50 protein-coding genes, 4 tRNA genes and 1 other RNA gene (2 of these 55 running past the window's edge) are annotated in these 56406 nt (G+C 75.8%); 34 read left to right on the top strand and 21 right to left on the bottom strand.

The window, feature by feature from the left end:
- From ACI79G_RS05935 to ACI79G_RS05910, 6 genes are all read left to right on the top strand, one after another.
- Positions 1–71, top strand: the 3' end of a protein-coding gene (locus tag ACI79G_RS05935) for a Pls/PosA family non-ribosomal peptide synthetase (protein ID WP_456880212.1). 4093 nt of this gene lie to the left of the window's left edge; 71 of the gene's 4164 nt are visible here — the last part of the coding sequence; its start codon lies off the left edge, out of view; the stop codon is at positions 69–71.
- Positions 68–1426, top strand: a complete 1359-nt coding sequence (locus ACI79G_RS05930; protein ID WP_456880211.1) for a heparan-alpha-glucosaminide N-acetyltransferase domain-containing protein — start codon at positions 68–70, stop codon at positions 1424–1426. Before ACI79G_RS05935 ends, ACI79G_RS05930 begins: the two co-directional genes overlap by 4 nt.
- A 210-nt stretch (positions 1427–1636) precedes the next feature.
- Entirely contained in the window at positions 1637–2620 is a 984-nt protein-coding gene (galE, locus tag ACI79G_RS05925) for a UDP-glucose 4-epimerase GalE (protein ID WP_456880210.1), read from the top strand.
- 1086 nt (positions 2621–3706) lie between these two features.
- A complete protein-coding gene (locus tag ACI79G_RS05920) occupies positions 3707–6031 on the top strand; it encodes a bifunctional polysaccharide deacetylase/glycosyltransferase family 2 protein (protein ID WP_456880209.1) in 2325 nt (774 codons plus the stop codon).
- Positions 6028–7083: a glycosyl hydrolase family 18 protein gene (locus tag ACI79G_RS05915; RefSeq protein ID WP_456880208.1), complete on the top strand. Its 1056-nt coding sequence runs from the start codon at positions 6028–6030 to the stop codon at positions 7081–7083. The genes ACI79G_RS05920 and ACI79G_RS05915 overlap by 4 nt, the downstream gene beginning before the upstream one ends.
- Before the next feature lie 2 nt (positions 7084–7085).
- Positions 7086–8435: a hypothetical protein gene (locus ACI79G_RS05910; RefSeq protein WP_456880207.1), complete on the top strand. Its 1350-nt coding sequence runs from the start codon at positions 7086–7088 to the stop codon at positions 8433–8435.
- 10 nt (positions 8436–8445) lie between these two features.
- Here the strand turns inward: ACI79G_RS05910 and ACI79G_RS05905 are convergent, their stop codons facing one another.
- The 4 genes from ACI79G_RS05905 to ACI79G_RS05890 all read right to left on the bottom strand — a co-directional run bounded on the left by ACI79G_RS05905 (position 8446) and on the right by ACI79G_RS05890 (position 12225).
- Positions 8446–9498, bottom strand: coding sequence for a PHP domain-containing protein (locus tag ACI79G_RS05905; protein WP_456880219.1), 1053 nt, complete (start codon positions 9496–9498; stop codon positions 8446–8448).
- The gene (locus ACI79G_RS05900) at positions 9495–10043 is read right to left on the bottom strand and encodes a DoxX family protein (RefSeq protein WP_456880206.1); all 549 of its coding nucleotides are present in this window, start codon (positions 10041–10043) and stop codon (positions 9495–9497) included. The genes ACI79G_RS05905 and ACI79G_RS05900 overlap by 4 nt, the downstream gene beginning before the upstream one ends.
- A 104-nt stretch (positions 10044–10147) precedes the next feature.
- Positions 10148–11584 carry a phosphatase PAP2 family protein gene (locus tag ACI79G_RS05895; RefSeq protein ID WP_456880205.1) on the bottom strand — a complete coding sequence of 479 codons (1437 nt, stop codon included), beginning with the start codon at positions 11582–11584 and terminating at the stop codon, positions 10148–10150.
- Positions 11585–11691: 107 nt separating this feature from the next.
- Complete coding sequence (locus ACI79G_RS05890; RefSeq protein WP_456880204.1) at positions 11692–12225, bottom strand: CGNR zinc finger domain-containing protein; 534 nt, start codon at positions 12223–12225, stop codon at positions 11692–11694.
- Between the two features lie 149 nt (positions 12226–12374).
- On the opposite strand from ACI79G_RS05890, the gene ACI79G_RS05885 reads away from it, so the two are divergent.
- The 3 genes from ACI79G_RS05885 to ACI79G_RS05875 all read left to right on the top strand — a co-directional run bounded on the left by ACI79G_RS05885 (position 12375) and on the right by ACI79G_RS05875 (position 13857).
- The gene (locus ACI79G_RS05885) at positions 12375–13580 is read left to right on the top strand and encodes an MFS transporter (RefSeq protein WP_456880203.1); all 1206 of its coding nucleotides are present in this window, start codon (positions 12375–12377) and stop codon (positions 13578–13580) included.
- Between the two features lie 94 nt (positions 13581–13674).
- A tRNA-Ser gene (locus ACI79G_RS05880) sits at positions 13675–13763 on the top strand.
- Positions 13764–13784: 21 nt separating this feature from the next.
- Positions 13785–13857, top strand: a tRNA-Arg gene (locus tag ACI79G_RS05875).
- 597 nt (positions 13858–14454) lie between these two features.
- Here ACI79G_RS05875 and ACI79G_RS05870 read toward each other — a convergent pair.
- A complete protein-coding gene (locus ACI79G_RS05870; protein WP_456880202.1) occupies positions 14455–15825 on the bottom strand; it encodes a serine/threonine-protein kinase in 1371 nt (456 codons plus the stop codon).
- Positions 15826–16112: 287 nt separating this feature from the next.
- On the opposite strand from ACI79G_RS05870, the gene ACI79G_RS05865 reads away from it, so the two are divergent.
- Positions 16113–17288, top strand: coding sequence for an FHA domain-containing protein (locus ACI79G_RS05865; RefSeq protein ID WP_456880201.1), 1176 nt, complete (start codon positions 16113–16115; stop codon positions 17286–17288).
- 51 nt (positions 17289–17339) lie between these two features.
- Here the strand turns inward: ACI79G_RS05865 and ACI79G_RS05860 are convergent, their stop codons facing one another.
- The 4 genes from ACI79G_RS05860 to ACI79G_RS05845 form a co-directional block, all read right to left on the bottom strand.
- Positions 17340–20453, bottom strand: a complete 3114-nt coding sequence (locus ACI79G_RS05860; protein WP_456880200.1) for an FAD-dependent oxidoreductase — start codon at positions 20451–20453, stop codon at positions 17340–17342.
- A gap of 43 nt (positions 20454–20496) precedes the next feature.
- The gene (locus tag ACI79G_RS05855; protein ID WP_456880199.1) at positions 20497–21054 is read right to left on the bottom strand and encodes a DUF6529 family protein; all 558 of its coding nucleotides are present in this window, start codon (positions 21052–21054) and stop codon (positions 20497–20499) included.
- Positions 21055–21109: 55 nt separating this feature from the next.
- A complete protein-coding gene (locus ACI79G_RS05850; RefSeq protein ID WP_456880198.1) occupies positions 21110–21730 on the bottom strand; it encodes a hypothetical protein in 621 nt (206 codons plus the stop codon).
- Positions 21731–22007: 277 nt separating this feature from the next.
- Positions 22008–23330, bottom strand: coding sequence for an alpha-hydroxy-acid oxidizing protein (locus ACI79G_RS05845; protein ID WP_456880197.1), 1323 nt, complete (start codon positions 23328–23330; stop codon positions 22008–22010).
- Positions 23331–23592: 262 nt separating this feature from the next.
- Here ACI79G_RS05845 and ACI79G_RS05840 point away from each other — a divergent pair, with 262 nt between their 5' ends.
- The 9 genes from ACI79G_RS05840 (at position 23593) to ACI79G_RS05800 (ending at position 32800) form a co-directional block, all read left to right on the top strand.
- On the top strand, positions 23593–24276 hold the full coding sequence (locus ACI79G_RS05840) for a hypothetical protein (RefSeq protein WP_456880196.1): 684 nt from the start codon (positions 23593–23595) through the stop codon (positions 24274–24276).
- A 25-nt stretch (positions 24277–24301) separates the two neighbouring features.
- Entirely contained in the window at positions 24302–24817 is a 516-nt protein-coding gene (locus ACI79G_RS05835; protein WP_456880195.1) for a MarR family winged helix-turn-helix transcriptional regulator, read from the top strand.
- A gap of 142 nt (positions 24818–24959) precedes the next feature.
- On the top strand, positions 24960–26459 hold the full coding sequence (locus tag ACI79G_RS05830) for an HAD-IIIA family hydrolase (protein ID WP_456880194.1): 1500 nt from the start codon (positions 24960–24962) through the stop codon (positions 26457–26459).
- A 73-nt stretch (positions 26460–26532) separates the two neighbouring features.
- On the top strand, positions 26533–27534 hold the full coding sequence (locus ACI79G_RS05825; RefSeq protein WP_456880193.1) for a glycosyltransferase family 9 protein: 1002 nt from the start codon (positions 26533–26535) through the stop codon (positions 27532–27534).
- The gene (locus tag ACI79G_RS05820; RefSeq protein WP_456880192.1) at positions 27531–28523 is read left to right on the top strand and encodes a glycosyltransferase; all 993 of its coding nucleotides are present in this window, start codon (positions 27531–27533) and stop codon (positions 28521–28523) included. The genes ACI79G_RS05825 and ACI79G_RS05820 overlap by 4 nt, the downstream gene beginning before the upstream one ends.
- On the top strand, positions 28520–29746 hold the full coding sequence (locus ACI79G_RS05815; protein WP_456880191.1) for a glycosyltransferase: 1227 nt from the start codon (positions 28520–28522) through the stop codon (positions 29744–29746). The genes ACI79G_RS05820 and ACI79G_RS05815 overlap by 4 nt, the downstream gene beginning before the upstream one ends.
- A complete protein-coding gene (locus tag ACI79G_RS05810; RefSeq protein WP_456880190.1) occupies positions 29743–30417 on the top strand; it encodes a D-sedoheptulose-7-phosphate isomerase in 675 nt (224 codons plus the stop codon). Before ACI79G_RS05815 ends, ACI79G_RS05810 begins: the two co-directional genes overlap by 4 nt.
- Positions 30414–31796 carry a D-glycero-beta-D-manno-heptose 1-phosphate adenylyltransferase gene (rfaE2, locus tag ACI79G_RS05805; protein WP_456880189.1) on the top strand — a complete coding sequence of 461 codons (1383 nt, stop codon included), beginning with the start codon at positions 30414–30416 and terminating at the stop codon, positions 31794–31796. Before ACI79G_RS05810 ends, rfaE2 begins: the two co-directional genes overlap by 4 nt.
- A gap of 65 nt (positions 31797–31861) precedes the next feature.
- Positions 31862–32800, top strand: coding sequence for a glycosyltransferase family 9 protein (locus ACI79G_RS05800; protein ID WP_456880188.1), 939 nt, complete (start codon positions 31862–31864; stop codon positions 32798–32800).
- 124 nt (positions 32801–32924) lie between these two features.
- Here the strand turns inward: ACI79G_RS05800 and ACI79G_RS05795 are convergent, their stop codons facing one another.
- The 5 genes from ACI79G_RS05795 to ACI79G_RS05775 form a co-directional block, all read right to left on the bottom strand.
- Complete coding sequence (locus tag ACI79G_RS05795) at positions 32925–34568, bottom strand: VWA domain-containing protein (protein WP_456880187.1); 1644 nt, start codon at positions 34566–34568, stop codon at positions 32925–32927.
- A gap of 91 nt (positions 34569–34659) precedes the next feature.
- Positions 34660–35637, bottom strand: coding sequence for a UDP-glucuronic acid decarboxylase family protein (locus ACI79G_RS05790; protein WP_456880186.1), 978 nt, complete (start codon positions 35635–35637; stop codon positions 34660–34662).
- A 215-nt stretch (positions 35638–35852) separates the two neighbouring features.
- On the bottom strand, positions 35853–36086 hold the full coding sequence (locus ACI79G_RS05785; RefSeq protein WP_456880185.1) for a DUF2630 family protein: 234 nt from the start codon (positions 36084–36086) through the stop codon (positions 35853–35855).
- A 36-nt stretch (positions 36087–36122) separates the two neighbouring features.
- On the bottom strand, positions 36123–37040 hold the full coding sequence (locus ACI79G_RS05780) for a prephenate dehydrogenase (protein WP_456880184.1): 918 nt from the start codon (positions 37038–37040) through the stop codon (positions 36123–36125).
- Positions 37037–37477: a PaaI family thioesterase gene (locus tag ACI79G_RS05775; RefSeq protein ID WP_456880183.1), complete on the bottom strand. Its 441-nt coding sequence runs from the start codon at positions 37475–37477 to the stop codon at positions 37037–37039. Before ACI79G_RS05775 ends, ACI79G_RS05780 begins: the two co-directional genes overlap by 4 nt.
- Here ACI79G_RS05775 and ACI79G_RS05770 point away from each other — a divergent pair.
- From ACI79G_RS05770 to ACI79G_RS05750, 5 genes are all read left to right on the top strand, one after another.
- A complete protein-coding gene (locus ACI79G_RS05770; protein WP_456880182.1) occupies positions 37476–38186 on the top strand; it encodes an O-methyltransferase in 711 nt (236 codons plus the stop codon). The two genes, ACI79G_RS05775 and ACI79G_RS05770, sit on opposite strands and share 2 nt — an antisense overlap.
- Positions 38183–38680 (top strand): tRNA adenosine deaminase-associated protein, encoded by a 498-nt coding sequence (locus ACI79G_RS05765; protein WP_091219051.1) that lies wholly within the window; start codon positions 38183–38185, stop codon positions 38678–38680. Before ACI79G_RS05770 ends, ACI79G_RS05765 begins: the two co-directional genes overlap by 4 nt.
- Positions 38677–39336 carry an HAD-IA family hydrolase gene (locus tag ACI79G_RS05760; RefSeq protein WP_456880181.1) on the top strand — a complete coding sequence of 220 codons (660 nt, stop codon included), beginning with the start codon at positions 38677–38679 and terminating at the stop codon, positions 39334–39336. The genes ACI79G_RS05765 and ACI79G_RS05760 overlap by 4 nt, the downstream gene beginning before the upstream one ends.
- Before the next feature lie 97 nt (positions 39337–39433).
- The gene (locus tag ACI79G_RS05755) at positions 39434–39898 is read left to right on the top strand and encodes a nucleoside deaminase (protein WP_456880180.1); all 465 of its coding nucleotides are present in this window, start codon (positions 39434–39436) and stop codon (positions 39896–39898) included.
- Between the two features lie 10 nt (positions 39899–39908).
- Positions 39909–39993, top strand: a tRNA-Ser gene (locus ACI79G_RS05750).
- Positions 39994–40061: 68 nt separating this feature from the next.
- Here the strand turns inward: ACI79G_RS05750 and ACI79G_RS05745 are convergent.
- Positions 40062–41717 carry a serine/threonine-protein kinase gene (locus ACI79G_RS05745; protein ID WP_456880179.1) on the bottom strand — a complete coding sequence of 552 codons (1656 nt, stop codon included), beginning with the start codon at positions 41715–41717 and terminating at the stop codon, positions 40062–40064.
- A gap of 40 nt (positions 41718–41757) precedes the next feature.
- On the bottom strand, positions 41758–42105 hold the full coding sequence (locus ACI79G_RS05740) for a hypothetical protein (RefSeq protein WP_091219046.1): 348 nt from the start codon (positions 42103–42105) through the stop codon (positions 41758–41760).
- Between the two features lie 165 nt (positions 42106–42270).
- Between ACI79G_RS05740 and ACI79G_RS05735 the strand changes: the two genes are divergently transcribed.
- A tRNA-Ser gene (locus ACI79G_RS05735) sits at positions 42271–42355 on the top strand.
- A 133-nt stretch (positions 42356–42488) separates the two neighbouring features.
- Here the strand turns inward: ACI79G_RS05735 and ACI79G_RS05730 are convergent.
- Complete coding sequence (locus ACI79G_RS05730) at positions 42489–43133, bottom strand: DUF1326 domain-containing protein (protein WP_456880178.1); 645 nt, start codon at positions 43131–43133, stop codon at positions 42489–42491.
- Between the two features lie 143 nt (positions 43134–43276).
- Positions 43277–44209 carry a DMT family transporter gene (locus ACI79G_RS05725; RefSeq protein WP_456880177.1) on the bottom strand — a complete coding sequence of 311 codons (933 nt, stop codon included), beginning with the start codon at positions 44207–44209 and terminating at the stop codon, positions 43277–43279.
- A 204-nt stretch (positions 44210–44413) separates the two neighbouring features.
- Here ACI79G_RS05725 and ffs point away from each other — a divergent pair.
- Both ffs and ACI79G_RS05715 read left to right on the top strand, forming a co-directional pair.
- An RNA gene (ffs, locus tag ACI79G_RS05720) (signal recognition particle sRNA small type) lies at positions 44414–44509 on the top strand.
- A gap of 154 nt (positions 44510–44663) precedes the next feature.
- Complete coding sequence (locus ACI79G_RS05715; protein WP_456880176.1) at positions 44664–47006, top strand: DNA polymerase III subunit gamma and tau; 2343 nt, start codon at positions 44664–44666, stop codon at positions 47004–47006.
- 89 nt (positions 47007–47095) lie between these two features.
- On the opposite strand, the gene ACI79G_RS05710 is transcribed toward ACI79G_RS05715, so the two are convergent.
- Positions 47096–47578: an SRPBCC family protein gene (locus ACI79G_RS05710; protein WP_456880175.1), complete on the bottom strand. Its 483-nt coding sequence runs from the start codon at positions 47576–47578 to the stop codon at positions 47096–47098.
- A complete protein-coding gene (locus ACI79G_RS05705; protein ID WP_456880174.1) occupies positions 47575–47952 on the bottom strand; it encodes an ArsR/SmtB family transcription factor in 378 nt (125 codons plus the stop codon). Before ACI79G_RS05705 ends, ACI79G_RS05710 begins: the two co-directional genes overlap by 4 nt.
- Positions 47953–48080: 128 nt before the next feature.
- Between ACI79G_RS05705 and ACI79G_RS05700 the strand changes: the two genes are divergently transcribed.
- The 6 genes from ACI79G_RS05700 to ACI79G_RS05675 all read left to right on the top strand — a co-directional run bounded on the left by ACI79G_RS05700 (position 48081) and on the right by ACI79G_RS05675 (position 54908).
- On the top strand, positions 48081–48416 hold the full coding sequence (locus ACI79G_RS05700; protein ID WP_456880173.1) for a YbaB/EbfC family nucleoid-associated protein: 336 nt from the start codon (positions 48081–48083) through the stop codon (positions 48414–48416).
- Between the two features lie 46 nt (positions 48417–48462).
- Complete coding sequence (gene recR / locus ACI79G_RS05695; protein ID WP_091219032.1) at positions 48463–49062, top strand: recombination mediator RecR; 600 nt, start codon at positions 48463–48465, stop codon at positions 49060–49062.
- A gap of 289 nt (positions 49063–49351) precedes the next feature.
- On the top strand, positions 49352–50941 hold the full coding sequence (locus ACI79G_RS05690) for an ABC transporter substrate-binding protein (protein WP_456880172.1): 1590 nt from the start codon (positions 49352–49354) through the stop codon (positions 50939–50941).
- 93 nt (positions 50942–51034) lie between these two features.
- Positions 51035–52135, top strand: a complete 1101-nt coding sequence (locus ACI79G_RS05685; RefSeq protein ID WP_091219027.1) for an ABC transporter permease — start codon at positions 51035–51037, stop codon at positions 52133–52135.
- Positions 52135–53193 (top strand): ABC transporter permease, encoded by a 1059-nt coding sequence (locus ACI79G_RS05680; RefSeq protein WP_456880171.1) that lies wholly within the window; start codon positions 52135–52137, stop codon positions 53191–53193. The genes ACI79G_RS05685 and ACI79G_RS05680 overlap by 1 nt, the downstream gene beginning before the upstream one ends.
- Positions 53190–54908 (top strand): dipeptide ABC transporter ATP-binding protein, encoded by a 1719-nt coding sequence (locus ACI79G_RS05675; RefSeq protein WP_456880170.1) that lies wholly within the window; start codon positions 53190–53192, stop codon positions 54906–54908. Before ACI79G_RS05680 ends, ACI79G_RS05675 begins: the two co-directional genes overlap by 4 nt.
- Before the next feature lie 108 nt (positions 54909–55016).
- On the opposite strand, the gene ACI79G_RS05670 is transcribed toward ACI79G_RS05675, so the two are convergent.
- Complete coding sequence (locus tag ACI79G_RS05670; RefSeq protein WP_091219017.1) at positions 55017–55373, bottom strand: Rieske (2Fe-2S) protein; 357 nt, start codon at positions 55371–55373, stop codon at positions 55017–55019.
- A 104-nt stretch (positions 55374–55477) separates the two neighbouring features.
- On the opposite strand from ACI79G_RS05670, the gene ACI79G_RS05665 reads away from it, so the two are divergent.
- On the top strand, positions 55478–56406 hold the beginning of the coding sequence (locus ACI79G_RS05665; protein WP_456880169.1) for a TPM domain-containing protein. The gene runs 1126 nt beyond the window's last position; only the first 929 of its 2055 coding nucleotides appear in the window; it begins with the start codon at positions 55478–55480; its stop codon lies beyond the right edge, outside the window.

Raw genomic sequence — 56406 nt, 5'->3', positions numbered from 1 at the left:
CGACGCCACCGCCGGCACGGGACGGACGCCGGGGCCTGACCGGCCACGCCATGACGGGGGCGCAGCGATGACGGCCGGCCCGCAGGTGCCGCAGCGGGAGGTCCCCGCCCCGTCGGGCGAGGCCGTCCCGGGGGACGCCGCGACCCGCGGGGCCACGCCCCTCCGCCACGCCTGCGACCCGGCCGCCTCGGGGGACGTCCCCGGCACGCCGGCGATCACGGGCAGGCAGGCGGACGGGCGTCCGCGCGGCCGCCTGGTCGGCATCGACGCCGCCCGGGGTGTCGCCCTCGTCGGCATGATGGCGGTGCACAACTACACGGCCACGGACGAGGACGGGGAGTTGTCCCTGGCGTGGAGCGTGGCCGCCGGGAAGTCGGCCGCCCTCTTCGCGCTCCTGGCAGGTGTGGGGATCGCCTTCGCCAGCGGTGGCCGACGTCGTCCGACGGGACGTCGATGGACCGCCGAGGCGGCCTCGTTGCTCGTTCGCGCCCTCGTGATCGGCGCGGTGGGCCTCCTGCTGGGCCACCTGGTGCCGGCCGACCTCGCGTCGGTCATCCTGCCCTACTACGCGGTGCTGTTCCTGCTGGCCGTCCCCCTGCTGTCCCTGTCCACCCGCACTCTCGTGGGGCTGGCCGTGACGGTCGCCGTGGCGATGCCCCTGCTGAGCCACGTGCTCCGCGCCGGCACGGAGCTGGTGGACCCCGTGCCGAACCCGACCCTCGGCGCACTGGTCGACGACCCGCTGCACGTACTGCGGGAACTGACCCTCACCGGCGTCTACCCCGCGTTGCCGTGGATGGCCTACCTCTGCGCCGGTCTGGCCGTGGGGCGGGCACTGCTGACCTCGCGCCGCACCGTCCTGATCATCATGCTGGTCGGGGTCGGTCTCGCCGTGGCCGCGCGGACGACCTCCTGGTTGCTGCTCGACGTCTTCGGCGGGCGGGCGCGTCTGGAGTCGGTCGCCCTGCAGTCCATGAGCCAGGAGGAGTTCGCGGGGTTCCTGCGGGAGGGCGCGAGCGGGGTCACGCCGCCGGACACCCCGTGGTGGCTGGCGACGACCCTGCCGCACTCCAGCACCCCGCTCGACCTCGCGTACACGATCGGCGTCGGGTTGGTGGTGGTGGCGGTCTGCATCCTCGTGGGCCGTGCCACCACGGCCCTCCTCCGGCCGCTGGCAGCTGCGGGGAGCATGACCCTGACGCTGTACAGCCTCCACCTGCTGCTGCTGAGCTCCCCTGGTCTCCCCGGGGGTGGCAGGGGATTCCTCCTCCAGTCCGCCGTGGTGGTGACCTTCGCCCTGGTGTGGAGCCACCACCACGGTCGGGGGCCGCTCGAGGAGTTCGTCGCTCGGCTGTCGAGCGCGGCGCGTCGAGCAGTGGAGAACGGTCGACGACCGAGTGGCGCCCGTGCGCTCCCGCCAGCGTGAGATCGGTGCCCGCGGTGGCCGGATGGGCGCCGTCCGGTGGCGGGTCGACCTCCCGGAGGAGCCGGTGCCGGTGCACCCCTCCGGGCGGTGGGCCGGGGCCGGTCTCGCGGACACGGGGCCGCGAGACCGGCCCGGGGTGAGGACGTCGTCGCCCTAGGGTGGGACGCCGGGCTGCGCCCGCCCGAGGACGAGCGAGAGGCCGGGGTCTGCATGACGTGGCTGGTCACCGGCGGAGCCGGCTACATCGGGTCGCACGTCGTCGCGGCCATGCGCGCGGCGGGCGAGGACGTCGTCGTGCTCGACGACCTCTCCTCGGGCGTCCGGGAACGCGTCGGCGCCGTCCCCCTCGTGCCGGCCGACGTCGCTGACGGCGAGGCCGTGGTCCGCACGGTGCGCGAGCACGGGGTGCGCGGCGTGGTGCACCTCGCGGCGAAGAAGCAGGTGGAGGAGTCGGTCCGGCAGCCGCTGCGGTACTACCGGGACAACGTCGAGGGGCTGCGCGCCCTGCTCGAGGCGGTCACGGGCGCGGGCGTGACGCGGTTCGTCTTCTCCTCCAGCGCCGCGGTCTACGGCGCCCCGGACGTCGACCTGGTCGACGAGGGCACCGCGTGCCTGCCGGTGAACCCCTACGGGCGGACCAAGCTGATCGGCGAGCAGATGCTGGCCGACGTCGCCCCGGCCACCGGGCTGCGCTACGTCGCCCTGCGCTACTTCAACGTCGCCGGCGCCGCCGACCCGGCGCTGGCCGACCGCGGCACGGCCAACCTCGTGCCGCTGGTGTTCCGGCAGCTGAGCGCCCAGCGGCCGCCGCAGGTGTTCGGCGACGACTACGACACCCCCGACGGCACCTGCATCCGCGACTTCGTGCACGTCGCCGACGTCGCCTCGGCGCACGTCGCGGCCGCGGCCGCGCTGACCGAGGGGCGCATCGAGGCGCTGACGGCGAACGTCGGCCGCGGCGACGGGGTCTCGGTGCGGGAGGTGGTCGAGACCATCCGGCGGGTCACCGGCACCGCGGACCAGCCGTGGTCCGAGCCCGTGGTCGCCCCGCGGCGCGCCGGCGACCCGGCGCGGGTGGTGGCCTCGGCCGAGCTCATCCGGCGGGAGCTGGGCTGGACGGCGGTCCACGGGGTCGAGGAGATGGTGGCCTCGGCGTGGGCGGGCTGGCGTGCGCAGGCGGTGCTGACCGGCTAGCGCCGGGTCGGATCGCGCGCCGGGAGTCGATCTCGACCGCGGTGCCGTGCTCGACGCAGGCGGCGAACACCGCCTCGGCATCGCGCGCAGGTCGGAGTGCATGCTCGCGACGACGACGTCCGGCCGCCCGGGCAGCTCCTCGGTCCGGTCGAGGCCGCCGGGTGACCCGCGGTCGGACGACCTGACGCGGTTCCGCGTGTGTGTGGTCACGGTGCGTCACACACGCCCAGGGCCGGTGCGGATCGGGCGAGAGGCGGTTGTCCCCTGCGCGCCCGAACGGGATCTTGCTCTCCACGTGCTGACGGGACCCGGTGCCCGTCGCTGACCGCACCACCGCTCAGGCGGCTGCGGCCATGGGGGGAGCGACGTGCAGAGAACGGGTGTGTCATGCGTGCGGTGACGGGCTTCGGCCCGTGCACTCCGGGCGTCCCGCGGTTCCGGGACTCGTGGCTGCGGCGCGTGCCGCTGGTCGCCCCGTGCGTCTCCGGCAGGTGGCTGCTGCGCCCACGGGAGACACCGGCGGCGACGAGGGCGCCGGACCCGCCGCGAACGCCCCCCAGGAGCCTGCGCCCCCGGAGCCTGTCGGCGCAGACGTCCCAGCGGTCCCGGCACCGTCCGGAGCGCCCCGTCCCGCCGTACCCGGGTCGCATCCCAGCTGGATCCGGGGCCGCCGAGCCGGCGCCGGTCGACGGTGGGACGTCGGAGCCGGCCCCGGCCGCGATCCGCAGCGCCGACGACGTCCCGGCCGGGCCCACGCACCCCGCTCCGCAGTCGCCGGTCCCGCCGGTCACCCCGACGCCGGCGGCCCCGAGCGGGCCAGGCGGGATCGGTCACACCTGCCCGTCCTCCACCCGCTCCGGGACGCACGGTCCCTGCGGGTCGGTCGTCGCGGACCTGGCCCCGTCGTGGGCGATGCCGCCCGCGGGTCCCGCCGTCCTCGTGAGCGCCGGCGGCTCCGTCGCCACCGCCGGTACGCCCGGCCACCCCGGCTGACGCACGGCCCAGCCGGCTCTCCCGGCGCGCCCGGGCCGCCTGTACCGGGTCCGCCCCCACCTGTCTGCCCGTCGCACACGAGGGACTCTCGCCATGGGTCGTCACTCATCCTCAGGACGTCTGCCCCTGCCCGGACACACCTCGACCCCCGTCTTCGCCAACCCCTCCGGACGGCGCTGGCGACGCCTGCGCGCCGTCCTCCTGACCCTCCTCGTCGTCCTCGGCGGGGCGGCCGCCGTCGTGGTGCCGAACGTCGTCGCCGCGCCTGCCCTCGCCGGGGCGCCCGTCCCGGACGGACCCACGGTGCTCGAGGTCGGTGAGCCGAGGGTGGTCGGCGGGGGCCCGCTCGTCCGCGTCGTCCGGCTGCTCCGGGCCGGCGGGCAGACCTACGGGCAGGACCCGTTCGACGGCCAGGTCGTCACCCGACTCTCGCCCGAGGACGCCGCGAAGGCCGGGCAGGCGGGCTACGCGCTCCAGCGCTACGGCTACGACACGACCGCCCGGCGGACGGTCTCGCTGACCTTCGACGACGGCCCGCACCCGGTGTACACCCCGCGCCTGCTGGACCTGCTCAGCGAGCACGGGGTCCAGGCGACCTTCTTCGTCACCGGCGACCAGATGGTCCGCCACCCGGAGATCATGCGGCGGATCGTGCGGGAGGGGCACGCCCTCGGCAACCACTCGCTGACCCACATCGACGTCAACACCTCGACGGCGCTCCGCGAGCAGGTCGAGATCGCCCTGGCCGACCGCATCATGCGGGCGCAGACCGGTCGGTACGCGTCCTACTTCCGCCTGCCCTACGAGGGCGAGGACGAGGAGTCCATGCGAGACGACGTGCCGGGCATCCTGCGGGCCCAGCGACTGGGCTATGCCGTGGTCTCGCACGACTTCGACCCGCACGACTGGGCCTACGCCTCCGGGGAGCGGACCGGCGAGATCCCCCTGCCGCCGCTCGGCGAGCAGGACGACATCACCGTCCTGCTGCACGACGCGGGTGGGACCGACCGCTCCCTCACCCTGGCCTACGTCGAACGGCTGATCGGCCAGGCCCGGGCCGCCGGGTACACGTTCCACTCCATGCCGCAGGTGTCGGCCGACCTGCGGGCGCGCACCGGCGCGGTCGAGGCGACGGCCTGGGACCACCTGGCCACCCACCTGGTCACGGCGCTGTTCGTCTGGCCGGACCAGCTGCTGGCGGTCCTCTTCGTCGTGGCCGTCGCCACGATGCTCGGCTTCGGTCTGCTCAACACCGCGCTCGCGCTGCTGCGGGCCCATCTGGTCCGCCGACGGACGACGTCGGCGCGACCGCCGGTCGCGGTGCTGATCGCGGCCTACAACGAGGAGCTGGTGATCGGCCGGACCCTGGAGACCGTCCTCGCCTCGGACTACCCGGTCGAGCAGGTGATCGTCGTCGACGACGGCAGCACCGACGCGACGGCCGACCGGGTCCTCGAGGTGGCCCGTCACGACGCCCGGGTCCGGCTGATCCGGCAGCCCAACGGCGGCAAGTGGTCGGCCCTCAACCAGGGCTTCGCCGCCGCCGACCAGCCCTTCGTCGTCACCATCGACGCCGACACGCTGCTCACGCCGGGCGCGGTGGGGGCCCTCGTGGCCCGCTTCCACCGGCCGGACGTCGGGGCCGTGGCCGGTGTGGTCAAGGTCGGCAACCACGCCCGCAACCTCGTCACCCGGTGGCAGGCGCTCGAGTACGTCACCCAGATCGGCGTCGACCGCTCCGCCGCCGCGCTGGTGAACGCGGTGATGGTCATCCCCGGGGCCTGCGCCGCCTGGCGCACCGCCGCCGTCCTGGAGGTCGGCGGGTACAGCGACGCCACCCTGGCCGAGGACTGCGACCTGACCCTGATGCTCCACCAGTACGGCTGGCGGGTGGAGCAGGCCGACGAGGCGGTCGCCCTCACCGAGGCCCCGGAGACCGTGGACGCGCTGCTGCGTCAGCGGGTGCGCTGGATGTACGGCACGCTGCAGGCCGTCTGGCGGCACCGGAACATGCTGCTGCGCCCACGCCACGGCTGGCTCGGGATGCTGGTCATGCCGATGGCGGTGCTCGCGGTGGTGACACCGATGGTGTTCACCCCGCTGGTCGCCGTCGTCCTCGTGCAGATGCTCGCCGAGCAGGGACCCCTGCCGGTCCTCGGCTACTTCGGCCTCTTCGCGCTGGTGTACGGCGTCTCGGCCGTGGTCGCGGTCGTCCTGCTCCGGGAGCGACCGGCGCACCTGCTGATCGTGCCGCTGTACCGGTTCATCTACGAGCCGCTGCGGGCCTACCTGCTCTACGCGTCGCTGGGGACGGCGCTGCGGGGGGTGCGGCTCGGCTGGAACAAGCTGGCCCGCACGGCGCACGTGGACGAGCCCGTGGTCGCGGCGCCCGCGCAGCCGGTGGGGGCGCGGCCGTGAGACGGCGGCGGGCGCTGCTGCTCGCGGTCGTCGCCGTCCTGGTCGCGGTGGCCGCCGTCACCGTCCTCCGGCCCGGGACGCCGGACCGGCCGGAGCGGCTCGTGGCCGCGGCGTGGCTACCGGTCTGGGACCAGCGGGCACCGGCCTCGCTCGACTCGGCACTGGACGCGGGCGGCCTGACCGAGGTGAGCCCGACCTGGGCCACCGTGCGGCCCGACGGGACGCTCGCCCTCACCCCGCCGCCGGCCGAGGTGGTCGACCGGCTGGCCGCCGCCGGCGACGGCGTCGTGGTCATCCCGGCCGTGCAGAACTTCGCCGACGGGCAGTGGCAGGGGGAGGCGGTCGCCCGGGTGCTCGCCGACCCGGTGGCTGCGGCCGACCACCGGCGCGCCCTGGTCGACGTGGCGCTGGCCAACGGCTGGGACGGCGTCGACGTCGACTACGAGGCCCTGCCGCCGACCGCCGGGCGGTCGTTCACGCAGTTCCTCGCAGCGCTGCGCGACGACCTGCACGCGCACGACCTGCTGCTGACCGTGGCGGTCCCGGCCCGGGACGCGGAGGAGACGCCCGGCGCCCTCGCGTACAGCTACCAGCTGATCGGGCAGATCGCCGACCAGGTGCGGGTCATGACCTACGACCACTCCTGGAGCGGCAGCCCGCCCGGCCCGGTCGCGCCGACCGACTGGGTGGAGGACGTCGTCGCCTACGCCGTCGAACGCGTCCCGCGGCACAAGCTGATGCTCGGCGTGGCCACCTACGGCTACGACTGGGTCGCGGACCGGGGCAGCACCCTGCAGGCCACCGACGCCGTCGCGCTCGCCGAGCGGGTGGGTGCCGAACCCCGATGGGACCCGGCGGCCGACGCCTGGACCTTCGGCTACGCCGACGCGGGTCAGCAGCACACCGTGTGGTTCGAGGACGCGCGCTCGCTCGCCGCCAAGCGGGACGTCGCCGTCGCGTCGGGGCTGCGCGGGATCGCCATCTGGCAACTCGGCGGGGAGGACCCGCACGTCTGGACGTCCGTGGCAGAGGCAACGCGGGGGGAGAGGTAGTCGTGAGGCGTCGGGAGAGCACCTACGTCAAGCTGCTCGTGTTCGTCGCGCTGGGGTGGGTCCTCACGGCCGAGACCTTCCCCAGACCGTGGCTGTCGGTGGCCTTCCCCGCCCTCGGCGTCCTGTTCGCCGCCGGTGGCGCCGCCGCCGCAGCGCGGCTGGACGCGGTCGGCTCCACCCGTGCCCACCTGCGGTGTGCCGGTCCGGCGCTGCTCGTCCCGTTCTGGGCGTTCGCCGCCACGGCGGTCACGGTCATGGTCGTCGAGGGCTGGCGGTGGGACCCGGACGCCGGCTCGGAGCCCCTGACCTGGAGCACCGCGTGGCGGTGGCTGCTGCCCCTCGTCGACCCGCCGGTGCCCACGGGGGGTTCCGGCCTGGTCGGGGCCCTGGGGTTCGTGCAGGTCGCCCTGTGGCTGTTGCTGCTGACCCCGCCGCTGCTGTGGCTCTCCCGCCGCTGGCTGCTGCGGCTCATGACGCTGCCGCTGCTGACCGTGGTCCTGGTCGCCATCGGGATCGCGAACCCGGTCGGGCACACCGCCGACGTCGTCCTCGGTCTCTGCGCCTACACCGGGTGCTGGCTGCTCGGCTTCGCCCACCACGACGGCCGGCTGCGACAGGTGCCGGCGGACGTCGCGCTCCTCGGCGGGGGGCTGTGCGTCGCCGCCGGGATCGGTCTCGCGCTGTGGCAGCAGGACCTGTACGGCACCTATGCGCTGGCGGCGAACCCGCTCGCCACCACGCTGTTCTCCCTGGGCGGCGTGCTGGTGCTGCTCCGGCTCGACCCGTGGCTGCGGTGGCTGGAGCGGGCCCGCGGCCTGCGACCGGTGCTGTCGCTGTTCCACGGCCGCACGCTGACGGCGTTGCTGTGGGTGGACGTCGTCATCGTGCTCACCCCGCCCGCGCTGGCGCTCACGCCCCTGGCCCGGTTCCACACCGCCACGACCCAGGGTGCCCTGCTGCAGTACGCTGCGAGCTGGGTGCTGCTGCTCGCGGCGGTGGTGCTGCTGGGCTGGCTCGAGGACCTGGGCGGCGGCCGCCGTCCCCGGCTCGTGCTGCGCCGTCGGACGGCCCCGGTGCCGGCTCCCGCCCCCGTGCCACAGCCGCGCCCCGCGCCGGTCGCCGAGCCGCGCCCCGCGCCGGTTCTCGGCGGGCGGCCCGCTCCGGCCGTCGCGGGGCCGGTTCCGCGGTCGCCGAGTCCGCACCCGAGGGGACACGTCCTCCGCGGCACCGCGGCGCTGGCCGACGATGCCGCTCCGGGGGAGGCGCTCACCGAGCTGCAGGTCCTGGTCCGGGAGTACCGCGCACGGGTCGGGCAGCGGGGGGTGGGCCCCGACCGGGCGGTCGACCCGTGAACGACCTCGCTCAGCCGGCGGTCCAGGCGAGGAGCTCGTCGGCGGTGCGGGTGTTCACCACCCGCTCGGCCGGGACGCCGCACTCGACCGCCCGCTCGCAGCCGTTGCCCTGCCAGTCGAGCTGGCCGGGGGCGTGCGCGTCGGTGTCGACGGCGAACTCGCAGCCGAGGTCGACGGCGAGGGTGAGCAGCCGCAGCGGCGGGTCCAGCCGCTCGGGCCGGGAGTTGATCTCCACCGCGGTGCCGTGCTGGACGCAGGCGGCGAACACCGCCTCGGCGTCGAAGGCGCTCTCCGGCCGCGGCCGCTGGCGTCGTCCCTCCCGCTGCTCGCGGGGGACCAGCAGCCGGCCGGTGCAGTGCCCGAGGACGTCGGTGTGCGGGTTCGCGACCGCGGTCAGCATCCGCTCGGTCATCGCCGCGGAGTCCGCGCGCAGGTCGGAGTGCACGCTGGCGACGACGACGTCCAGCCGCCCGAGCAGCTCGTCGGTCTGGTCGAGGCTGCCGTCGACGTTGATGTCGCACTCGATGCCGGTGAGGATCCGGAAGGGGGCGAGCTCCTCGTTGAGCGCGGCGACGACGTCGAGCTGACGCTCCAGCCGCTCGGGGGACAGCCCGTTGGCGACGGTCAGCCGCGGCGAGTGGTCGGTCAGCGCCACGTACTCGTGGCCCAGGCCGATCGCGGCCTCGGCCATCTCGCGGATCGGGCTGCCGCCGTCGGACCAGTCCGAGTGCACGTGCAGGTCGCCGCGCAGCAGCGCGCGGAACTCGGCGACGTCGTCGGCCAGCGGCAGCAGCTCGCCGTGGGCCTCCTCGAGGCGGGCCAGGTACTCGGGCACCTCGCCGGCGTGCGCCTGCACGATCGCCGCACCCGTCTTGGGCCCGATGCCGCGCAGGTCGGTCAGCGTCCTGGTCCGGATCCGCCGGTCGAGCTCCTCGGGCCCGAGGGCGTCGACGACGGCCGCGGCGGTGCGGAAGGCCGAGACGCGGTGCGTGGGCTCGCGGGCGCGCTCCAGGAGGAAGGCGATCCTCCGGAGCGCGGCCGCGGGCGGGAGCGGATCGCTCAGCGGGAGGCCTTCTTGTACTGCCTCTCGGCCTTCCGCTGGGCCCTGGCGGCCCGCTTCTGCGCCCTCTCCAGGCTCTTCTCGGTGCTGTCGGCGGCCCTGGTCGCGGCGCGGCGGGCGCGGTAGCCGACCGACGGCCTACCCTCGGTGTCGACGGCGGCGATCAGCAGCCCGCCGAGCAGGCCCAGGTTCTTGAGGAAGTGCGAGGTCTGCCCGAAGCGCTCCTTGGGGTCGTCGTGCTCCCAGAAGCGGTGCCCGGCCAGCGTGGTCGGGACGATGCTGGCCGAGAGGGCCAGCGCCGACAGGCGGGGCAGCTTGCCCAGCGCCAGCAGCGAGCCGGCGGCGACCTTGACGCCGGCATCGATCTTGACCCACTGCTCGACGTCGCGGGGCACCTGGACCGGCAGCTGCTGGTCGGCCGCGGCGGTGATCTGCTCGACGACCGGCGCGGCACCCGGCACCCGGCTCTGCGGGTTGCGCAGGGTGTCGATGCCGCCGTAGACGAACGACGACGCGAGCAACGGCCGGGCGATCCGGCGGACCAACATGGGTGACCTCGTTTCGGCTCGGGGACTTCGGTCGGCTCAGTGCCCCGGCACGCGCCGGGACACCCCTGCTCGGACCGTAGTGAGATCGCCGCCACTCCGCTGGGTCAACGGTCGCGGCAGCAGTAGACCGTCAGCGTCCCGTGCTCGGCGAAGACGAACTCGGTGGCCGGCCCGCCGGTCTCGCCGTCGTAGGCCACCGCCTGCGGGCCCGAACGGGACACCACCCGCACCTCCCGCGCCCGGCCCTGGGCGTAGCCGGGGACGTGAGGGCTCAGGCCCAGGAGGGAGCCGAGGACGGCGCGGGTCCGGCTGAACGGGACGTCGGCGCGCAGGTACTGGACGTCGAGCAGCCCGTCGTCCAGCCGCGACCGCCAGGCGAGGGTCAGTCCGCGCGGGGTGTAGCGGCCGTTGCCCACGAAGAGGATCCACACCGACAGCGGCTGCCCGTCGAGCAGCAGCGACACCGGCGTCCCACGGCGCAGCGTCTGCGCGACGGCCACCGTCATCGCCGTCCACCGGCCCAGCCGCCCGGCCAGCGCGTCGCGGCGGCGGACCACCTCCGGGTAGCTGCCGATGCTGGCGGTGTTGAGGAACGGCGTCCCGTTGACCTCGGCGACGTCGACCTCGACCGCCCGGCCGGAGACCACGGCACCGGCCGCGGCCTCGAGGGTGCGCACGCCGACGTCCCGGGCGAAGTGGTTGAGCGTGCCGGCGGGCAGCACCGCCAGCGGCAGGCCGTGGGCGACCGCCACGGCCGCGGCCGCCGCCACGCTGCCGTCGCCGCCGGCCACGCCGAGCGCCCGTGCCCGGCCGGAGCGGGCCGCTCCCTCCAGCAGGCCGGCGATCGTCGTCCCCGCGGTCTGCTCGAGGACCTCGGCGCGGGGGAGCAGCCGGCGGACCTCCTCGGCGGGGTGGTAGTCCGCGGGGCCCGACCGCGGGTTCACCGCGACGACCAGGCCCTCGCCGCCGGGCAGCGCCGGGGCGGAGCGTGCCGGGCGCACCCGGGCGGGGGCCGCCGGCCGCACCGGCCACCAGTGCCGGCCGCCCACGGCGACCGCCGCGCCGATGGCCAGGCCGACGACGACGTCCCCCGGGTAGTGCACGCCGACGTGCACCCGCGAGTAGCCCACGGCGACCGCCAGCGGCGCGAGCGCGGCCCCGGCCGCCGGGCACTCCAGCGCGACGCCGGTGACGAACGCCCCGGCCGACGAGGAGTGCCCGCTGGGGAAGGAGTGCGTGGTCAGTGCCTCGCGCAGCAGGCGGTGCACCGGGTGCGCGCCGAGGTCGGGACGGCGGCGGCCGAACACCGGCTTGAGCGCGGAGTTGACCACCCCGCTGGAGACGGCCATCGAGGCCAGCCCGCGGACCGCACCCCGGCGCAGCGCCCCGCGGCGGAGGGCCAGCAGGGTGCCGACGGCCATCCACAGGCGGCCGTGGTCGGCGGCGGTGGTCAGCCGGCGCAGCCAGACGTCGGCCGGGGTGTCCGGCAGCCCGCCGACCAGTGAGTGCAGGCGCGCGTCCCAGTGCCGGGCACCCCGCATGCGGCGACGCCAGTGGAAGGACCACCCTCCGCCCCGCGCCTCGCCGGCTCGGCGCGGGCCCCTGGAGGGTGGCCGTTCCAGTACGTCACGCACGCGCGCGGCTCCCCTCAGGCCTTGCGGCGGGCCCGGTAGGCGGCGACGGTGGAGCGGCTGGCGCAGGTGTTGGAGCAGTACCGGCGGCTGGCGTTGCGCGAGGTGTCGACGTAGACGTCGTCGCAGCCCTCGGCCGAGCAGACGCCGATCCGCTGCCAGCCGTGCTGGACGACGACCTGGGACAGGCCCATCGCCACCGTCGTCGTCAGCTGCTCGAGCAGTGGCGCGTCGGGACGCGCGTAGTGCAGGTGCAACGCGCCGTCGTGGTCGGTGGCGTAGGGCTTCGGGTGGGCGAGCGCGAGCAGCGCGTTGAGCCGGTCCATCACCTCGTCCTCCGACCGGGCGACGGCGACGGCGCGGACCAGGTCGGCGGTCGTGGCCGCCTGGCCGGTCTCGTCGGGGGAGAGGTCGAGGACGCTGCCGGGCGAGAACCACTCGTCGTGGGCGCGCAGGAACGCCGTGGCCCAGTCCGGCCCGGCGTCCCGGTCGGCGTTGGCCAGGTCGATGGCCAGCTCGACCGCTGTGGACCCGTAGGTGTCGTAGTCCATGGAATCCCCTACCGCTGAGGTGCCGTCGACACGCCGTAGGTGGTGTAACGCACTTGACCCCCTACGTCGTCGTCCGTAGCGTGTAGGGGGTCAACGGTGTTTGACCCCCTACTCTTCCCGTTCCGCGTGCTACCAGAAGCGAGTTCGTCGTGCGTTCGTACCTGTCCGTCTGGCGTCTGCCGTCCGCTCCGGTGCTGCTCGTCGCCGGTTTCGCCGGCCGTCTCCCGTCGGCCATGGTCCCGCTCGCGCTGCTGCTCATGGTGCAGCAGCAGACCGGCTCCTACGCCGTCGCCGGTCTCGCGTCGGCCACCTACGGCCTGGCGATGGCCGGGATGGCGCCGGTGCTCGGCCGGCTGGCCGACCGCCGCAGCCCACGCCCGGTGCTGCTGGCCCAGGCCGCGGCGTACCCGCTGCTGTTGACCCTGCTCGTGGCCGCCGTCCTCGGAGGCGCCCCGACGGCGGCGATCGTCGCCGCCTCGGCCGCCGCGGGCGCCGGGACGCCGCTGGTGTCCGGCGCGGTGCGCGCGCTGTGGTCCCGGGTCGACCCGCGGGTCCGCGGCACGGCGTACGCACTCGACGCCACCGCGACCGAGCTGGTCTTCGTGGCCGGCCCCACCCTCGTCGCCGCGCTCGCCGTGCTGGCCGCCCCGGCGTGGGCGCTGGCCGTGGCCGGCGTGCTGGCCGTGGCCGGGGCGCTCGGCATCGCGGCCTCGGGCGCGATGCGCGGCTGGGTGTCGGTGCCGGTGGCGCACCGGGCCAGCCCGTTCGCCACGGTGCTCACCCCCGGCATGCCCAGGGTGCTGGTCAGCGGCTCGGCGCTGATGCTCGGCTTCGGTGCACTCGAGGTCGCGGTCCCCGCGTTCGCCGACGCCGCCGGGGCGCCCGGGATGTCCGGCGTCCTGCTGGCCCTGTGGTCGCTGGGGTCGGTGGCCGGCGGGCTGTGGTTCGGCGCCCGGGTGGTCAGCGCCTCGCTGCCGCGGCAGTACCGATGGCTGCTGCTCGGCGTGACGATCGGCCTGGCCCCGCTGGCCGCGGCGTCCGACCCGTGGGTGCTCGGCGCGTTGCTGTTCCTGGGCGGGACGGCGATCGCCCCGACGCTGACGGTGCAGAACTCGCTGGTGGGGGCGATCGCCCCGGCGCACGCCACCACCGAGGCCTTCACCTGGCTGTCGACGATGGCCACCGGCGCCTCGGCGGTCGGGGCCGCGCTCGGCGGTGCGCTGATCGAGAGCCGGAGCGGGGTCAGTGGCAGCCTGCTGCTCGCCGTCGCCGGGGCCGCCCTCGCGGTGCTGGTGACGCTGGTCCCGGGCCGCCGTCCGGCCGGGGAGCGGGTGTCCGAGCCCGTCGCCGCCTGAGGCCCGCCGTCGGGTGGTGGGGACCCCCGGCGGACGGCCTCCCCGGGCGCTGGTAGTCTCTCTCCTCGGTGGTTCCGGGGGGACTCGGACCCCGGGAGGCTTCGCCTAGTCCGGTCTATGGCGCCGCACTGCTAATGCGGTTTGGGTTAATCCCCATCCCGGGTTCAAATCCCGGAGCCTCCGCGCACGACAACTGAAGAGCACGCACCCGTAGCTCAACGGATAGAGCATCTGACTACGGATCAGAAGGTTAGGGGTTCGAATCCCTTCGGGTGCACGTCTGGTTGAGACAGCACAGCGGCTCCGTCCTCCGGGACGGGGCCGCTGTCCTCTTCCCGGGCCCTCGCCCCGCGGACCCGCCGGCGACGCGCGTCCGCCGCCCTGCCCCACCTCCTCCTCGAGTCGATCACGGGGTTCTGGCAGGCGACACGCGGGGACACGCCGCCGGCAGCGGCGACAGCTCCATGGTCGCGGCCGGCGGCGCCGGTCACCGGCGGCCCGCCGATCGGGCTGCTCCTGGACCGGGTGGCCCGGGAGGTCGGCCGGGCGTTCGACGCGCGGCTGCCGGCCGTGCCGGTGACGGGGAGCCGCTCGAGACGAGGGGCGGGGGGCCGGTCCTGACGGTCTGGCCGCGTTGGTCGGTCCTCCCAGCAGTGGGAGGCCACTCGTTGCCGGCTGCCCCCGCCCGACCTCCACTGTGACCCCGCTCACACGCCGGGGTCAAGTCCGCCCGGCGTGTCGCAGCGGCCCCGTCCGGGGCACCGCCCCGAGCCCGCGAGGGACGGGGAGGACCGGGTCCTCCTCCAGCGGACCCGGCGCGGCACCTCCGGGGAGAACTGGCCGACCGACGTGCGGCGGCCGCCCGGGCCCCGCGTCAGGTCGCCCTGCCCAGCAGGTCGAGCACCACCGGGACCACGCCTCCCACCGGGGCGACGTAGACCGTGAACAGCCTCGGGACCAGCAGGACCGCCGCGATCAGCAGCAGGGCCACGGCCAGTGCGATCACCACACCGACCCACCGCTTCCTAGGGAGCCGGGGACGCCCGGACGCCTCCGCGTCCGGTGCCGGGCTCCCGGCTGCCGCGACGGTCTCCCCGCCCGCGGCTCCGGGGACGGACGACGGCGGTGGTGTCCGCGTCGCGGCGGGACCGTCGGCGGGCACGCCGCGGCCGGACGCCTCCGCGGCTCCTCGTGCCGGCGCGGCGGGGTCGGCTCGGGCCGGGGTCCGCCCCGGCCGGTGCGGTCCCGCGGCCGTCGGGGCCGGACCGCCGTCCCCCGGTGGCCGAGGACCGGAGGTGCCCGCGGGCCGGTCGGACGGGATGACCGAGCCCCGGGTGGGGGCGACGATGCGCTCCGCGCCCGACACGACCGGCATCCCGTCGGCGGACAGCCAGCCCCACCCCCACGCCTCCGTGCCCGCCTCGGCCAGCGCCGTCCCGAACGACACGGCGCTGGCGAAGCGCTCCGCCGGGTCGGTGGTCAACCCGTGCATCACCACCTCCGCCACCGGGGTGGGCACCCCGGGGGCCACCTCACGGAGCGGGATGGGCGGCTCGTGGACGTGCTTGAACAGCAGCGACATGGCGTTGCCGTCGGCGGTGAACGGCAGGACACCGGAGAGCAGCTCGTAGGTCATGGTGGCCAGCGCGTACACGTCGGTCGCCGGCGACAGTTGCCCCCCGCGCACCTGCTCGGGTGCCATGTAGGCCGGGGTGCCGACCACCTCTCCGGCGCGGGTCAGGAGCGTCTCCGTGCCGCCGACCACCTTGGCGATCCCGAAGTCGGTGACCTTGATGGCGCCGCTCGCGGCGAAGAGCATGTTCTCCGGCTTCACGTCCCGGTGCAGCACCCCGCGCTCGTGTGCGGCGTTGAGCCCGGCGGCACAGGCCAGGGAGACCGCGACGGCGTGCGGGGCGGTGAAGCCGGTGGTCGTGGACCGGTCCCGCAACGTGCCCCCGGGCAGCAGCTCCATCACCAGCAGGCAGAGGTCCTCCCGCTCGACGAAGTCGTAGACGGGGACGACGTGCGGGTGGTCGAGCGAGGCGAGCACCCGCGCCTCGGCCGCGAACCGCCGACGGACCGCCACGTCGGCCGCCACGGCCCGGGACAGCTGCTTGATGGCCACCCTGCGGTCGAGCTGGCGGTGGCGACCGGCCAGGACCACCCCGAAACCGCCCTGCCCGAGCACGCCCCCGACGTCGTAGGCCGGGAGCGCGTCGGCGATCAGCTGCCGCTCGATCTCCATCCGTCACGCCGGGGTCGTGACGGGGAGCGGGACGCGGGTCCGGGGCAGGAGGGCCGGACCGGTGTCCGGGGCCACCGCGCGGGAGGCTCGCGGATGTGCCACGTCGACTCCTCAGTGCGCCTCTGGTCGACGGCGCCAACGAGCTCACGATCGGCCCGGGCAGTCTATCCGCCACCCACCTCCCGGCGGTCCTGGTCGGCCGCGGCACCGGGTCGTAGCCTGTTCCCCTCCGATCGGGTGTGCGGGGCCGGGTGGGACCCCGGCCGGGCGCGCTGCAGGGAGCGCAGATGGGCGACGGGACGACCCGGGTCGGCATCGGACCCGGCACCGGTCTGGTCGGGCGGTTCGGCGACGCCGTGGTCCTCGTCGCGCCGGACGCGGCGGCCGACGAGGCCGCCACCGGGGAGCTCCTGGACCTGGTGCAGGCCGCCGCCGACGCCGAGCACCCCGGGGGCGCGATCGCCGCGCGGCTGGCCGCCTGGGTCGGTGGCCGCACCCCGTCCGACGGCTCGGCGTTCGGTGTCGTCGCCCCGGTCGAGGACGGCGTCGTCGTCTTCCTGCGCGGCCCGGTGTGGGCGGAGGTCGTCGACTCCGGTGCGACCCGGCGGCTCTCCGGGCGGCAGGCACTGACCTGGGTCGACCAGGTCGTCCCGCTGCCCCTCGAGCGCGTGACGGTCGGCAGCGAGGCCGACCCGTCGGTGCAGGTGCACCCGCGGTCCGACCTGCGCTCCGGCGTGGTGCCCGCACGGGGGTTCGTCCTCACGGCGTCCGCCGGGAGCCCCGCGGAGCCTGCCGCACGGGTCGACGAGGGGGCGGCCCGGCCGGCGGAGCCCGACCCCGCTCCCGACCGGTCGGGGGTCCGGGGGCCTGGACCCTCGACGCTGGAGACGCCGGCGCCGGAGACGTCGACGCTGCAGACGCCGGCACCGGAGACGCCGACGCCGGAGACACCGGCACCGGGTGCACCGACCGCGGACCAGGTCACCCTCCCGGCCTGGTCGGACCGCCCGTCCGGGGCGGAGGCCGGGCGGCGGGGCACCGAGCCGATCCCCGCACCGCAGGGGGACGAACCGGTCGATCCCGCCGCGACCGTGCTCGCGGCGCCGCCCGTGGGGGCGCTGGTCGCCGAGGGCGGTGGACCCACGATCCTGCTCGATCGCGACTACGTCCTGGGTCGGGAACCGCACAACGACCCGTCCGTGCAGGACGCGTCGGCGTCCCCCGTCGTGCTGCACGACCCGGACAACCTCATCTCGCGGGTGCACGCCCACGTGTCGGTCGGCGGCGGTTCCGTGCACGTGCGCGACGCCCCGTCGGTGAGCGGCACCTACGTCGCCGCGCCCGGCGCCGAGGAGTGGACCCGCATCGGGCGGGAGCCCACCCCGCTCCTGCCGGGCTGGAGCCTGCGCGTCGGCCGGCAGGTGTTCGTCTTCGAGCCGACCGGGGACGCGGGTCCCGGGTGAGGACGACCGCCGGCCGCTCCACCCGGGGCAGCGGGGAGGCGGATCGGTGCGTCAGGCGCGCGCGGGCGGGGAGACCGCAGCGCGCCGGCCGACGTCCTTGAGCACCTGCCAGTTCCCGCTCCGCAGGTCGGCGAGGACGGCGTCGTCGAGCTCCACCTGCTTCTTGACCGCCGAGGTGACCGCCACGACGTCCTCGGGGTGGTGCCCGAGGACGATCCCCCCGACGGCCCTGCGCTGCGACACGACGAGCCGCCGGTACGACGGGAGCGAGGCGTCCTCCACGACGACCACCTCGTCCTCCGGCTCGGGTTGCACCCGGCCGATCGAGAACAGGTCCAGCCCGACCCCCTTGAGGATGGTGGCCGGCACCTCGGCGCTGAGCACCTCGTGACCGCCCAGGGCGTTCACCGCGGCGACCTCGCCCTGCTTGGCCGCGATCGGCCACAGGCCCAGCACCCTGCCGCCGTGCTCGGCTACGTCGCCGGCGGCGTACACGCCCGGGACCCCCGTCTGCATCCGGTCGTCGACGAGGACGCCCCTGCCGACCGGGATGCCCGCACGCTCCGCCAGGTCCACGTTGGGCCGGATGCCGACCGCGGCGAGGAACAGGTCGCACCGCAGCGACCGCCGATCCCGGAGGGTGACCCCGGTGACCCGCTCCTCGCCGGCCAGCGCGACCGCCTCGGCGCCGTGGAGGACCTGCACCCCGATGCTCTGGAGGTGGGCGAGGACCAGGTCGCTGCAGCGCGGGTCGATCTGGCGCGACAGCAACCTCGCCCCTCGCTCGAGCACCGTGACCCGCAGTCCCAGCTCGAGCAGCGAGTGCGCCGCCTCCAGTCCCAGCAGGCCTCCGCCGGAGACCACGGCGTCCCGGCACGCGTGCTGCTGGGCGTAGGCCCGGACCTGCTGGGCGTCCGACGCCGACCGCAGGACGAAGCTGCCGGGGCGGCCGAACCCGGTGACCGGCGGCGCGACGCCGCTGCTGCCCATGGCCAGGATCAGGCGGTCGTAGGGGAGCACCTCGCCCGTACCGAGGAACACCCGGTGGGACCCGAGGTCGATGTCGGTGGCGACGGTGTTGAGCCACGCGGTGATCTGGTGCTCGTCGTACCACTGCTCGGGCAGCAGGAAGAGGCCCTGCATCGCCGACCGGCCGTAGACCAGCCGCGAGATCCCCATCCGGTTGTAGAGGACGTGCGGCTCCTGCCCGACGACGTGGATCTCGCACTCGGGGTGACCACGCCGGACGAAGTCGGCGGCGGTGACGCCCGCGATGCCGTTGCCCAGGACCACCACGCTGACGATCGAGCGGTCGAACTCCCGCGGCAGCGCACCGTCGTCGGGCGCCCCGGGCTGGGGGGTCAGGGAGACCGTGACCGGTCCGCACTCGATCCGCGCGGAGCAGGCCATGCGCGTGTTCTTCGCCAGCCCGAGCCGGCGCAGCGTGTTGAGCTCCTCCTCCTCGGGCGCCGACAGGCAGGACGTGCCGTCGAGGACCGCGACCGGGTCCGCGCCGCACACCCCCATCCGGCAGCCCGCCTCCAGCGGCAGGCCCGCCCGCTCGGCGACCTCGAGCAGGCTCGTCCCGACCTCGGCGCGCACCGGGCCGTCGCCCTCGGCGAACCGCACCTCGCCGCCGTCCGCGTGGCCCTGGTCCCGGGCGACCTCCGGCGACGGCCGGCTGACGGGGATGACGGGGAGCTGGGCGCGCTGGTCGGCGGCGGCCTCCTCGTCGTACTGGCGTGCCTTCACGGCGGTGCGGGCGATCCAGAGGACGGACAGGACCAGCACCAGGGCCTGGATCGGCCAGCGCAACCAGGGGGCCTGGATGCCGGTGATCGTCGCGAACGAGGTCGCCAGGACGACGCCGGCGAACCAGTAGAAGAGGTTGATGGCCGCCGCGGCCCACACCGCGATCGTGACCGCCGTCCGGATCGGCAGGAGCGCCTCCGCCGCGTAGAACAGCCCGACGCTGCCGAGGAAGTAGAGGGCCAGCTGGCCGTAGGTCGACGTCAGCGGCTGGTCACCGGCGCCGGCCAGGGTCGAGAAGCCGAGCACGAACCCGGGCAGCGCCGCGACGAACAGCTTCCGCGGCGCGGTCCACGCCGGGTCGTCCTCGTGCAGGTCGGCCTGGTAGGCGCTGATCGGCTGGAAGTCGTAGCAGTTCTTCGTGCAGGCGACGCAGGGCCGGCAGTGGCTGTTGGGGACCCGGACGTACGGCGTCTGGCCGTAGACCCGCTGGAGGGGCAGCAACGGGCAGATCTGGCTGCACCAGCCGCTCTTGCCCTTGAACAGGAAGCCGCCGAGGAAGGCCGCGGAGATGACCACCGCGAGCAGCACGCCGGTGGCCGGGCCGCTGCCGTTGAAGACCGCCAGCCGGGCACCGGCGATGCCGAAGAACAGGACCATCGCCACGATGAACGCCCGGCGCTGCCACCACTGCGGCACCGTCCGCCCGCGGGTGAACCCGAGGACGCGCGGCGCCTGGTTCACGGCGGCCAGCGGGCAGCTGTTGCGCCACACCCCCGGCGCCACGAAGAACAGCAGCGGCAGCAGCGGGACGACCACCCCGAAGAAGACGAACAGCCCGGCCGCGGGCCGGACGAACAGCGTGACCACCAACGCGACGTAGGCCAGCACGCTGACGACCCGGACCGCACGCCACGCGGTGAGCGGGACCCGGGTGCGCATCTCGGTGTAGACCGGGAACAGGGCCTCGCCGGCCCGCGGCGTCCTGCCCAGCGCCCGGTCCCACGCCACCGCCAGCCGCGAGGGAGCGCTCGGGGCGGCGGGCGGTGGCGGCGGAGGCGGGACGGCCTCGCCCGCACCCGCCAGCACGGTGGCCATGGCCGCGGGCGCCGGGGCGCGCTCGCGCCGGCCGACCACCACGATCTCGGTGGCCCCGAGACGGACGACGTCCCCGTGCTCGAGGACCACGCGCCCGGTGACCCGGTTGCCGTTGACGAACGTCCCGTTGCGGCTGTCGAGATCGACGAGGGACAGGGCCACGGGGCTCGGCACCAGCCGCAGGTGGCGGCGGGAGACGCTCTGGTCGGACAGGGCGAGGCCCTCGGACTCGCGGCCGACCTCGAGCGCGCGGGTCAGCACCACGCGCCGGGGCTGCTGCCCGGGTTCCCTGATCTCGATGACGGGGGGACCGGCCATCCGGAGGTTCCTTCCCACGCAGCCCGATCGCGGCTCGGGTCCCTCAGAGGTGGAGACCCGTGGTGGTGAACACCCACAGCGAGGACGTGAGCCACAGGCCGACCACGCCGGCGAAGAGGGCTCCGCCCGCGACGGGCACGACCCAGCGGGGCCGGTCGCGGCGGGTGAGGACGAGCATCTTGACCACGAAGGCGCCGTAGAGGAAGCAGCCCAGCAGGGAGTGCACCAGGACCCGGGGGGAGCCCCCCTGGAAGCCCAGGGCGTAGAGGCAGTGCACGGCCACCGGCACGGTGGCCAGGACCGCGATCCGTCCCGACCAGCGGTGGACCGCGCGGACCCGGCCGCTCGCCGCGGCGTCGTACATGCGACCGGCCGTCAGCAGCTGGAGCACGGCGAGGACGGCCGCGACCGTGGTGAGCCACGCCTTCACGTACAGCGGCCCGGAGAACCCGACGACGTTGAGGGCGTACCCCGCCGGCTCGTGCTCCCGGCCGTACACCCCGAGCGCCACGGCCACGGCCGAACCGACCAGGACGAAGGTCAGCAGCGGGAGCCGGTACCGGTCACGGGTCGCACCGGCCAGTTCGGTGGTGGCGGTCATGACGACGGGTGCTCCTCGCGCACGGGGGTGTCAGCTGCTGGGGCCGGGGCCCACCTCACTGGCCGACCACGGTGTCGGTCCCGTCGACGGGGGTGGCCTCGAGGGCGGCCCCGCCGAGCGTGAAGGTGGTGTCCTCCAGGTCCAGCGCAGGCGCCGGGCTCCGGTCCCCGCCGACGTTCTGGATCCCGACCTGCGTGCCGTCCGGGAGCACCACCCAGCCGATGCGGGTCGCCAGGCCGTCGATCGTCGTCCGGGCCTCGTAGATCCCCGCCGGAGGACGGGCCTCGTCCGCGGAGAACAGCCACGCCTGGCCGGTGCTCGTCACGACGGTGCCGGACAGGGTCGCACCGGAGACCGTCCCGATGAGCGCGGCGGTGTCCCGTCCGGTCAGCACGACCTGGTCGCCGGTCACCGAGCCCTGCAGCCAGGTCTCGACGCGGCTCCCGTCGCACAGGTACGCCGCCGCCCGGTCCCCGTTGACGGCGACCGCCACGGTCGCCTCGCCCCCGCCGGTCCTCCCGGAGTACACGACCTGCAGGGACGTCGGCTCCACCGCCGGCGGCGGGGCGGTCTCCGACGGTGATGGCGACGGCGAGGACGACGTCGGTGCGCTGTAGTCCGGAGCGCTGTAGCTCGACGAGCTCGTCGGGGTGGGCGGCCCGACCGTCTCGTTCACCCACAGGAGGGCACCGGTCAGGACCGCTACGGACGCCAGGGTCAGCAACGGTCCTCGAGTGCTCATCGCCACGTTCCCGTCCTGTCCCCTCGGACGTCGATCGCCGTCCGTCGGCCAGACCGGTGACCGACGCGGGGCGCGACCTGCCGCGAACCGTCCCACGACCCGCGGGGAGCGCGAAGGGCCTTGAGTCCCTGACGGGCGCTGGTGACGTACCGGGACGACCCCCGTCAGGGGCCCGCGCCGAGCTCGCGAGGGGTGGGGGGACGGGGGTCCTTCACCCGACCCGGCGCAGCACCTCCGGGGAGAGCTGGTCGACCGCCGTGTGACCGCTCAGGCCCAACGTCAGGTCGAACTCGCCGAGCACGTCGGACACCACCTGCCGCACGCCCTCCTCGCCGGCGAGGGCCAGCCCCCAGGCGAACGGCCGGCCGAGCAGCACCGCCCGCGCACCGAGCGCGACCGCGGTGAGGACGTCGGCGCCGCTGCGCACCCCGCTGTCGAGCAGCACCGGCGCCCGGTCGCCCACCGCGGCCACCACGTCCGGCAGGGCGTCGAGCGCGGGGATGGAGCGGTCCACCTGCCGGCCGCCGTGGGTGCTGACCACCAGGCCGTCCACGCCCTCGTCGAGCGCCCGACGGGCGTCGTCGGGGTGCAGCACGCCCTTGAGCACGATCGGCAGGCGGGTGCGGGCCCGCAGCCAGGCGAGGTCGGCCCAGGTGATCGAGGGCCGGGAGTAGATGGCGAGGAACGTCTCGACGGCGGCCCGCGGCAGCGGCGAGCGCAGGTTCTCCAGCAGCGGCCCGGGCCAGGCCCGCGCCATGCCGACCAGGGCCCGGACGGCGGACAGCGTCGGCCGCGGCTGCCGGTCCCGGCTCGCCGCCGCCCCCGCCTGGGCCGGCGCGGGAGCGGCACCCGCCCGCTCCTCGACCAGGCGGCGGAACACCGGGTCGGAGGTGTACTGCGCGAGGCCCTTGCCCCGCGCGAACGGCAGGTGGCCCAGGTCCAGGTCGCGCGGGCGCCAGCCGAGCATCGTGGTGTCGAGGGTGACCACCAGCGCGTCGCAGCCGGCGGCCTCGGCCCGGCCGACGAGGCTCTCGACGAGCTCGTCGGACGTCGACCAGTACAGCTGGGACCACCGCGGGGCGGGGTGGGGGGCCTGGTCCATGACCGCGGCGCACTCCTCCATCGACACCGAGGCCTGGTTGGAGAAGACCATCGGCACGCCGAGGGACGCCGCGGCGCGGGCCACCGCCAGGTCGGCCGCGGGGTGCACCAGCTCGAGCGCGCCGACCGGGCCGAGCAGCAGGGGCGCGGGCAGCCGCCGTCCGAACAGCTCCACCGAGGTGTCGCGCGCGCTCACGTCCCGCAGCACCCGGGGGACGACGGCCCACCGGTCGAACGCCGCGCGGTTGGCCCGCTGCGTGACCTCGTCCCCGGCGCCGCCCGCGACGTAGGAGTAGGCGCGGGCGCCCAGCCGCTCGCGCGCGCGGCGCTGCAGCGCCCGGGCCGCGGTGGGCACCCGCGGCCGGTGGCCGTACACCCCCGCCCGGTAGACCTCGTCCTGCCGGCGGCGACCGGTGCCCGCTGCTGAGTCCACGCCGGACACCGTAGTGAGCGGTACGTTCCGTGCTGTCCTCGCCGGCGCTCGTCCACCACCTGCCGCCGCGTGCTGCGTCTCCGCGCGACCTCGCGGGTCCGGTCACGTCCCGCCGCGCGGCCCGACCGCACTTTCTGCGGACACGCCGTAGCGACACGCGCGACCCGTCGGTAACCCGGGGGCCGCGGCAGGTCCCGCCCGGCATCATGGTCGGCACCGGTGCGCCGCAGGCGCGCCGGCGCAGAACCAGGGGGAACAGCACGTGCAGGTGGCCACCCGGCCGGCGTCCGTCGTCGTCACGGTGCTCGCCCTGCTCTGTGCCGGTATCGCCCTCGCTGGCCCCGCGGCCGCCGTCGACGACGTCGCCCGCCCGGACGCCCGCGTCACCCACGGCCCCAGCTGCCGCCCCGGCGGCGTGGTCGTCGAGGTCACCGGCGGCACCGTCGGCTACGCGGTGACGCTCGGCACCGGACGCCGTCCCGCGGGGGAGGACGCCGCCGACGTCGCACCCGGTGCCGTCGTCGTGCTGAGCACCGGCGAGGTCGACTGGGGCGAGACCATCGACCCGTTCCTCGCGTACACGGCCCTCGACGGCTCGGGCGACGGCTGGGTCGACGACCTGACCGGCTTCAGCTTCACCCGGCCGGCCGCCGAGGACTGCGCGGCCATCAGCCCGCCCGGTGGCGCGGCGGTGGTCCCGCAGGCCGGGGAGGCGGTGCTGGAACTGCCCGACCCGAGCAGCGTGGCCCCCGCGGGCATCGCCGGCGGCGCACCGGCCGTCACGGTCGCAGCAGCGGAGGCGGCCGCGGTCACCGGCGGCATCCCGTGGCCGCTGCTGGCCGCCGGTGGGTCGCTGGTCGCCACGGGCGCCGGCCTCGCTCTCGTCGCCGGGAGCCGACGGCCGGGGGCAGAGCGCCGGACGCCGTCGTCCACCGGGAGCGCCTGAGCGCTCCGTCGGCGACGATGGACAGGTGGCCCGCCCCGAGGACGCCCTGGCTCCGGACCTCCCCGCCGAGCACGTGCCCGGGGACGTGGCCGACGTCCCGGGTGCGGCACCCCGGCCGGCCGAGACCTGGCTGCGCATCGTGCAGGTGCACGACCGCATCACCCGCCGCGTCGACTCCGCCCTGCACCGCCGGCACGACCTCTCGCTCACCGGGTACGAGGCGCTGCGCCGGATCGCCGAGGCCCCCGGCGAGCGGGCCTCGATGGGGGAGCTCGCCGAGGCGCTCGGCATCTCCCGCGCGGGGGTGACCAGCACCGTCACCCGCCTGGTCACCGAGGGCCTCGTCGTCCGGGAGCGCTCGTCGGGTGACAAGCGGCTGCTGCACGCCCGGCTCACCCCCGCCGGACGGGCCAAGGTGGAGGAGGCCCGCCCGACCCACGACGACCTGGTGGCGCACCTGCTCACCCTCCTGGGGGACGACGCCGCCGTCGTCACCGACGCCCTCGCCCGCGTCTCCGCTGCGGCCCGCACCCGCCGCTGAAGAAGGACCCCCTGCCCCCGGCCCCGTCCAGGGCACCGCCCCGAGCTTGCGAGGGGTGGGGAGGACGGGGTCCTTCTCCACGTCCGGGGACACTTCAAGCCCGTAGTGTTTCTACTCCGGTCAACGCGGGCAGGACGCGAACATGCAGGTGGGGATCGAGCAGTGCTCCGTGGTCGTGCCGACCGTCGGCCGGCCGTCGCTGGACGTGCTGCTCGACGCCCTCGCGCAGGCCCCGGGACCGCGCCCGGCCGAGCTGGTGCTGGTCGACGACCGGCCCACCGGCGAGCCGCTGCGCCCCGAGCGGCCCGGCCTGCCGCCGGTGCGGGTGGTGCGCACCGGGGGCGGTGGCCCGGCCCGCGCCCGCAACCTGGGCTGGCGCAGCGTCCGCACCGAGTGGGTGGCCTTCCTCGACGACGACGTCGTCCCCGACCCCGACTGGTACCAGCGGCTGGCCGAGGACCTCTCCGACCTGCCGGCCGACGTGGCCGGCAGCCAGGGCAGGGTGCGGGTGCCGCTGCCGGAGGACCGCCGGCCCACCGACTGGGAGCGCGGCACCGCCGGCCTGGCGACCAGCTCCTGGATCACCGCCGACCTCGCCTACCGCCGCGCCGCCCTCGCCGCCGTCGGCGGCTTCGACGAGCGCTTCCCGCGCGCCTTCCGCGAGGACTCCGACCTGGCGCTGCGGGTGATGGACACCGGCGCCCGGCTGGTCCGCGGGCGGCGCTGGATCACCCACCCGGTGCGCCCGGTGGACCGCTGGGTGAGCGTCCGCGTGCAGGCCGGCAACGCCGACGACGTCCTCATGCGGCGGCTGCACGGCCCCGACTGGCGCGAGCGCGCCGACGCGCCGCTGGGCCGCCGGCCGCGGCACCTGGCCGTCACCGCAGCCGGGCTGGCCGCCGTCGGCCTGGCCGCCGCCCGCCGGCCGCGCGCCGCGCTCGCGGCCGCCGCGGCCTGGGCCGTCGGCACCGGTGAGTTCGCGTGGGCACGGATCGCCCCCGGCCCGCGCGACCGCGCCGAGGTCGGCACCATGCTCGCCACCAGCGCCCTCATCCCGCCGCTGGCCACCTGGCACTTCCTGCGCGGCACCGTGCAGCACCGCCGCGTGCGGCCGTGGCGCGGGCTGCCCGACCTGGTGCTGTTCGACCGCGACGGCACCCTCGTGCGCGACTACCCGTACAACGGCGACCCCGCGCTGGTGAAGCCCGTGCACGGCGCGCGGGAGGCCGTCGACGCGCTGCGCGCCCGCGGCGTCCGGGTCGGCGTGGTGAGCAACCAGTCGGGCGTGGCCCGCGGGCTGATCACCCGCGCGCAGGTCGACGCCTGCATGGCCCGGCTCGACGAGCTGCTCGGCCCGTTCGACACCGTCCAGGTCTGCCCGCACGGGCCGGACGACGGCTGCACCTGCCGCAAACCCGCGCCCGGGATGGTCAAGGCCGCCTGCGCCGAGCTCGACGTCGACCCCGCCCGCTGCGTGGTCGTCGGCGACATCGGGGCCGACGTCGAGGCCGCGGCCGCCGCCGGGACCTCCGGGATCCTCGTCCCCACGCCGGTGACGCGGCGGGCCGAGGTCGAGGCGGCCCCGCGTCGCGCCGCCACGATCACCGAGGCGGTCGCGCAGGTCCTGGCCGGTGGGTGGTGAGCGAGCTGGCGAGCCCACCCACGGGCACAGCACCCCGGGGAACGCGGCCGGCGAGCGCCGGCGAGGAGGTCGCGTGACCCGCACGGTCCTGGTCGCGCGGCTGGACTCGGTCGGCGACGTCCTGGTCCAGGGGCCGCTGGTGCGGGCCGTGGCCGCAGGCGCCGACCGCGTCGTGTTCCTCGCCGGCCCCGCAGGCGCCGAGGCGGCCCGGCTGCTGCCCGGCGTCGACGAGGTGTGGACCTGGGCCTGCCCCTGGATCCTCGGCGACCCGCCGCCGGTCGACGCGGACGACCTCGCCGCGCTCACCGACCGGGTCCGGGCCCTGGCCCCCGACGCGGCCGTCGTCTCCACGTCCTTCCACCAGTCGCCCCTGCCGCTGGCGCTGGTGCTGCGCACCGCCGGCGTGCCGCGGATCTCCGCGATCAGCGTCGACTACCCCGGGTCGCTGCTCGACGTCCGCCACCGGGTGCACGACGACCTGCCCGAGCCCGAACGCGCCCTGTCGCTCGCCCGCGCCGCGGGCTTCGACCTGCCGGCCGGCGACGACGGCCGGCTCGCCGTGCGCCGCCCCCTGCCCCGGGTCGCGCACGACCCGGGGTACGTCGTCGTGCACCCGGGGGCGTCCGTCCCCGCACGGGCCTGGCCGGCCCAGCGCTGCGCCGAGGCGGTGGAGGCGCTCGCCGACGCCGGCCACCGGGTGCTGGTCACCGGCGGGCCGGGGGAGCGCGCGCTCACCGCGGCCGTCGCCGGCACCCGCGGCGTCGACCTGGGCGGTGCGCTGGGCCTGGCCGAGCTGGCCGCCGTGCTGGACGGCGCCGACGCGGTCGTCGTCGGCAACACCGGCCCGGCGCACCTGGCCGCCGCCGTCGGGACACCGGTCGTCTCGCTGTTCTCCCCGGTCGTGCCCGCCGCGCGCTGGGCGCCCTACGGCGTCCCCACCGTGCTGCTCGGCGACCAGGACGCCCCCTGCCGGCTGACCCGGGCCCGCGAGTGCCCGGTGCCCGGCCACCCGTGCCTCGCGTCGGTGACCGCGGACGACGTCGTCGCGGCTGTGGAGAAGTTGGTGAGCTCGTGAGGGTCCTGCTCTGGCACGTGCACGGTTCGTGGACGACGGCGTTCGTCCAGGGCCGCCACGAGTACCTGCTCCCGGTCGTGGACGGCCCCGGGGGGAGCCGTAGCCCGGACGGCCTCGGCCGGGCGCGCACCTGGGACTGGCCCGCGTCGGCCCGCGAGGTGACCCCCGAGCAGCTGCGCGACGAGGACGTCGACGTCGTCGTCCTGCAGCGCACCCGCGACCTGGAGCTGGTCCGGGAGTGGCTGGGCCGCGAGCCCGGCCGCGACCTGCCCGCCGTCTTCCTCGAGCACAACGCGCCGGGTCTGGAGCCGGGGGACGGGCCGGTCCCGCACACCAGGCACCCGCTGGCCGACCGCGACGACATCCCGATCGCGCACGTCACGTACTTCAACCAGCTCTTCTACGACAACGGCCGGGCGCCGACGACGGTCGTCGAGCACGGCATCGTCGACCCCGGCGAGCGCTGGACCGGCGAGCTGGCGCGGGCCGCCGTCGTCACCAACGAGCCGGTGCGCCGCGGCCGGACCGTGGGCGCCGACCTGCTGCCCGGGCTGGCCGCGGTCGCGCCGGTCGACGTCTTCGGCATGGGGCTCACCGGCCTGCACCAGCGCTACGGGCTCGACCCCGACCGCGTGGCGCTGCACGACGACCCGCCGCAGGCCGCGATGCACGCCGAGCTGGCCCGCCGCCGGGTCTACGTGCACCCGGTCCGGTGGACCTCCCTCGGGCTCTCGCTGCTCGAGGCGATGCACCTGGGCCTGCCGGTGGTCGCCCTGGCCACCACCGAGGTGGTGGAGGCGGTGCCCGCCGAGGCCGGCGTGCTCTCCACCCGTCCTGACGTCCTGTGGGACGCCGTCCGCACCTACCTGCACGACGAGGACGCCGCCCGACTGGCCGGCAAGGCGGCACGCGCCGCCGCGCTGGAGCGGTACGGGCTTCCCCGGTTCCTCTCCGACTGGGATGCGCTACTCGAGGAGGTGACCCGGTGATCGTCGACCTGGTGTCGGAGCACGCCAGCCCGCTCGCCGCGATCGGCGGCGTGGACGCCGGCGGGCAGAACGTGCACGTCGCCGCGCTCGCCGCGGGCCTGGCCCGCCGCGGGCACACGGTGACCGTGCACACCCGGCGGGAGGACCCCGACCAGCCCGACCGCGTGACCACGACCGACGGCTACGACGTCGCGCACGTGACCGCCGGGCCGGCCGCGGTGCTGCCCAAGGACGACCTGCTGCGGCACATGCCCGAGTTCGCCGCAGGACTGCGCCGGGAGTGGGCGCAGCAGCCGCCGGACCTGGTGCACGCGCACTTCTGGATGAGCGGGCTGGCCTCGGTCGCCGCCGCGGGGCCGATCCCGGTCCTGCAGACCTTCCACGCCCTCGGCTCGGTCAAGCGCCGCCACCAGGGCGCGGCCGACACCTCGCCGCCGCAGCGCATCGAGCTGGAGCGCTCGCTGTGCCGGACCGTCAGCCACGTCGTCGCCACGTGCTCCGACGAGGTCTTCGAGCTGCGCCGGCTCGGCCTCGACAGCGACCGGGTCTCGGTCGTGCCCTGCGGCGTGGACACGAGCGTCTTCACCCCGCGCGGCCCCGTCGCGCCGCGCGGCGAGCGCGAGCGGCTGCTGGTCCTGGGCCGGCTGGTCGAGCGCAAGGGGCAGGAGGACGCCGTCCGGGCGCTGGCGGCCGTCCCCGACGCCGAGCTGGTCGTCGTCGGCGGGCCGCCGGCCGCGGAGCTGGACGGCGACGCCGAGGTCCGCCGGCTGCGCGCGGTCGCCGCCTCGCTGGGCGTCGCCGACCGGCTGGTGTTCACCGGCGCCGTGGCGCGCGCCGACGTCCCGGCGTGGATCCGCTCGGCCGACGTGGTGCTGGCCGTGCCGTGGTACGAGCCCTTCGGCATCACCCCGCTGGAGGCCATGGCCTGCGGCCGCCCGGTGGTCGCCACCGCGGTCGGCGGGCTGCAGGACTCCGTCGCCGACGGGGTCACCGGCGACCTGGTGCCGCCGAGGGACCCGGCCCGGCTCGGTGCGGTGCTCGCCGAGCTGCTGGCCGACGACGCCCGCCGCGCCGCCTACGGCACGGCCGGGGTGCAACGCGCCCGCAACCGCTACCGGTGGGCGCGCGTGGTCGCCGACACCGACACCGTCTACCGGCAGGTCCTGGACGGCCCCGCACGCACCGATGGCAGCGACAACAGCCCCGTGGAGGTCGCCCGATGAACCCGCTGTCCGAGGCTCCGCACTCCGCCAGCGAGGTCGTCTCGCCGGACACCTGCACGCACCTGACCGGCGCCGACCACGTCGCCTCGCTGACCACCGCGCTCGGGTCGCTGGACGGCCAGCTCGACGCGCTCGACCGCTGGGGCCGGCTGCTCGCCGACGTGCTGTGCGGCGAGCACCGCGGCCGGCTGCTCGCGGCGGGCAACGGCGGCAGCGCCGCGCAGGCTCAGCACCTGACCGCCGAGCTGGTCGGCCGCTACCGGGCCGACCGGCCGCCGTTCTCCGCGATCTGCCTGACCGCCGAGACCTCGTCGCTCACCGCGATCGCCAACGACTACCCGGCCGACGAGCTGTTCGCCCGCCAGGTCGAGGCGCACGGGCGGGCCGGGGACGTGCTGGTGCTGCTGTCGACCTCCGGCCGCAGCCCCAACGCCGTCGCCGCCGCCCGCCGGGCCCGGGAGTGCGGCATCACCGTGCTGGCGATGACCGGACCGGCGCCCAACCCGCTGGCGGCGGTCGCCGACGACGCGGTCTGCATCGACTCCCCGTGGACGGCGACCGTGCAGGAGTGCCACCTGGTCGCGCTGCACCTGGTGTGCGCCGCCTTCGACGCGGCGGTGCTCGCCGAGCCCGCTCGCGTGCCGGAGACCCGGCTCGGGGTCGCGCAGTGAGCGGGACGGGGCCGCTGGTCGTCGTCGGCGACGCGCTGCTCGACGTCGACCTGGTCGGGACGGCCTCGCGGCTCACCCCCGACGCGCCGGTTCCGGTCGTCGAGGACGTCGAGACCCGCGAGCGCCCCGGCGGTGCGGCCCTGGCCGCGGTGGTCGCGGCCCGGGCCACCCGCCGGGAGGTCGTGCTGGTCACCCCGATGGCCGACGACGCGGACGCCGACCGGCTGCGCGCGCTGCTGGCCGGCCGGGTGCGCCTGGTCGAGATCCCGGCGACCGGCGGGACGGCGGTGAAGCGCCGCGTGCGGGTGGGCGACCACTCGGTGGCGCGCATCGACAGCGGCGCCCCGGTGGCCGGGCTGGGCGAGCTGCCCGACGAGGCGGTCGCGGTGATCCGCGGAGCCGCCGCGGTGCTCGTCGCCGACTACGGCCGGGGGACGACGGCCGACCCCGCCGTCCGGGCGGCGCTGGCCGAGGCCGGCGGGCCGATCGTCTGGGATCCGCACCCGCGCGGCGCCGACCCGGTGCCCAACGCCCGGCTGGTCACCCCCAACGGCGCCGAGGCCGCCCGCGTGGCCTCGTCGGCCGGGATGGCCGCCGCAGGCGACGGGCTGGCCGCGGTCGGGGCGCGGGCCGAGGCGCTGATCCGGCACTGGGGCGTCGGCGCGGTGGTCGTGACCCTCGGCGCCCGCGGCGCCCTGCTCTCCTACGGCGAGGGCGCGCCGATGGTCGTGCCCGCGACGCCGGTGACCGGCGGCGACCCGTGCGGCGCCGGCGACTCGTTCGCCGCCGCGGCGGCGCTCGCCCTGGCCGACGGCGCGGTGACCGGCGAGGCGGTGGCGGCCGCCGTCGCCTCCGCGGGGGCGTTCGTGGCCCGCGGCGGGGCGTCGGCGTGGGACGCCTCGGACTCCGGGGAACCGGGCGTCGCCACCGAGCCCGGGGTCGACGGCGTGATCGCACGGGTCCGCGCGGCGGGCGGGACGGTGGTCGCCACCGGCGGCTGCTTCGACCTGCTGCACCCGGGCCACGTCGCGACGCTGCGGGCCGCCCGCGGGCTGGGCGACTGCCTGGTGGTGTGCATCAACTCCGACGACTCGGTGCGCCGGCTCAAGGGCCCGTCCCGGCCGCTGGTGACCTCCGCCGACCGGGCCCGCGTGCTGGAGGCGCTGGAGTTCGTCGACGCGGTCGTCGTGTTCGACGAGGACACCCCGGCCGAGGTGATCGGCCGGCTGCGGCCGGACGTGTGGGCCAAGGGCGGCGACTACGCCGGCGCCGACCTGCCCGAGGCCGCGGTGCTGCGGCGCTGGGGCGGCCAGGCGGTCGTGCTGCCCTACCTCGACGGGCACTCCACGACGGCCCTGGTCGAGCGCTCCCGCGTGTGATGGAGGACCCCCTCGCCCCCCACCGCTCGCACGCTCGCGGCGGGTCCCTGCGAGGGGGCCGGTCCGTGCAGCGGGGCCGGGAGACCGCGGTGGTCCTCCGGCCGCTGGGGCTGGGGGACCTGCTGACCGGCGTGCCCGCGATCCGGGCGGTGCGCGCCGCGGTGCCCGGCCACCGGCTGGTGCTCGCCACGACTCCGGCGCTCGAACCGCTGGCCTCGTTGATCGACGCGGTCGACGAGGTGCTGCCGGCCCGCGAGCTGGAGCCGCTGGACTGGTCCGGCCCGCCGCCGGAGCTCGCCGTCGACCTGCACGGCAAGGGGCCGGCCTCGCACGTCGTGGTCGCCGACCTGCGCCCGGACCGGCTGCTCACCTTCGGCAGCCCCGGCTACCCCGGGCCGACCTGGTACCCCGACGAGCACGAGGTGCGGCGCTGGTGCCGGCTCGTGTCGGAGGGGCTGGGGGTGGACGCCGACCCCGACGCGCTCGACCTCGCCGTCCCCCCGGTGCCCTCCCCGGCGCCGGCGGGCGTCGCGCTGGTGCACCCGGGCGCGGCGTTCCCCGGCCGGCGCTGGCCGGCCGACCGGTTCGCCGCCGTCGCCCGGCACCTGGCCACCGCCGGGCTCGACGTCCGGGTCACCGGTGGCCCGGCCGAGGTGTCCCTCGCCCGGGAGGTGGCCCAGGGTGCCGGGCTGGGGGAGGGCGCCGTGCTCGCCGGGCGGACGACGACGCTCGAACTGGCCGCCGTCGTCGCCGGCGCGCGGGTCGTGGTCAGCGGCGACACCGGCATGGCGCACCTGGCGACCGCCTACCGCCGTCCCTCGGTGGTGCTGTTCGGGCCGGTGTCGCCGGCGCTGTGGGGGCCACCGCCGCGAGCCCAGCACGTCGTCCTCTGGCACGGCGACGGCACCGGCGACCCGTGGGGCACCGAGCTCGACCCGGCACTGGGGGCGGTGACCGTCGAGGAGGTCACCGCGGCGCTCGACGACCTGCTGGCCCGCGCCTGAGAGGGGACTTCCTCCTCCCCACACCTCGCAGGCTCGGTGCGGGGCCCTGGATGGGCCGCGGGAGCGGGTCAGCGGCGCCCGGCGAGCGGCACCGGGCCGCGGTGCGGTCCCGAGGACCGCGAGGTCACCGCTGCCGCAGGGCGTCGAACAGGACGGTCTGCAGGTCGGTCGGGTCGACCGCGGAGTACGCCGCGCCGCCGGTCGCGTCGGCGATCTGCTCGAGCGCACCCAGGTCGGCGTCCGGGCCGAGCGCGACACCGATGACCTTGATCGGCCGCTCGGGGTCGGCCTCGCCGCGCAGCGTGTCCAGCAGCTCGTCGAGCTCCACGCCGCGGGAGTCCTCGTTCGTCCCGTCGGTGACCATCAGCACGCTGTTCACCGCGGTGGGGTCGAAGTCCGAGCGCGCCGCCCGGACCGCGTCCAGGGTGGTGTCGTACAGGCCGGTGCCGCCGGGGCTGAGCCGGTCGGGGATGGTGTCGAGCTGCTCGTCGAGCAGGTCGCGCTGGACGGTGCCGTCGACCTCCGCCTCGAGCGCCCGCGTCGGTACCGCCTCGGTCCAGTCCCGGTCCCCCTCCAGCTCGGCGGCGAAGAACCACAGGCCGAGGGCGAAGTTGCCCGGCACGAGCGTCAGCGTGCTCTTGGCGGCGTCCCGGGCGAGCGTGGCGCGGGTGCCGTCGCCGGCCGGGGCCTCCATGGAGGTGGAGACGTCGAAGACGGTGAGGATCCGGGACGGCGCGGCCAGCTCCGAGAGCTGGGCGAGCAGCGCCTGCACCTCGCCGGGGTCGAGCTGCAGCGCCGGCGGGGCCGCCTCCCGGATGCCCGCCGCCTCGGCGCCGGCCGGCGGGGTGCCGTCCGTGCCGCGGAAGCCGGCCTCCTGGGCGGCCGTGCGGGCGGCGTCCGAGGTCAGCGCCCGCACGGCGGCGTCCACCGCGGCGGCGTCCGGAGTCGAGGCGGTGCCGACCCGGATCAGCGGGTAGTCCAGCCCCGGCGAGCCCTCCTCCGGGTAGACGGCTACCAGCTGCGGGTCCTCGGCGTCGGCGTTGGTCGCCCACACCTCCTGCTCGCTGACCGGCACCAGCGGCGCGTCGGGCGCGCCCTCCTCGCCGGCGGTCAGCGCGTCGGCCGGCGAGACCGACGGGCCGCGCTCGGCGGCGAGCACGGTCTGCACCACGGCGTTGTCGGCGTCCTCGCCGCCGCCCAGCGCGGTCCGGACGGCGCCCAGCGTGGCCAGGGCCTCGGCGCTGGTCGCGAGGTCCGGGACGGCGATGGCCTGCCCGCTGGAGAGCGCCGCGGCCCAGCCCGGCGCGCCGTCCTGCCAGCCCAGCGCGTCGACCGCGGCCCGGCTGGTGGCCAGCACCACGGGGGAGGAGGCGACGGAGCCGACGGTCTCCAGGGCGGCGTCCCCCGCGCGGGCCGCCCACAGCGAGGAGTCGGGCACCCACAGGTGCGGCAGGTCGCCGGCGCCCAGTGCGGCGAGGTCACCGACGGTCTGCACCGGCTGCTGGGCGGTCACCTCGGCGGACGCGCAGTCCTCCGGGCGCAGCCCCTCGGCGTCGCCCAGGACCTGCTCGGCGACGGGGGCGAGCTCGGGGGCGACCGCGACCCGCACCACCGCGGTGCTCTGGCAGTCGCCCTCCCCGGCGCCGACGGCCCACCACGTGATGCCGCCGGCGACCAGCACCACCGCGGCCACGGCCAGGGCGATGAGGACCTGCGGCGTGATCGGCGCCGACCGGCGCGCGGCTGAGGTGGCGGCGTGGCGGCCCATCGTGCAGCTCCCCCGTCCAGGTGGTCAGCGTCCCCGGCGACCCCCGCGACCGCCCACTACACAGTAGATGCGATCGCTGACCCGCTGTGGATCACCCGACGCGGACGTCGGCGGCCTGCAGCTGCTCGGCGAACCAGGCCACCGTGCGCCGCAGCCCCTCCTCCGAGGGCACCGTCGGCCGCCAGCCCAGCAGCTGCTCGGCGCGGGTGGTGTCGGGACGGCGGACCTTGGGGTCGTCCACCGGGAGGTCGATGAAGGAGATGCCCGACGACGAGCCGGTCAGCTCGACGATCCACTCGGCCAGCCGCAGCATCGACAGCTCGTCGGGGTTGCCGATGTTGACCGGGCCCGGCTCAGCGGAGAAGGCCATCGCGAGGATGCCGCGCACGGTGTCGTCGACGTAGCAGATGGACCGGGTCTGCGAGCCGTCGCCGGCGACGGTCAGCGGCCGGCCGGAGAGCGCCTGCCCGACGAAGGCCGGGATGGCGCGGCCGTCGTCCGGGCGCATGCGTGGCCCGTAGGTGTTGAAGATCCGGACGATGCCGGTGTCGGTGCCCTTCGACGTCCGGTAGGCCGTCGTCATCGCCTCGCTGAAGCGCTTGGCCTCGTCGTAGACGCCGCGCGGGCCGACCGGGTTGACGTTGCCCCAGTACTCCTCGTCCTGCGGGTGCACCAGCGGGTCGCCGTAGACCTCGGAGGTGGAGGCCAGCACGTACCGGGCGCCCTTCTCGTGCGCCAGGCCCAGGGTGTGCAGCGTGCCCAGGCTGCCGACCTTGAGCGTCTCGATCGGCATCCTCAGGTAGTCCAGGGGGCTGGCCGGCGAGGCGAAGTGCAGCACCAGGTCGACCTCGCCGGGCACGTGCACGAAGTCGGTGACGTCGCAGCGGACCAGCCGGAAGCCCGGGTGCTCCAGCAGGTGGACGACGTTCTGCGGCGAGCCGGTGAGGAAGTTGTCGAGGCAGACGACCTCGACGCCGCGGTCGAGGAGGTGCTCGCAGAGGTGGGAGCCGAGGAAACCGGCACCGCCGGTCACCACCGCCCGTCGGATCGTCCGTGCCGCGCGCACCATGCCTGCTCCCTCCGCACCGGGCGCGCGACCGCGCGCCGCGACGGCTCCTACCCGACGATCACCGCCGCACACTTCGCCGTTTAAGTGTTGGTGCGGGACGGCGCCCCGGCCCCCATGCAGGGCCCGCCGCCGGTCCCGTCCCGGGCACCGCCCTGAGCTTGCGAAGGGTGGGGAGGACGGGGTCCTTACCCGGTGGGGGCAAAGGGGTCCTCCTGCTACTGCAGGTAGCCCTCGACCTGCTGTTCGGGACGGGGCCGGGCCTCGTCGGGGTCCTCGCCGTACTGCCGCTTGGCGTCCCGCTGGCGCAGCAGGTCCCAGAGCTGGTCGCGGTCCTCCTCGATCTGCCGGAGGCGGGCGCGCTGCTCGTCGGTGTGCTCGCCGCTGTCCCGCAGTCGGCGCTCCTCCTCGACGAGCGCCTCGATGCGGCTGCGGATCTCGCTGTCGTCCATGGACGCTCCCTGCCCGCCGCCGCGCGGGCGAAACGGTCAACGATCCGGGACGTAGCCCTCGACGAACGCCGCCAGCCGCCGGGTGACCGCGCCGCCGGCCCGGCCCAGCGACAGCAGTGCGGCCCGCTCCAGCGGCACCCGCACCGGACGCCGTCCCGCCGGACTCCCCGCGCGCACGGCGTGCCCGGCGGCCACCAGCTCCGGCCACGGGCGCGCCAGCTGCTCCAGCACGCGGGCCAGCGCGGCCGCCGTCGGGCCGGCGTTGCCCTGCACCATCGCGGTGACGAAGGCCGGGTCGCTGCCGGTCACCCGGGTGCCGTCGCGGAAGCTGCCGGCGGCCAGCGCCAGCGCCAGCGGGCCGGCCTCGCCGGCGGCGGCGGCCAGGGCCGCCGCCAGCAGGTGCGGCACGTGGCTGACCGCGGCGACGGCGTCGTCGTGCTCCGCCGCCGTCGCCGGCACCACCTCGGCGCCGACGGCCAGCGCCACCTCGGCCACCCGCAGCCAGCGCGGCAGCTCGGTCCCCGGCTCGAGGCACAGCGCCCAGCGGGCCCCGGTGAACAGGCCCGGGTCGGTCGCCTCGTGCCCGGAGCGCTCGGTGCCGCACATCGGGTGCCCGCCGACGTAGCGCCCGCCCAGCGCCGGCCCGAGCTCGGCGAGCACCGGTGCCTTGACCGACCCCAGGTCGGTGACGGTGGCGTCCGGGTCCACGTCGAGGCCGTCCAGCGCCGCGGCCATCGCCGGCAGCGGGACGGCCAGGACAACGACGCCACCCAGCTCGCGGGCGATCCGCACCCCCCGCGCGGCGGCGGCCTCCCGGGCGGCGGGGTCGACGTCCCAGCCGGTCACCTCCCGGCCGGCCGCGGCGAGGGCGGCGGCCAGCGACCCGCCCAGCTGGCCCAGCCCGACGACGCCGACCGGGGGAGCGGGCATCGTCGGCACGGGGAAGGAGGTCACCGGTCCTCCCAGGCGGTGTCGGTCCGGAACACCCGGGCCAGCGCGGTGGCCACCAGCCGGCCGTCCTGGGCGCGGGCCTCGATGCGGTAGACGGCGGTGCGCCGGCTGCGGTGCACCTCGGTGCCCTCGGCGACCAGCCGGTCGCCCGGACGGCCGGGGGCGAGGAACTCGGTGTGCACGTCCTGGGCCACCGCTACCGTGCCGTGGCTGTTGCTGACCGCCGCGTGGACGACGTCGAGCAGGGCCATCGTGGCGCCACCGTGCGCGGTGCCGACCGCGTTGAGCAGCTGCGGGCCCACCGTCATCGCCGCGCGGGCGTAGCCGGGCCGCACCTGCTCCAGCCGGATCCCCAGCAGGTCGGCCAACGGGTCGGCGGCCAGCCGGGTGAACAGCGCGGGGGCGACGTCGGCTCCGTCGTCCGGAGCGGGATCGGCCATGATCGGAGGCTATGACGGCCCCCTCGTCGACCTGCGGCTCCACGCCATGACGCCGCGGTCGTTCCTCCTCACGCCCGAACTCGCCGACTACGTCCGGGCCAGCTCCGAGCGGCCGGACGACGTCGCCGCCGACCTGCTCGCCGAGACCGCCGCGATGGCCGACCGCGGCGAGGTGCCGCCGACCTTCCAGATCGCGCCCGAGCAGGGCACCTTCATGCAGCTGCTCACCCGCGCCCTCGGCGTCCGCCGGGCGGTCGAGATCGGCACCTTCACCGGCTACTCCGCGCTCTGCGTGGCCCGGGGGCTCCCCGACGACGGCTCGCTGCTGTGCCTGGACACCAGCGAGGAGTGGACGGCGGTGGCCCGGCGGTACTGGGTCCGCGCGGGCCTGGCCGACCGGATCGAGCTGCGGCTGGGCGACGCGCACCAGTCGCTGCGGGCGCTGCCCGCCGTCGAGACCTTCGACCTGGCCTTCGTCGACGCGGACAAGACCGGCTACGCCGACTACGTCGACCAGCTGCACCCCCGCATGACCGACGGCGGCGTCGTGCTGCTGGACAACACGCTGCGCAACGGCCGCGTGCTCGACCCGCAGAACGACGACGACCGGGCGCTCGTCGAGCTGAACGCCGCGCTGGCCGCCGACCCGCGCTGGGAGACCGTGCTGCTGCCGCTGTCCGACGGCCTGACGATGCTGCGGCGGCGATGAGCGCGCCGGGGACGCCGACCAGCTGGGCGGTGCGGGTGAGCCGCCCCGGCGGGGGCTGGCGGGTGGAGCTGCTCGCGGCGGACGCCGGGGACGAGCTGCCGGCGCTGGAGCGGGCGCTGGGCGACCCGGGTGCCGAGGACTGGCCCGGCCCGTTCGTCGTGGTCGTCGACTCGCGGCTGTACTTCGTCGTCCTCCGGCACGGGCCCGGGGGGCTGGTGCGGGCGCTGATCTCCGACGCCACCATGCAGGAGTGGCTGCTCGCCGCCGAGGTGGTGGAGCGCTACGGCATCGGGGTCGACGCCGAGGGCGCCTTCGACGACGACGAGACCGGCTGGCCCGGCGGGGACCTCGACGTCTTCGCCGACGACGGGCTGCCGGCCGACGAGCTCCGGCCGATCGTCACCGCCGACGACCTGTGGGCCGACGAGATGGTCGCCGCGATCGCCGGCCGGCTGGGCTTCGCCGACGAGCTGGCCGCGGCGGTGCGCCCGTGACCGCCGTGGCGACCGCTGTGGTCTTCGACCTCGGCGGGGTGATCACCGAGAGCCCGATGACCGCCTTCACCGCCTACGAGGCCGAGGCGGGGCTGCCCGAGGGCCTCATCGTGCGGCTCAACAGCACCGACCCCGACACCAACGCCTGGGCCCGCTTCGAGCGCAACGAGCTCGACGCCGCCGGCTTCACCGACGCCTTCGAGGCCGAGGCGCTGGCCGCGGGACACCGGCTCGACGCCCGGCGGGTGCTGGCCGCCCTGGCCGGCGAGCTGCGCCCGCAGGTGGTCGAGGCGGTGCGGCGGCTGCGGGCGGCGGGTGTGCCGCTGGCGATGCTGTCGAACAACGTGGCCCCGATGGAGCGCACCGGCCGGCTGGGGGAGCTGCTGGAGCTGTTCGACGCGGTGGTGGAGTCCTCGGTGGAGGGCGTGCGCAAGCCCGAGCCGGAGATCTACCGCCGCGCCCTGACCCGGCTCTCGGAGGCGGTCGGCCGCGACATCGCCCCCTCGGACTGCGCCTACCTCGACGACCTCGGCATCAACCTCAAGCCCGCCCGCGCGATGGGCATGCACACGATCAAGGTCGTCGACCCCGCCGTCGCACTGGACGAGCTGTCGGCGCTGGTCGGCATCGAGCTGCGGGACGGCGCCGCCTCGTGACCCCGCCCCCGGCCGTCGCGCGGCGCCTTTCACCCACGCCGCCCTCCGCCCCTGCCCACCATGCGGGGCAGGGGGAGAGCGTCGCGGGGGTGACCCGGTGACCGTGGACGTCGACGCCGCGATGGGCCGCGCGCTCGAGCTGGCCGCGGCCGCCGTCGAGTGGGGTGACACGCCCATCGGCGCCGTCGTCCTCGGGCCGGACGGCACCGTGCTCGCCGAGGCCGCCAACGAGCGGGAGAAGCAGGGCGACCCGACCGCGCACGCGGAGGTCCTGGCGCTGCGCGCCGCCGCGCGGGTGCACGGCGACGGCTGGCGCCTGACCGGGACGACGCTCGTGGTCACCCTCGAGCCCTGCACCATGTGCGCCGGCGCCGGCGTGCTCGCCCGCGTGGACCGGATCGTCTACGGCGCGGACGACCCCAAGGCGGGTGCGGCCGGCTCGCTGTGGGACGTCGTCCGCGACCGCCGGCTCAACCACCGGCCGCAGGTCACCGGCGGGGTCCGGGCCGAGGAGTCCGCCGCGCTCCTACGCGCGTTCTTCCGTCGTCAGCGGGGCCTGTAGTCTGGTCGACGGTGGCGTGTCCGAGCGGCCGAAGGAGCACGCCTCGAAAGCGTGTGAGGTGCAAGCCTCCGTGGGTTCAAATCCCACCGCCACCGCAGATCGACGGCGGCGTCCCGACCCGGGGCGCCGCCGTCGTGGTCCTGGCCCCGGACGGGGCCCTCCATCAGGCCAGCAGGTCCAGGTCGACCAGCCAGTCGCCGTCGTCGTCCTGCACGAGGCGGATCTGGTGCCGCTCGGTCAGCTCGCGGCCGTCGTGCCCGGTGAACCGGACCTCGGTGGTCGCGGTGATGACGCCGGCCCCGTCCTGCCGCACCTCGCTGACGTCGCGCAGCTCCACCTTCGCCCAGGGCTCCCAGAAGCCGCGGTAGTAGCCGGGGCTGGCCTGGGACCGCAGGTACGGGCCGGTCAGGTCGTAGGCGGCGCCGGGGTCGTCGGGCAGCAGGCCGTAGTACCGGTCCAGGGTCTGCTCGACGACCTGTTCCGGCTCGCCGGACGACGGCTCGCTCGTCGGGCCCTCCTCGGTGGCCGACGGCGTCGGTTCCTCCGCCGCGGAGGACCCCGGCGTGGGGGAGGGCTGCTCCGCCGGGGGGCTGGTGTCGTCGGCGGGTGCGGACGACGCGGCGGGGGCGTCGGTGCTGGTCCCGGCGTCGGCGCTGGTCCCGGCGTCGCCGCGGGTGGTCAGCCAGAACGCGCCGCCGGCCAGCAGGACGGCGAGCAGCAGGACCGCGGCCATCACCGGTCCGCGCCGCCGCCTCGGCTGTCGTGGGCGGTCCGCGGCGACGGGTGCCGCCGTCGGTGGGGCCGGGGTGGGCGGCCCGGCGGGCACGTCCTGGACGGCGGTGCCCAGGTCGCCGACGGCGGTCGTGGCGGCAGCGCCCGCACCGGCGGCGGGCAGCGCCCCGGTGCCCATCTCCTCGGTCCGCGCCCGGTTGGTCGAGGACCGCAGCTTCGTGCGCGCCAGCAGGACCGTGGTGGGGTCCCCGTCCCGGCCGACCGCGAGGCGGGCGAGCTCGTCGCGGACCTCCGTCGTCGTCGGCCGGTCCGCCGGGTCGGCGGCCAGCATCCGGGTGAGCGTGCCGGTCATCGAGCCGGCGCGGCGCGGCGGGATCACCTCGCTGCCCGCGACGCGGTGCAGCAGCCGGAGGGCGTTGTCGTCCATGCCGAACGGCGGCTGGCCCTCCAGGCAGGTGTAGAGCGTCGCGCCGAGCGAGAAGACGTCGCTCTCCGGCATCACCTCGCCGCCGCGCGCGACCTCGGGGGCGAGGAAGGCGGGCGTGCCGGTGATCTGGCCGGTCTGGGTGAGCGTCACGTCGTCGCTGGCGTGCGAGATGCCGAAGTCGGTGATCTTGACCAGGCCCTCGACCCGCGGTCCGCGCCCGATGAGCACGTTGGCCGGCTTCACGTCGCGGTGCACGATGCCCGCGGCGTGCGTGGCGGCCAGCGCGTCGGCCACCTGGGCGCCGATCTGCGCCACCTGGTCGACCGGCAGGACGCCGTCCTCGTGCAGCACCTCGGCCAGGCTGCGGGAGGGCAGGTACTCCATCACCAGCCACGGCGCGCCGTCCTCGAGGGCGACGTCGTAGACGGCGACGGCGTGCGGGTGGGACAGCCGCGCGGCGATCCGGCCCTCGCGCAGCGCCCGCTGGCGCTGCTGGGCGATGACGGTCTCGTCGGCGGTCGGGGGCGGCAGCACCTGCTTGACGGCGACCTGGCGCCCGAGCAGCTCGTCGGAGGCGCGCCAGACGGCACCCATGCCGCCCCCGCCGATGCGCTCGACCAGGCGGTATCGCCCGGCCACCAGGTGGCCGGGTCCGCTCACGGTGTGTCCCCCTCGTCCGCCGCCGGCACCGGAGCCGCGGTCAGACGCCGCTCGGGACGCCGTACCGGCGGGCGTACTCCTCCTGGGCACCCGCGGGCAGGACGTCGTAGAGCTCGCCGAGCTCCTCGACCACGTCGGCGGACAGGTCGTCGAACAGGCGCTGCCAGGTCGGGGGCTCGTCGTAGCTGCGGGTCAGCAGCAGCTCCCAGGCGCGCGTCTGCCGGTCGCGCTTGCTGCGCTCGGCGACGAACTCCGAGAGGTACCGGTCCTTGGCGGCGTCCTTCTCCTCCTTGGTCGCCGAGGCCGGCAGCTCGGAGGGGTCGGCTCCCTTGAGGACCGCGACGATCGCCTCCACGACGTCGGGCCGGAGCCGGTCGGTCTCGTCCATGGGGGCTGCTCTCCTGTCGTCGCGCGTACCGGTGGTTCGACGTCCGGTGCAGCGTGCCCCACCCGGCCGAGGCGTAACCACCCCGGTCGCGCCTCGGTCGGTGCGCCACGCCGGGTGCCGCGGGCGACCGGCCGTGCGGGGACCGGTATCCTGGCGGGCGCAGTTGGAGGATTCGCCTAGTGGCCTATGGCGCTCGCTTGGAAAGCGGGTTGGGGGCAACCCCTCGGGAGTTCGAATCTCCCATCCTCCGCGGGCCGGTGCCGACCGTTGGTCACCGGCCGCAGCACGAGAGGCCCCGCCGGCCCCGTCGAGGGTGCCGGCGGGGCCTCACGCGCATCCCGGGGTGCCTGCGGCCGCAGGTCGACGGCCGTGGCGACGAACGGTCACTCGTCCGGTCCGTGCCAGTCGAACGGGAAGTGCTTCGACGACCGGTTCCCCCACTCCCAGGCGAACCCGAAGTCCGGGACGTCCACCCGTTCGCTCGTCCCGACCGCCCAGGTGGCGACCTGCCCGGGGCCGACCTCGGCGCCCGGCGCGTTGTGCAGCTGTACGCGCGCCCCCGCTGGGGTGGTCGGGCCGGTGAGCGCCTCGGCCGCGGCCAGCACGCGTCCGGGCACCTCGGCGCGGAAGGTGCTCAGGTCCTCGGCCACCTCGACGGTGATGGGCGCCAGAGTCACGCCCCGGGCGTCGTCGACCAGCTGCGCGAACGCCGCCGGCCAGCCGCCCGCCTCGCCCCCGAAGACGGCCTGCAGCGCACGCTGCTGGGCCTCGTCGGCGCGGTCGTCGACGAACATGCCCATCGCCACGTGGGCCTCGGCCCAGACGTTGCCCTCGAACTCCGCGACGCCGAGCACGTTGAGGCCGTCCAGCCGCACGTCGCCGAACCGGCCGTCGCGGATGTGCCAGGCCAGCACCCCCTGGCAGTGGTTGTCGGTGGGCGGCTGGGCGAAGGTGCAGGGGCAGGGAACGGTGCAGCTGCAGACGTCGAACCAGTCGCCCACCAGGCGCCACTGCGGAACCTCGGTCATGTCGACCTCCCGGGTCGGCGCCGCCCGGATCCGCGATCCGGATGCCGGATGCGGCGAGGACAGTATCCGCCGCCGACCCCTGCGCCGGCCCCGTCTGCGCCGTGCCGCAGCCGCGTGCCCGGCCTCCGTCGTCTCCGAGCGGGTCAGCCGTGCGGCTGCGCCACGGCCTCGTGCTGGGCTCCGGCCGGACGCCGCAGGTACAGCCCCGCCACGGCGGCCAGCACCAGCACCCCGCCGGTCAGCGCCCCGAGCGGCAGCAGCTCGCCGAGGACGACCGTGGCCAGCACCGTCGCCGTCACCGGTTCCAGCAGCGTGACGATGCCGGCGACCGCGCCGGGCACCGTCTGCAGCCCGCGGAAGAACAGCACGTAGGCCGCGGCGCTCGGCACCGCCCCGAGGTAGAGCAGCGTCGCGAGCGCCACGGGGTCGCCGGTGAGGTCCAGACCCGCGGTCAGGGCGACCGGCGTCAGCAGCAGCGCACCGCCCCCGAAGCCGACGAGGGTCACCGGGACGCCGGCCGGGACGTCCCCGGCGGCCAGCGTGACGACCGCGTAGCCCAGGGCCGACCCGCACGCCAGCAGCGCGCCCAGCAGCACCGCCGTCCCGGCCGAGGCGCCGGCGGTCAGCCCGACGACCAGCACGAGGCCGACGAGCGCCACGGCGAGGGCGGTGGAGGTGGCGCGGTCCGGCCGGCCGGCGCCGAGCGCCGTCCCCCCGAGCGCGATGAGCAGCGGCGCCAGGCCGAGCGCGACGAGCGTGGCGACGCTGACCCCGGCCGCGGCCACGGCGGCGAAGTAGGCCAGCTGGTAGACGGCCAGCCCGGCGGCGACCAGGGCCAGCCGGACGGCGAGCGGGCGGGTCAGCGGGACGGCGGCCGACTGCTCGCGGCGCCGGGTGAGCAGGTACCCGGCGAGCAGGACGACGGCGCCGAGGGCCATGCGGTGCCAGGCGATGTCCAGCGGGCCGAGGTCGGTGCGGTCGGCCACGATGCGGCCGCTCACACCGGAGGTGCCCCAGAAGAGGGCGGCGAGGACGACGAACGGGAAGCCGCGCGACGCGGCAGAGGAGGTGAACACGACGCTCCTGGGCGGGTCCGGATCGGGGAGGGGCGGTCCGGAGCACGGCACAGGGGCCCGGCGGCTGGTGCCGGGAGAGGGTCAGCCCGCGGTGCTCCGGGTCAGGAGCGGGGCGGGGGCAGCACGAGGACGTGCCGGTGCGTCATGGCGCGGAGGGTAGCGAGGGGTGTGCCCGGCCGTCGCGGGGTTTCCTCTACAGTGGGTGCAGACCCCTCGTGTGGCGTCACCCCGTGAACCTCCCCAGGGCCGGAAGGCAGCAAGGATAAGCGGGCTCTGGCGGGTGCGCGGGGGGTCCCTGCTTTCTGTCGCCTACCGGCCGACACCGCGGCCAGGTGCCGTTCCCGACGTGCGTGGAGCCGCTGCCCGTGTCCCGGTCGGGAGACCCTCCGGGCCCTCGCGACCGGTCCACAACGGCGTCCGCCGATCCGTCGCCTCCTCCACGTAACCTGCCTGCGTGGCTCTGGCGCTCTACCGGAAGTACCGCCCGGCGACCTTCGCCGAGGTGGTCGGTCAGGAGCACGTGACCGCCCCGCTGGTCAACGCCGTCGACGGCGGGCGGATCAACCACGCCTACCTGTTCAGCGGCCCGCGCGGGTGCGGCAAGACCTCCTCGGCGCGCATCCTCGCCCGGTCGCTGAACTGCGAGCAGGGCCCGACGTCCACCCCGTGCGGCGTGTGCACGTCCTGCGTGTCGCTGGCGCCCGACGGCCCCGGCTCGATCGACGTCATCGAGATCGACGCGGCCAGCCACGGCGGTGTCGACGACGCCCGCGACCTGCGCGAGCGGGCCTTCTTCGCGCCGGTGAACAGCCGCTACAAGGTCTACATCGTCGACGAGGCGCACATGGTCACCACGCAGGGCTTCAACGCCCTGCTCAAGGTGGTCGAGGAGCCGCCAGAGTTCCTCGTCTTCGTCTTCGCGACCACCGAGCCGGACAAGGTGCTGCCCACCATCCGCTCGCGCACGCACCACTACCCGTTCCGCCTGGTGCCGCCGACGACGCTGCGCGGCCTGCTGGAGAAGACCTGTGCCGCCGAGGGCGTGCAGGTCGAGCCGACCGTCTTCCCGCTGGTGGTGCGCGCCGGCGGCGGCTCGGTCCGCGACTCGCTGTCCATCCTCGACCAGCTGCTCGCCGGTGCCGGGTCCGACGGCGTCACCTACAAGGACGCCGTCGGCCTGCTCGGCGTCACCGACGACGCGCTGCTCGACGAGACGATCGACGCCCTCGCCGCGCAGGACGCGCCGGGTGTCTTCCGCGCGGTCGACCGGGTCGTGGAGGCCGGGCACGACCCGCGCCGCTTCGCCACCGACCTGCTCGACCGGCTGCGCGACCTCATCGTGCTCGACGCCGTCCCGGACGCCGGGGGCAACGGCCTGCTCGACTGCCCGCCCGACCGGCTGGACCTGATGAGCTCCCAGGCCCAGGCGCTGGGCTCGGCCACGCTGTCGCGGATGGCCGACACCGTGCACGCCGGCCTGACCGAGATGCGGGGGACGACGGCCCCGCGGCTGCTGCTCGAGCTGGTGTGCGCCCGGATGCTGCTGCCGGCCACCGACGGTTCGGAGGCGGCCACCCTGCAGCGGCTGGAGCGCCTCGAGCGGCGGATGTCCATCGCCGGCGAGCACGCCGGCCGGCCGACGGCCGAGCCCGCCGGTCCCGCCGCGCCGGCCCGCGAGGCGCGGCCGGAGCCCGCCGACCCTGCACCCGAGCAGCCCGCCCGCCCGGTTCGCGAGTTCGTGCGCAGGTCGCAGGTCGCCGCCCAGGCGCCGAGCGCGCCCGCACAGCCGGCGCCGCGCCCTGCTCCCGAGCCTCCCCGCGCCGAGCCCGCTCGCCCGGAGCCCGCCCGCGCCCAGCCGGGGCCGACCGGGCCGGCCCGCACCGAGCCCACCCGGCCCGAGCCGGTCGCGGCTCGCCCGCCGGCCGACGACGGCTGGCCGGAGACCGCCGAGCCGGGGTCGGGCGCCCCCGCGCGTCCCGCCGTCCCGGCTGACGACGGCTGGCCGGAGACCACCCCGCCCGGCTCGGGCGCGCCGTCCCGCCCCAGCGCCCCGGCCCCGGCGGCCCCCGCGCCGGCCGCGGCCGAGGAGCGGCGGCCGCCCCGGGTCGCCGTCGGGGAACCCGACATCCCGCTGCCGCCGGAGCCGACCGACGACGAGGACTGGCCCCACCCGCCGCAGCCGGCCGCCGCCGCGGCCGCGGCGGCGCGGGTCGAGCAGCCCCGCCCGGCCGCGACGTCGGCGCCGCGGGCCGCTGCGGAGTCCTCGCCGGCACCGCGCGGGAGCGAGCCGATGCCGGTGGTCACGGCCAACCCGCCCGAGCCGGCCGGCGACGGGAGCCTGGACGCCGGCGACGTCCGCCGGGTGTGGCCCGAGCTGCTGAAGGTCGTGCGGGGGCAGAAGCGCACGACCGAGGCGCTGCTGAGGAGCGCCCAGGTGCAGGACCTCACCAACGGGGTGCTCACCCTCGCGGCCACGTCACCGGCGCTGGCCAAGATGCTCGGCGACGACCTCAACAAGGACATCGTCCGGCAGGCGCTGCAGGAGCTCCTCGGCGTCCGCTGGAAGGTGCAGGTCGTGGTCGCGGGCGCCGGCCAGCCCGCGCCCGGCCGCACCGTCTCCGCGGAGGCCGCCCGCGAGGCGGCGCGGGCCGCGGAGGCGGCCGAGGCGAGCGAGCTCATGGCCGAGCGGGCCGCCGAGGGGGCCGGGGGCGACCGGGAGCCCGAGCCTGCGGTCGACCCCGAGCAGGCGGCGCTGTCGCTGCTGCGCACCCACCTCGGCGCCCGCCCGATCGAGTGACGTGGGAGGACCCCTTGCCCCCGCCGCTCGCACGCTCGCGGCGGGGCCCTGCAAGGGGCCGCACGACCGGCTCAGCCCTGGGCGAGGACTCAGCCCTGGGCGAGGAGCTCGTCGAGCCGCTCGTAGCCCTCGCGGACGCCGACCTCCATGCCGCTGGCGACGAAGGCGTCCCGGTCGGCGAAGGAGTCGACCAGGGAGGTCGCGGTGAGCCGGGTGCGGCCGTCGCCGAGGTCCTCGAGCACCAGCTTCTCCAGCGCGACGCCGTCGGGCATGCCCTCGAAAGTGAAGGTCTGCACGATCAGCTCGTCCGGCCGGACCTCGTGGAAGCAGCCGTGGAAGCCGTACTCCTCGCCGTCCTGCCGGTGCACGTAGCGGTAGGAGCCGCCGGTCCGGCAGTCGTAGTGGTCGATCGACATCTCCAGGCCGCGCGGCCCCATCCACCGGACCACCAGCTCGGGGTCGGTGTGGGCCCGGAAGACCTTCGCCGGCGGGGCGTCGAACTCGCGGGTGATGCGGACCAGGGGGACGTCGGGGTCGACGGTGATCTGGGTCTCGTGCGTGGTGGCGTTCACGGGGTTCCTCCCTCGGGGGACGGGCGTGCGGACGGGGTGTCGGGGCCGGCGTCGTCCGGCATGGACGCCAGGACGTCGTCGAGACGGCGGTAGCGCTCCTCGGCCTGCCGCCGGTAGCGCTCGATCCACGTCGTCATGAGGTCGAGGACCTCGGCCTCGAGGTGCACCGGACGCCGCTGGGCGTCGCGGCTGCGGCTGACCAGGCCGGCGTCCTCGAGCACCCGCAGGTGCTTGGAGACGGCCTGGACGCTCACGTCGTAGGGCTGGGCGAGCTCACCGACGGTGGCGTCGGCTCCCGCCAGCCGGGCGACCATGTCGCGCCGGGTGGGGTCGGCCAGGGCCGCGAAGACCCGGGAGAGCGGATCGGCGGCCATCGGGTGTCCTCCTTTCCTCAACCGTTCGGTTGAGGAAGAGCGTGGACCTGTCCGGCGGTCTTGTCAACCGGTTGGTTGAGGACGTCGACGTCCCCGCACCTGTCGGTCCCTCGGCCTACGCTCGGGTCATGTTCCCCGGAGGCCAGCCCGACATGGCACGCCTGCTCGAGCAGGCGCAGCAGATGCAGCAGCAGCTGGCTGCCGCGCAGGAGCAACTGGCGCAGGAGGAGGTCACCGGCACGGCCGGCGGCGGCCTGGTCAGCGTCACGATGACCGGCCAGGGCGAGGTCACCGCGGTGACGATCGCGCCCGCGGCCGTCGACCCGGACGACGTCGAGAGCCTGCAGGACCTCGTCGTCGCGGCCCTCCGTGACGCCTCCCGCGCCGTCAACGAACTCACCGCCAGCCGCATGGGGCCGCTCGCCGGCGGCCTCGGTGGTGGCCTGGGGCTGCCCGGCCTCTGAGGCTGCGCGCCCTTCCCGCCCACCCCGCCCTGACGAGAGGGACACCGTGTACGAGGGGGCCGTCCAGGACCTCATCGACGAGCTCGGCCGACTGCCCGGCGTCGGGCCGAAGAGCGCCCAGCGCATCGCGTTCCACCTGCTGGCGGCCGAGTCGGCCGACGTCGGCCGGCTGGTCGCGGCGCTGCAGCGCGTGCAGGCCGAGGTCCGTTTCTGCAGCACCTGCTACAACGTCGCCGAGGGCGAGCAGTGCCGCATCTGCCGCGACCCGCGGCGGGCCGACGACGTCATCTGCGTCGTCGAGGAGCCCAAGGACGTCGTCGCGATCGAGCGCACCCGCGAGTTCCGCGGCCGCTACCACGTGCTCGGCGGCGCGATCAGCCCGATCGAGGGCATCGGCCCCGACGACCTGCGGGTCAAGGAGCTCATGACCCGGCTGATGAACGGCACGGTGACCGAGCTGATCATCGCCACCGACCCCAACCTCGAGGGCGAGGCGACCGCCGCCTACCTGGCCCGCCTGGTCGGTCCGCTGGGGCTGGCGGTCTCCCGGCTGGCCAGCGGTCTGCCCGTGGGCGGCGATCTCGAGTACGCCGACGAGGTCACGCTGGGCCGGGCGTTCGAGGGCCGCCGCCGCATCGACGCCTGAGAGAGGACCACCCTTCCCCCACGCCTCGCACGCTCGGCGCGGGACCCTGCGGGGGCCGCCCGTCCTCCCCGGGCCCGGGTGTGGCAGTCACGAGCGCGTAACGGTCGCCTCCGGACCTTCGGGAACGCGCGGCGCCCGTGCTACGCATGGGTGATCGACACCCACGGCCCGGGATGACGCACGTTCTGTTCGGCGTCCACGCGGGTCCTCAGGAAGAAGTGAAGGTAGGCGGATGACTTCCGTTTCGACGGGTGGGCGACGCGCGCGCGTCGCCACGGCGGGCCTCGCGGTGACCGCACTGGCCCTGGCCGCGTGCGGCGGCGGTGGCGACGAGGGCGGCGGTTCCGGCGGCGGCGGTGGCGGGGACGCGCTGACCATCGGCACCAGCGACAAGATCACCACGATCGACCCCGCGGGCTCCTACGACAACGGCTCGTTCGCCGTGATGAACCAGGTGTTCCCGTTCCTGATGAACACCAACTACGGCAGCCCGGACGTCGAGCCGGACATCGCCCAGTCGGCCGAGTTCACCTCGCCGACCCAGTACACGGTCACCCTCAAGCCGGGCCTGACCTTCGCCAACGGCAACGAGCTGACCTCGTCGGACGTGAAGTTCACATTCGACCGGATGGTCGCCATCAACGACCCGAACGGTCCCGCCGCGCTGCTGGCCAACCTCGCCGGCGTCGACGCCCCGGACCCCACCACGGTCGTGTTCAACCTGGCCAGCGGCAACGACCAGACGTTCCCGCAGATCCTGTCCAGCCCGGCCGGCCCGATCGTCGACGAGGAGGTCTTCTCGGCGACCGCGCTGACCCCGGACCAGGAGATCGTCGACGGCAACGCCTTCGCGGGGCCGTACGTGATCACCAACTACGACCAGAACAACCTGATCTCGTACGAGGCCAACCCCGAGTACCAGGGGCTGCTGGGGGCGCCGAAGACCTCGCAGGTCAACGTCCGCTACTACGCCGACTCCTCGAACCTCAAGCTCGACATCGAGGAGGGCAACATCGACGTCGCCTTCCGCAGCCTCTCGGCGACCGACATCGACGACCTGCGCGGCAACGACCAGGTCGAGGTCGTGGACGGCCCCGGCGGCGAGATCCGCTACATCGTCTTCAACTTCAACACCCAGCCCTACGGCGCCACCACGCCGGAGGCCGACCCGGCCAAGGCGCAGGCGGTCCGCCAGGCGATGGCGCACCTGATCGACCGCCAGGAGATCGCCGACCAGGTCTACCGGGGCACCTACACCCCGCTGTACTCGCACGTGCCCGACGGCCTCACCGGCGCGATCACGCCGCTGCGGGACCTCTACGGCGACGGCAACGGTGGCCCGGACGCCGACAAGGCCGCCCAGGTGCTGCAGGCCGCGGGCGTGACGACCCCGGTGCAGCTGTCCCTGCAGTACTCCAACGACCACTACGGGCCGTCCTCCGGTGACGAGTACGCCCTCATCAAGGACCAGCTGGAGTCCAGCGGCCTGTTCACGGTCGACCTGCAGACCACCGAGTGGGTGCAGTACTCCGAGGACCGCGTCGCCGACGTCTACCCGGCCTACCAGCTCGGCTGGTTCCCGGACTACTCCGACGCCGACAACTACCTGACGCCGTTCTTCCTGACGGAGAACTTCCTCGCCAACCACTACAGCAACCAGCAGGTCAACGACCTGATCCTGCAGCAGGCGACCACGCCGGACCCGGCCGCGCGCCAGGCCCTCATCGAGCAGATCCAGCAGCTCGAGGCGCAGGACCTGTCCACGCTGCCCTACCTGCAGGGTGCCCAGGTCGCCGTCGTCCGGACCGGGGTGGAGGGTGCGGCGGACACGCTGGACCCGTCCTTCAAGTTCCGCTACGGGGCCCTGAGCCAGGGCTGACCGGACCGGCCTGAGAAGGTAGCGACACCGGCCCCGGGTGACCCCGCCGCCACGGCGGGGCCACCCGGGGCCTCCATGTGCGGAAGTGATGGCATGACCACAGCAGCGACCGAGCTCGCGGCCGGCGACCCGGCCCAGGAGGACGCACCGGCGGCCCGCAGCCGCCGCGGCAGCGGGGGACTGGGGAGCTACGTCCTCGTCCGCTTCCTGCTGATCATCCCCACCGTGTTCATCCTGGTGACCACGGTCTTCTTCCTGATGCGCTCGACCGGTGACCCGATCACCGCGGCGCTGGGCGGGCGGCTGACCGCCGAGGAGCTCGCCCAGCGGGTGAGCGAGGCCGGGTACGACCGGCCCCTGTTCGTGCAGTACCTCGAGTACCTCGGCAACGTCTTCACCGGCGACTTCGGGACGACGCTGTCCGACCGGCGCCCGGTCACCGAGGTGCTCACCACCTTCGGGACGGCGACCCTCGAGCTGGCGGTCTACGCGCTGGTCGTGGCCTTCGCCGTCGGCATCCCGCTCGGCCGGCTGGCCGCCTACGCCCGCGACCGGTGGCCCGACGCCGTCCTGCGGGTCTTCGCGATCCTCTGCTACGCCACCCCGGTCTTCTTCGCCGGGCTGGTGCTGAAGCTCGTCTTCGCCAGTGGGCTGGGCTGGCTGCCGGTCGCCGGGCGGGCCTCGACCCGCGCCGAGATCGAACTGCAGTTCCTCGACGACCCCACCGGCATCTACCTCGTCGACGCCCTGCGTCTCGGCGACAGCGAGGTCGTGCTCGACGTCCTGGAGCACGCGGTGCTGCCGGCCGTCGCGCTCGGCCTGCTCACCGCCGGGGTGTTCCTGCGGCTGGTGCGCACCAACGTCATCGGCACGCTCGGCACGGGCTACGTCGAGGCCGCCCGCTCCCGCGGGGTCGCCGAGCGCCGGCTGCTGCGCAAGCACGCCTACCGCCCGGCGCTCATCCCGATCATCACGGTGATCGGCCTGCAGGTCGCGCTGCTCATGGGCGGCGCGGTGCTCACCGAGACGACCTTCGAGTGGAAGGGCCTGGGGTTCCAGCTGGCCCAGTACCTGCAGGCCCGCGACTTCGTGGCCGTGCAGGGCATCGTCGCGCTGCTCGCGGTCATCGTCGCGGTCACCAACTTCGTCGTCGACGTCATCGCCGCGCTCATCGACCCCCGGGTGAGGTACTGATGGCCACCTCCGTGACCGCTCCCCCCGAGGACGCGCCCCGCACCGACCCGTCCCGCCGGGGATGGCGCCGGCTGCCCGTCGTCCACCAGCTGCGGCAGAGCGTCGGGCTGCAGCGCGGCATGCTCGTCGCCGGCCTGCTGCTCACCGGCCTGTTCCTGCTGACCGCGCTGTTCGCCCCGCTGCTGGCGCCCTACGGGCACGCCCAGCTGCGCGACGCCGACGGACCGTTCGGCGCGCAGCAGCCGCCCTCGGCCGAGCACTGGCTGGGCACCACCGTCGGCGGCTACGACGTGCTCTCCCGGGTGGTCCACGGCTCGCGCACCGCGATCCTGGTGATCGTCGTCGCGATCGTGCTCTCGCTGTTCGCCGGTGTGCTGCTCGGCCTGGTGTCGGGCTACTTCGGCGGCTGGCTGGACCGCGTGCTGGTCGTGGTCTGCGACGCGGTCTACGCCTTCCCCTCGCTGCTGCTGGCCATCGTCATGGCGATCGTGATCAGCGGCGGGCAGTCCAGCCTGTTCGGCGGCATCCTGGCCGCGGCGATCTCGATCACCGTGGTGTTCATCCCGCAGTACTTCCGCGTGGTCCGTGCCGAGACGGTGCGCATCAAGAACGAGGCCTTCGTCGAGTCCGCCCGCGTCGTCGGGGCCGGGCACTGGCGGATCATGACCCGGCACGTGCTGCGCAACGCCACCCGCACGCTGCCGCTGATCCTCACGCTCAACGCCTCCGAGGCGATCCTGACCCTCGCCGGGCTGGGGTTCCTCGGCTTCGGCATCGAACCGACGGCGGCCGCGGAGTGGGGCTACGACCTCAACGCCGCTCTGTCCGACGTCACCAGCGGCATCTGGTGGACGTCGATCTTCCCCGGCCTGGCGATCGTGCTGGTCGTGCTCGGGCTGACCCTGGTCGGCGAGAGCCTCAACGACCTGGCCGACCCCCGGCTGCGCAGCCGCCGCGCCGCGGGGTCGGCGGACACCGCGGAGACGCCGGTCGTGCCCGGCGGCGCGCTGGACGCAGGCCCGGGCGGCCTGGACGGGATCGAGGAGACCCACCGATGACCACCGCACGCGAGGACGTCGTCGCCATCGACGACCTGTCGGTCGCCTTCGCCACCGACGCCGGCACCATCGCCGCCGTCCAGGGGGTGAGCCTGTCGGTCGCCGCCGGCGAGGTGCTCGCCGTCGTGGGGGAGAGCGGCAGCGGCAAGACGGTGACCGCGCGCAGCATCCTCGGTCTGCTGCCGGAGACCGCCACCACCCGCGGGGCCGTGCTGCTGCGCAGCCGGGACGGCGCGACGGAGCACGACGTCGTCACGCTGTCCCGCCGCCAGCTGGGGGAGGTGCGGGGGCGGGACGCCGCCATGGTGTTCCAGGAGCCGTCGACCGCGCTCAACCCGGTCTACCCCGTGGGCTGGCAGATCGCCGAGGGGCTGCGCGCGCACGGGCGGATCAGCCGCAAGGAGGCCCGCGCCAGGGCGATCGACGTCCTGCGGCGGGTCGGCATCCCCGACCCCGAGGAGCGGGTCGACCACTACCCGCACCAGTTCTCCGGCGGGCAGAAGCAGCGCATCGTCATCGCCCAGGCGCTCGTGCTCGACCCCGGTGTGATCATCGCCGACGAGCCGACCACCGCCCTCGACGTCACCGTGCAGGCCGAGATCCTCGACCTGCTGCGCCGCTGCCGCGACGAGTTCGGCGCCGCCATCGTGCTGATCACCCACAACATGGGCGTGGTGGCCGACCTGGCCGACCGGGTCGCCGTCATGTACCAGGGGCGGGTCGTCGAGCAGGCCGACGTCCGGACGCTGTTCTCCGCGCCGCGGGAGCCCTACACCCAGCAGCTGCTGGCCTCGGTACCCCGCCTCGGGGAGGGCCGGGCCCGCGCGGAGGAGCGGGCGTCCCGGCGGCCGGCCGGCTGGACCGACGCGGCGCCGGTCGTCGAGGCCCGCGACCTGCGGATCGTGTACCCGGGGCGGCTGCGGCGTCCGGACTTCGTCGCCGTCGACGGCGTCAGCTTCGCGATCCGGCCGGGGGAGGTCCTCGGGCTGGTCGGGGAGAGCGGCAGCGGCAAGACCACGATCGGGCGCGCCATCGCCGGTCTGACGAAGGTCACCGGCGGGTCGCTGCAGGTCCTGGGCGCCGAGATGAACGGGGTCCGGGAGAGGGCGTTCCGGCCGGTGCGCCGGCGGATCGGCTTCGTCTTCCAGGACCCGGCGTCGAGCTTCAACCCGCTGCTGACCATCGCCGAGGCGGTCGCCGAGCCGCTGGTGGTCAACGGCCGGGCCGACGACCCGCGTGCCGCCCGCGGGCGGGTCGACGAGCTGCTCGAGGCCGTCCAGCTGCCGAGGAGCTTCGGCGACCGCTTCCCGCACGAGCTCTCCGGCGGGCAGCGGCAGCGGGCCAGCCTCGCCCGGTCGCTGGCGCTGGACCCCGAGCTGCTCATCGCCGACGAGCCGACCTCCGCCCTCGACGTGTCGGTGCAGGCGCGGGTGCTCGAGCTCTTCGCCGAGCTGCAGCGCGAGCTCGGGTTCGCGTGCCTGTTCATCAGCCACGACCTCGCCGTCGTCGACCTGCTCGCCGACCGGATCGCGGTGCTCCACCGCGGCCGGCTGGTCGAGGAGGGGACCGGTGCCGAGGTGCTCGGCGCGCCCCGGCACCCCTACACCCAGCGGCTGCTGGCCTCGCTGCCAGTGCCCGACCCCGAGGAGCAGGCCCGCCGCCGGGAGACCTGGCAGGCTCTGGCCCGGGTGGGGGGAGTTCTCCCCACGTCCTGAGGGAGGACCCCGTCCTCCCCACCCCGCGCAGTGGGAGGACCCCGTCCCCCTCACGCCTCGCACGCTCGGCGCGAGCCCCCGGACGGGGCCGGGGGCCCGGGACGGGGCCTATTCCAGGACGACGTCGTCCCCCCGGCGCAGCGCCCGGCGGACCCGCAGCCGCAGGACCCGGGCGTAGGCGCGGACGAACTGCGTGTAGCCGGGGGTCGGCCCGTGGTAGCCGAGGAAGCCGTGCGGTCCCTCGACCATCTCGCCGGTCCGGACGTCGTAGCGGCTCTGGTGCCACGGGCAGACCAGGCAGCCCTCGGCGTCGATGCTGCCCTCGGAGAGGTCGGCGAGCTGGTGGCGGCAGCGCCGGGAGACGGCGAAGTACCGGCCGTCCCGGTTGCCGACGGCCCAGTCGCCGACGCGGCGGACCGCTCCCGGCGGCAGGTCGGCGGCGGGGATCCGGTCGGGCTCGGTCATGCGTCCTCCAACGGTCTCGGGCCCGCAGCCCTACCCCCGGGAGCCACGGGTCAGACCGGCCGACGCGGGTAGGGTCGCCGCACCCGAACCCCGGAGGTCCTCCCGTGCGCCGGCTGCCCGCCGTCCTCGTCCCGCTGGCCGCCCTGGTCCTCCTCGGCGGAGGTCCGGCGCTGGCCGAGCCACCGTTCGACGTGCCGGCCCAGGTCACCGACCGCGCCGGCGTGCTCGTCGGCGACGAGTCGGCGGTCGAGGCCGCGGTCGCCGAGCTGCAGGCCGAGGAGCAGCTGCAGCTGTTCGTCGTCTACGTCGACTCCTTCGACGGGCTCGACCCGGCCGAGTGGGGGGCCCGGACCGCCGAGCTGTCCGGGCTGGGCGGCAACGACGTCCTGTTCGCGGTCGCCGTCGAGGACCGGCGCTACACGTACAACCTGCCCGCGGACTCCCCGCTCCCCGACCAGGAGATCGAGGAGCTGGTCGCCTCCGACGTCGAGCCGGAGCTCACCGCCGGGGACTTCGACGGGGCGGCCGTCGCCTTCGCCGAGGGTCTGGGCAGCGACGGCGGCAGCGGGGTGGGCACGATCGCGGTGGTGGGCGGCATCGCGGCGGTCGCGGGCGGGGCCTACCTGGTGTCGCGGTCCCGTCGCCGCCGGCAGGGGCCGCCGCCCACCCAGCGGCTGGAGCGGCCCGACCCGCACGCCGGCGTCCCCACCGAGCAGCTGGAGGCGCAGGCCAGCACGGCCCTGCTGGAGCTGGACGAGGCGGTCAAGACCTCCCGGCTCGACCTGGACTACGCCCGGCTGCAGTACGGCCAGGACGCGGTCGCCGGCTTCGCCGAGGCGCTGGCCGCCTCGGAGCAGGACCTGGCCCGGGCCTTCTCGCTGCGCCAGGAGCTGGACGACGAGTCGGGCGGGCGGGAGGCCGGCACAGCCGAGCCGACGAAGCGGCGGATGCTGGCCGAGATGCTGCAGCTGACCGCCGCGGCCGACGCCCGCCTCGACGAGCAGGCGGAGGCCTTCGACCGGCTGCGCGACCT

The organism is Geodermatophilus sp. SYSU D00779 (genome assembly GCF_054050595.1).
The sequence above is the reverse complement of the archived record's forward strand: the minus strand, read 5'-3'. Positions and strand labels throughout refer to the sequence as shown.

Coding starts and splice junctions, on each gene's coding strand:
- ACI79G_RS05675 (WP_456880170.1), top strand. CDS start 53,190: ATGACCACCGCACGCGAGGACGTCGTCGCCATCGACGACCTGTCGGTC.
- ACI79G_RS05785 (WP_456880185.1), bottom strand. CDS start 36,086: ATGGACGACAGCGAGATCCGCAGCCGCATCGAGGCGCTCGTCGAGGAG.
- ACI79G_RS05870 (WP_456880202.1), bottom strand. CDS start 15,825: ATGGAGATCGAGCGGCAGCTGATCGCCGACGCGCTCCCGGCCTACGAC.
- ACI79G_RS05740 (WP_091219046.1), bottom strand. CDS start 42,105: ATGGACGAGACCGACCGGCTCCGGCCCGACGTCGTGGAGGCGATCGTC.
- ACI79G_RS05810 (WP_456880190.1), top strand. CDS start 29,743: ATGAACCCGCTGTCCGAGGCTCCGCACTCCGCCAGCGAGGTCGTCTCG.
- ACI79G_RS05775 (WP_456880183.1), bottom strand. CDS start 37,477: ATGGCCGATCCCGCTCCGGACGACGGAGCCGACGTCGCCCCCGCGCTG.
- ACI79G_RS05790 (WP_456880186.1), bottom strand. CDS start 35,637: ATGGTGCGCGCGGCACGGACGATCCGACGGGCGGTGGTGACCGGCGGT.
- ACI79G_RS05830 (WP_456880194.1), top strand. CDS start 24,960: ATGCAGGTGGGGATCGAGCAGTGCTCCGTGGTCGTGCCGACCGTCGGC.
- ACI79G_RS05700 (WP_456880173.1), top strand. CDS start 48,081: ATGTTCCCCGGAGGCCAGCCCGACATGGCACGCCTGCTCGAGCAGGCG.
- ACI79G_RS05730 (WP_456880178.1), bottom strand. CDS start 43,133: ATGACCGAGGTTCCGCAGTGGCGCCTGGTGGGCGACTGGTTCGACGTC.
- ACI79G_RS05855 (WP_456880199.1), bottom strand. CDS start 21,054: ATGACCGCCACCACCGAACTGGCCGGTGCGACCCGTGACCGGTACCGG.
- ACI79G_RS05705 (WP_456880174.1), bottom strand. CDS start 47,952: ATGGCCGCCGATCCGCTCTCCCGGGTCTTCGCGGCCCTGGCCGACCCC.
- ACI79G_RS05900 (WP_456880206.1), bottom strand. CDS start 10,043: ATGTTGGTCCGCCGGATCGCCCGGCCGTTGCTCGCGTCGTCGTTCGTC.
- ACI79G_RS05895 (WP_456880205.1), bottom strand. CDS start 11,584: ATGCGGGGTGCCCGGCACTGGGACGCGCGCCTGCACTCACTGGTCGGC.
- ACI79G_RS05670 (WP_091219017.1), bottom strand. CDS start 55,373: ATGACCGAGCCCGACCGGATCCCCGCCGCCGACCTGCCGCCGGGAGCG.
- ACI79G_RS05765 (WP_091219051.1), top strand. CDS start 38,183: ATGAGCGCGCCGGGGACGCCGACCAGCTGGGCGGTGCGGGTGAGCCGC.
- ACI79G_RS05680 (WP_456880171.1), top strand. CDS start 52,135: ATGGCCACCTCCGTGACCGCTCCCCCCGAGGACGCGCCCCGCACCGAC.
- ACI79G_RS05770 (WP_456880182.1), top strand. CDS start 37,476: ATGATCGGAGGCTATGACGGCCCCCTCGTCGACCTGCGGCTCCACGCC.
- ACI79G_RS05685 (WP_091219027.1), top strand. CDS start 51,035: ATGACCACAGCAGCGACCGAGCTCGCGGCCGGCGACCCGGCCCAGGAG.
- ACI79G_RS05795 (WP_456880187.1), bottom strand. CDS start 34,568: ATGGGCCGCCACGCCGCCACCTCAGCCGCGCGCCGGTCGGCGCCGATC.
- ACI79G_RS05865 (WP_456880201.1), top strand. CDS start 16,113: ATGGGCGACGGGACGACCCGGGTCGGCATCGGACCCGGCACCGGTCTG.
- ACI79G_RS05890 (WP_456880204.1), bottom strand. CDS start 12,225: ATGGACTACGACACCTACGGGTCCACAGCGGTCGAGCTGGCCATCGAC.
- ACI79G_RS05860 (WP_456880200.1), bottom strand. CDS start 20,453: ATGGCCGGTCCCCCCGTCATCGAGATCAGGGAACCCGGGCAGCAGCCC.
- ACI79G_RS05920 (WP_456880209.1), top strand. CDS start 3,707: ATGGGTCGTCACTCATCCTCAGGACGTCTGCCCCTGCCCGGACACACC.
- galE (WP_456880210.1), top strand. CDS start 1,637: ATGACGTGGCTGGTCACCGGCGGAGCCGGCTACATCGGGTCGCACGTC.
- ACI79G_RS05930 (WP_456880211.1), top strand. CDS start 68: ATGACGGCCGGCCCGCAGGTGCCGCAGCGGGAGGTCCCCGCCCCGTCG.